At 62.6% G+C, this 57671-nt stretch carries 46 protein-coding genes and 2 pseudogenes (1 of these 48 running past the window's edge); 31 read left to right on the top strand and 17 right to left on the bottom strand.

The window, feature by feature from the left end:
- Together JZZ72_RS16355 and JZZ72_RS16360 are read right to left on the bottom strand one after the other, a co-directional pair.
- On the bottom strand, nucleotides 1-412 hold a 412-nt coding region (locus JZZ72_RS16355), incomplete at its 3' end, for an exodeoxyribonuclease VII large subunit (RefSeq protein WP_210014706.1).
- A 113-nt stretch (nucleotides 413-525) separates the two neighbouring features.
- Nucleotides 526-1407 (bottom strand): LysR family transcriptional regulator, encoded by an 882-nt coding sequence (locus JZZ72_RS16360; protein ID WP_210014707.1) that lies wholly within the window; start codon nucleotides 1405-1407, stop codon nucleotides 526-528.
- Nucleotides 1408-1519: 112 nt separating this feature from the next.
- On the opposite strand from JZZ72_RS16360, the gene JZZ72_RS16365 reads away from it, so the two are divergent.
- From JZZ72_RS16365 to JZZ72_RS16385, 5 genes and pseudogenes are all read left to right on the top strand, one after another.
- The gene (locus JZZ72_RS16365) at nucleotides 1520-2302 is read left to right on the top strand and encodes a sulfite exporter TauE/SafE family protein (RefSeq protein ID WP_370408961.1); all 783 of its coding nucleotides are present in this window, start codon (nucleotides 1520-1522) and stop codon (nucleotides 2300-2302) included.
- A 17-nt stretch (nucleotides 2303-2319) separates the two neighbouring features.
- The gene (locus tag JZZ72_RS16370; protein ID WP_054915068.1) at nucleotides 2320-2877 is read left to right on the top strand and encodes a hypothetical protein; all 558 of its coding nucleotides are present in this window, start codon (nucleotides 2320-2322) and stop codon (nucleotides 2875-2877) included.
- Between the two features lie 84 nt (nucleotides 2878-2961).
- Nucleotides 2962-4431: an IMP dehydrogenase gene (gene guaB, locus JZZ72_RS16375; protein WP_043860652.1), complete on the top strand. Its 1470-nt coding sequence runs from the start codon at nucleotides 2962-2964 to the stop codon at nucleotides 4429-4431.
- 79 nt (nucleotides 4432-4510) lie between these two features.
- On the top strand, nucleotides 4511-6088 hold the full coding sequence (gene guaA / locus JZZ72_RS16380) for a glutamine-hydrolyzing GMP synthase (RefSeq protein ID WP_210014708.1): 1578 nt from the start codon (nucleotides 4511-4513) through the stop codon (nucleotides 6086-6088).
- Nucleotides 6089-6395: 307 nt separating this feature from the next.
- Nucleotides 6396-7582 (top strand): annotated as a pseudogene (locus JZZ72_RS16385) (tyrosine-type recombinase/integrase).
- A 134-nt stretch (nucleotides 7583-7716) separates the two neighbouring features.
- Here the strand turns inward: JZZ72_RS16385 and JZZ72_RS16390 are convergent.
- Together JZZ72_RS16390 and JZZ72_RS16395 are read right to left on the bottom strand one after the other, a co-directional pair.
- Nucleotides 7717-9102, bottom strand: coding sequence for a hypothetical protein (locus JZZ72_RS16390; RefSeq protein ID WP_210014709.1), 1386 nt, complete (start codon nucleotides 9100-9102; stop codon nucleotides 7717-7719).
- Nucleotides 9103-9439: 337 nt separating this feature from the next.
- Nucleotides 9440-10381, bottom strand: coding sequence for a LuxR family transcriptional regulator (locus tag JZZ72_RS16395; RefSeq protein WP_213085936.1), 942 nt, complete (start codon nucleotides 10379-10381; stop codon nucleotides 9440-9442).
- Between the two features lie 91 nt (nucleotides 10382-10472).
- Between JZZ72_RS16395 and JZZ72_RS16400 the strand changes: the two genes are divergently transcribed.
- Nucleotides 10473-10691: a helix-turn-helix transcriptional regulator gene (locus tag JZZ72_RS16400; protein WP_082367901.1), complete on the top strand. Its 219-nt coding sequence runs from the start codon at nucleotides 10473-10475 to the stop codon at nucleotides 10689-10691.
- Nucleotides 10692-10817: 126 nt separating this feature from the next.
- Nucleotides 10818-12173: a replication protein gene (locus JZZ72_RS16405; RefSeq protein WP_210014710.1), complete on the top strand. Its 1356-nt coding sequence runs from the start codon at nucleotides 10818-10820 to the stop codon at nucleotides 12171-12173.
- A 223-nt stretch (nucleotides 12174-12396) separates the two neighbouring features.
- On the opposite strand, the gene JZZ72_RS16410 is transcribed toward JZZ72_RS16405, so the two are convergent.
- From JZZ72_RS16410 to trbJ, 4 genes and pseudogenes are all read right to left on the bottom strand, one after another.
- On the bottom strand, nucleotides 12397-12717 hold the full coding sequence (locus tag JZZ72_RS16410; RefSeq protein WP_070096437.1) for a hypothetical protein: 321 nt from the start codon (nucleotides 12715-12717) through the stop codon (nucleotides 12397-12399).
- Nucleotides 12718-12719: 2 nt separating this feature from the next.
- Nucleotides 12720-14159: pseudogene (gene trbL, locus JZZ72_RS16415) on the bottom strand (P-type conjugative transfer protein TrbL); the annotation flags it as partial.
- A gap of 143 nt (nucleotides 14160-14302) precedes the next feature.
- Nucleotides 14303-14485, bottom strand: a complete 183-nt coding sequence (locus JZZ72_RS16420) for a hypothetical protein (RefSeq protein ID WP_210014711.1) — start codon at nucleotides 14483-14485, stop codon at nucleotides 14303-14305.
- Between the two features lie 2 nt (nucleotides 14486-14487).
- The gene (gene trbJ / locus JZZ72_RS16425) at nucleotides 14488-15327 is read right to left on the bottom strand and encodes a P-type conjugative transfer protein TrbJ (RefSeq protein ID WP_210014712.1); all 840 of its coding nucleotides are present in this window, start codon (nucleotides 15325-15327) and stop codon (nucleotides 14488-14490) included.
- Nucleotides 15328-16198: 871 nt separating this feature from the next.
- Between trbJ and JZZ72_RS16435 the strand changes: the two genes are divergently transcribed.
- The 4 genes from JZZ72_RS16435 to JZZ72_RS16450 all read left to right on the top strand — a co-directional run bounded on the left by JZZ72_RS16435 (nucleotide 16199) and on the right by JZZ72_RS16450 (nucleotide 22337).
- Nucleotides 16199-16573 carry a plasmid mobilization protein gene (locus tag JZZ72_RS16435; protein WP_210014714.1) on the top strand — a complete coding sequence of 125 codons (375 nt, stop codon included), beginning with the start codon at nucleotides 16199-16201 and terminating at the stop codon, nucleotides 16571-16573.
- A 103-nt stretch (nucleotides 16574-16676) separates the two neighbouring features.
- Entirely contained in the window at nucleotides 16677-21563 is a 4887-nt protein-coding gene (locus JZZ72_RS16440) for a DEAD/DEAH box helicase (protein WP_210014715.1), read from the top strand.
- A gap of 38 nt (nucleotides 21564-21601) precedes the next feature.
- On the top strand, nucleotides 21602-21775 hold the full coding sequence (locus JZZ72_RS16445; protein WP_210014716.1) for a hypothetical protein: 174 nt from the start codon (nucleotides 21602-21604) through the stop codon (nucleotides 21773-21775).
- A 208-nt stretch (nucleotides 21776-21983) separates the two neighbouring features.
- Nucleotides 21984-22337 carry a winged helix-turn-helix transcriptional regulator gene (locus JZZ72_RS16450; protein WP_043860650.1) on the top strand — a complete coding sequence of 118 codons (354 nt, stop codon included), beginning with the start codon at nucleotides 21984-21986 and terminating at the stop codon, nucleotides 22335-22337.
- A gap of 2 nt (nucleotides 22338-22339) precedes the next feature.
- Here JZZ72_RS16450 and JZZ72_RS16455 read toward each other — a convergent pair whose 3' ends face one another.
- The gene (locus tag JZZ72_RS16455) at nucleotides 22340-22888 is read right to left on the bottom strand and encodes an NAD(P)H-dependent oxidoreductase (protein WP_043860649.1); all 549 of its coding nucleotides are present in this window, start codon (nucleotides 22886-22888) and stop codon (nucleotides 22340-22342) included.
- Between the two features lie 198 nt (nucleotides 22889-23086).
- Between JZZ72_RS16455 and JZZ72_RS16460 the strand changes: the two genes are divergently transcribed.
- The 5 genes from JZZ72_RS16460 to JZZ72_RS16480 all read left to right on the top strand — a co-directional run bounded on the left by JZZ72_RS16460 (nucleotide 23087) and on the right by JZZ72_RS16480 (nucleotide 29808).
- Complete coding sequence (locus JZZ72_RS16460; RefSeq protein ID WP_058541552.1) at nucleotides 23087-24001, top strand: LysR family transcriptional regulator; 915 nt, start codon at nucleotides 23087-23089, stop codon at nucleotides 23999-24001.
- 34 nt (nucleotides 24002-24035) lie between these two features.
- Nucleotides 24036-25493, top strand: a complete 1458-nt coding sequence (locus tag JZZ72_RS16465; RefSeq protein WP_043860648.1) for a gamma-aminobutyraldehyde dehydrogenase — start codon at nucleotides 24036-24038, stop codon at nucleotides 25491-25493.
- Nucleotides 25494-25761: 268 nt separating this feature from the next.
- A complete protein-coding gene (locus JZZ72_RS16470) occupies nucleotides 25762-26919 on the top strand; it encodes an iron-containing alcohol dehydrogenase (RefSeq protein ID WP_058541452.1) in 1158 nt (385 codons plus the stop codon).
- 10 nt (nucleotides 26920-26929) lie between these two features.
- Nucleotides 26930-28261 (top strand): APC family permease, encoded by a 1332-nt coding sequence (locus JZZ72_RS16475; protein WP_043860646.1) that lies wholly within the window; start codon nucleotides 26930-26932, stop codon nucleotides 28259-28261.
- 122 nt (nucleotides 28262-28383) lie between these two features.
- A complete protein-coding gene (locus JZZ72_RS16480; RefSeq protein ID WP_054915058.1) occupies nucleotides 28384-29808 on the top strand; it encodes a gamma-aminobutyraldehyde dehydrogenase in 1425 nt (474 codons plus the stop codon).
- Nucleotides 29809-29903: 95 nt separating this feature from the next.
- Here JZZ72_RS16480 and JZZ72_RS16485 read toward each other — a convergent pair whose 3' ends face one another.
- The 3 genes from JZZ72_RS16485 to JZZ72_RS16495 form a co-directional block, all read right to left on the bottom strand.
- Nucleotides 29904-32834, bottom strand: a complete 2931-nt coding sequence (locus JZZ72_RS16485; protein ID WP_210014717.1) for a membrane-targeted effector domain-containing toxin — start codon at nucleotides 32832-32834, stop codon at nucleotides 29904-29906.
- 131 nt (nucleotides 32835-32965) lie between these two features.
- Nucleotides 32966-34096 (bottom strand): membrane-targeted effector domain-containing toxin, encoded by a 1131-nt coding sequence (locus JZZ72_RS16490; RefSeq protein WP_210014718.1) that lies wholly within the window; start codon nucleotides 34094-34096, stop codon nucleotides 32966-32968.
- Nucleotides 34056-35867: a dermonecrotic toxin domain-containing protein gene (locus JZZ72_RS16495; RefSeq protein ID WP_210014719.1), complete on the bottom strand. Its 1812-nt coding sequence runs from the start codon at nucleotides 35865-35867 to the stop codon at nucleotides 34056-34058. Before JZZ72_RS16495 ends, JZZ72_RS16490 begins: the two co-directional genes overlap by 41 nt.
- A 215-nt stretch (nucleotides 35868-36082) precedes the next feature.
- On the opposite strand from JZZ72_RS16495, the gene JZZ72_RS16500 reads away from it, so the two are divergent.
- Together JZZ72_RS16500 and tadA are read left to right on the top strand one after the other, a co-directional pair.
- On the top strand, nucleotides 36083-37465 hold the full coding sequence (locus JZZ72_RS16500) for a multicopper oxidase family protein (RefSeq protein ID WP_043860642.1): 1383 nt from the start codon (nucleotides 36083-36085) through the stop codon (nucleotides 37463-37465).
- On the top strand, nucleotides 37465-37947 hold the full coding sequence (gene tadA, locus JZZ72_RS16505) for a tRNA adenosine(34) deaminase TadA (RefSeq protein ID WP_054915054.1): 483 nt from the start codon (nucleotides 37465-37467) through the stop codon (nucleotides 37945-37947). Before JZZ72_RS16500 ends, tadA begins: the two co-directional genes overlap by 1 nt.
- A gap of 84 nt (nucleotides 37948-38031) precedes the next feature.
- Here tadA and mltF read toward each other — a convergent pair whose 3' ends face one another.
- A complete protein-coding gene (gene mltF / locus JZZ72_RS16510) occupies nucleotides 38032-39492 on the bottom strand; it encodes a membrane-bound lytic murein transglycosylase MltF (protein WP_043860640.1) in 1461 nt (486 codons plus the stop codon).
- Nucleotides 39493-39728: 236 nt separating this feature from the next.
- On the opposite strand from mltF, the gene purL reads away from it, so the two are divergent.
- Complete coding sequence (purL, locus tag JZZ72_RS16515; protein WP_043860639.1) at nucleotides 39729-43628, top strand: phosphoribosylformylglycinamidine synthase; 3900 nt, start codon at nucleotides 39729-39731, stop codon at nucleotides 43626-43628.
- A 2-nt stretch (nucleotides 43629-43630) separates the two neighbouring features.
- Nucleotides 43631-43942: a Nif3-like dinuclear metal center hexameric protein gene (locus tag JZZ72_RS16520; RefSeq protein ID WP_054915053.1), complete on the top strand. Its 312-nt coding sequence runs from the start codon at nucleotides 43631-43633 to the stop codon at nucleotides 43940-43942.
- A gap of 98 nt (nucleotides 43943-44040) precedes the next feature.
- On the opposite strand, the gene tatC is transcribed toward JZZ72_RS16520, so the two are convergent.
- Genes tatC through tatA form a run of 3 tightly spaced genes read right to left on the bottom strand, consistent with a single transcriptional unit; the run spans nucleotide 44041 to nucleotide 45283 of the window.
- Nucleotides 44041-44787, bottom strand: a complete 747-nt coding sequence (tatC, locus tag JZZ72_RS16525) for a twin-arginine translocase subunit TatC (protein ID WP_054915052.1) — start codon at nucleotides 44785-44787, stop codon at nucleotides 44041-44043.
- Nucleotides 44784-45071 (bottom strand): Sec-independent protein translocase protein TatB, encoded by a 288-nt coding sequence (gene tatB, locus JZZ72_RS16530; protein WP_078480098.1) that lies wholly within the window; start codon nucleotides 45069-45071, stop codon nucleotides 44784-44786. The genes tatC and tatB overlap by 4 nt, the downstream gene beginning before the upstream one ends.
- Nucleotides 45071-45283, bottom strand: coding sequence for a twin-arginine translocase TatA/TatE family subunit (gene tatA / locus JZZ72_RS16535; RefSeq protein WP_043860635.1), 213 nt, complete (start codon nucleotides 45281-45283; stop codon nucleotides 45071-45073). Before tatA ends, tatB begins: the two co-directional genes overlap by 1 nt.
- 141 nt (nucleotides 45284-45424) lie before the next feature.
- Between tatA and gspK the strand changes: the two genes are divergently transcribed.
- A complete protein-coding gene (gene gspK, locus JZZ72_RS16540; protein WP_210014720.1) occupies nucleotides 45425-46390 on the top strand; it encodes a type II secretion system minor pseudopilin GspK in 966 nt (321 codons plus the stop codon).
- A 21-nt stretch (nucleotides 46391-46411) separates the two neighbouring features.
- Here the strand turns inward: gspK and JZZ72_RS16545 are convergent, their stop codons facing one another.
- Entirely contained in the window at nucleotides 46412-48463 is a 2052-nt protein-coding gene (locus JZZ72_RS16545; protein WP_043860633.1) for a PhoX family protein, read from the bottom strand.
- Nucleotides 48464-48691: 228 nt separating this feature from the next.
- Between JZZ72_RS16545 and JZZ72_RS16550 the strand changes: the two genes are divergently transcribed.
- The 10 genes in view from JZZ72_RS16550 to JZZ72_RS16595 are tightly spaced (at most 13 nt apart) and all read left to right on the top strand, a layout consistent with a single transcriptional unit that may run on beyond the window.
- Entirely contained in the window at nucleotides 48692-50332 is a 1641-nt protein-coding gene (locus JZZ72_RS16550) for a bifunctional UDP-sugar hydrolase/5'-nucleotidase (RefSeq protein ID WP_210014721.1), read from the top strand.
- Nucleotides 50332-50754, top strand: coding sequence for a pilus assembly protein PilZ (locus JZZ72_RS16555; protein WP_373874901.1), 423 nt, complete (start codon nucleotides 50332-50334; stop codon nucleotides 50752-50754). The genes JZZ72_RS16550 and JZZ72_RS16555 overlap by 1 nt, the downstream gene beginning before the upstream one ends.
- A gap of 4 nt (nucleotides 50755-50758) precedes the next feature.
- Nucleotides 50759-52714 (top strand): type II secretion system secretin GspD, encoded by a 1956-nt coding sequence (gspD, locus tag JZZ72_RS16560; RefSeq protein ID WP_116053021.1) that lies wholly within the window; start codon nucleotides 50759-50761, stop codon nucleotides 52712-52714.
- Between the two features lie 5 nt (nucleotides 52715-52719).
- Entirely contained in the window at nucleotides 52720-54168 is a 1449-nt protein-coding gene (locus JZZ72_RS16565; protein WP_078480108.1) for a GspE/PulE family protein, read from the top strand.
- 3 nt (nucleotides 54169-54171) lie between these two features.
- Nucleotides 54172-55374, top strand: coding sequence for a type II secretion system inner membrane protein GspF (gene gspF, locus JZZ72_RS16570; protein WP_043860628.1), 1203 nt, complete (start codon nucleotides 54172-54174; stop codon nucleotides 55372-55374).
- 13 nt (nucleotides 55375-55387) lie between these two features.
- Nucleotides 55388-55822, top strand: a complete 435-nt coding sequence (gene gspG, locus JZZ72_RS16575) for a type II secretion system major pseudopilin GspG (protein WP_043860627.1) — start codon at nucleotides 55388-55390, stop codon at nucleotides 55820-55822.
- Between the two features lie 2 nt (nucleotides 55823-55824).
- Complete coding sequence (gene gspH / locus JZZ72_RS16580; protein WP_058541462.1) at nucleotides 55825-56265, top strand: type II secretion system minor pseudopilin GspH; 441 nt, start codon at nucleotides 55825-55827, stop codon at nucleotides 56263-56265.
- On the top strand, nucleotides 56262-56630 hold the full coding sequence (locus JZZ72_RS16585; protein ID WP_054915043.1) for a type II secretion system protein: 369 nt from the start codon (nucleotides 56262-56264) through the stop codon (nucleotides 56628-56630). The genes gspH and JZZ72_RS16585 overlap by 4 nt, the downstream gene beginning before the upstream one ends.
- Nucleotides 56627-57214, top strand: a complete 588-nt coding sequence (locus JZZ72_RS16590; protein ID WP_043860624.1) for a prepilin-type N-terminal cleavage/methylation domain-containing protein — start codon at nucleotides 56627-56629, stop codon at nucleotides 57212-57214. Before JZZ72_RS16585 ends, JZZ72_RS16590 begins: the two co-directional genes overlap by 4 nt.
- Nucleotides 57211-57671 carry the start of a type II secretion system protein GspL gene (locus tag JZZ72_RS16595; protein WP_213085937.1) on the top strand. It continues 640 nt past the right edge of the window, so 461 of the gene's 1101 nt are visible here — the first part of the coding sequence; its start codon is at nucleotides 57211-57213; its stop codon lies beyond the right edge, outside the window. Before JZZ72_RS16590 ends, JZZ72_RS16595 begins: the two co-directional genes overlap by 4 nt.

Genomic DNA, 57671 nt, shown 5'->3' on the forward strand with positions numbered 1-57671 from the left:
TGCGTTCACTGCTGAACAGGCCCTCGTTGCCGAGCTTTTCCTTGAGCGCGTCGAAGGCCAGGCGCAGGGCGCCGTCACCGGCCGGTTCGACGGTGTCGAGGATCAGCTGATAGTCGCCGCGCCCCTCGAACAGCGAGACCTTGCCACGCACCTTGACCGCCAGGCCGTCGCGCAATGCCTGGCGCACGCGGGCGGCGTTGTTGCGAAACAGTGCACAGCGCACCTGGGCGCCGCTGTCCTTGAGGGTGAAGTAGACGTGGCCGGAGGCGGGCCGGGCGAGGTTGGAGATTTCGCCCTCGACCCAGATGTTGCTGAACACGTCCTCGAGCAGCACGCGGGCGCGGCCGTTGAGCTGGCTGACGGTAAGGACCTCGCGGTCCAGGCCGAGTCTTTCGAAAGGGTCTTTGATCATGCGGGGCATCATAAAGGGAATCGCGCGGTCTTTGCAGTCCCGGCAGGTGGCGGCGCTGCTTGCCGGCTCCTACAGGTCATGCGCGGTCTCTTGCAGGAGACGACGTTGCCGGCTCAGCCCTGCATGTGCTCCACAAACTGATGCACCAACGGCCCGGCATCGCGTCGATAGGCCAGCGCCACCGTACTCACGCACCCCGCGTCGGCCAGCGGCACGAAGCGCAGCGCCGCCGGCGCAATATCGCGCATGCACCGTGGCAGCAAGGCCACCCCGAACCCGGCCTGGATCAACTGCAACTGCGTGGTCTTGCGCGACACCACCCGCGCAGCCCGAGGGAAGAACCCTTCACGCATGCACAGCTCGGCCGACAGGTAGCTCAAGCCACCGCGCTGGCGGTGGGGGATGGAAATGAACGCCTCGTCGCGTAACTGCGCCAGGTACACCCTCGGCTCATCGGCCAGCGGGTGGTCTGCGGCCACCGCCAGCAGCAGCGGTTCGTCGAACAGCGGCTGCACGCACAGCCCTTCGTGCTGGCGCAGCACCGGCAGGCGCAGCAGGCCGAACTCCAGGCGACCTTCGGCCAGTTCCTCCAGTTGCGCCTCGGAAGATAGCTGCGCGATGTCCATCGACACGCCGGGGTTGTGCTGCAGGTAGCCCGTGAGCCGATCCAGCAGCGCGCCGGTCAGCGGCACCGTGCTCGAATGGCTCAGGCGCAGGCTGCCGCGCAGGCCCTGACCGATTTCGGTGGCCAGGCGGCAGGCCTTCTCCAGCTCGCCCAGCAGGTTGCGGGCCCGCGGCAGAAACGCCAGGCCCGCTGCGGTCAGGCGCGGCTGGCGGGCGGTGCGTTCGAACAGCGGGGTGGCCAGCTGACTCTCCAGCTCCTTTATCTGCCGGCTCAGCGCCGACTGCGCGACGAACAGGCGCTCGGCGGCAGCACTGAAACTGCCGGACTCGGCAATCTCGACGAAGTAGCGCAACTGTCGGGTAGAGATCATGAGGGATGCCTTTTCGAGATGGCTGATGGCGCAATTGCATATTAGTCGGCATGGCTGGCCAATGGCTAAAGTTCGTCTGAACGCTGCCTCACTCACGACTCAGGCATACACCATGCTCTCCACACTGCTCGACTCGCTCCCTTTCACTGCGCTCCAATGGCTGCCGATACTGCTTGGCATCGGCGTCGCCTACATCGTGTTCGGCATCGCCGGCTTCGGCACCGCGCTGGTCGCCGGGCCGGTCCTGATCAACTTCATGCCGCTGTCGCGCATCATCCCGTTGCTGGTGCTGCTGGACTTCGTCGCTGCCTTCGGCAACTGGCTGCCGGCGCGCAAGGCCGTGGTGCGCGGCGAACTGCTGCGCCTGCTGCCGTGCATGGCCATCGGCTGCACCCTGGGCGTGGTGTTCCTGCTCAACCTCAAGTCCGACCTGCTGCTGTTGCTGATGGGCCTGTTCATCAGCGCCTATGCGCTCTACAGCCTGGCGGTGAAGGTCAAGCCGGCGCGCCTGAATGCCGGCTGGTCGGTGCCGATGGGCATCACCGGCGGCCTGTTCGGTGCGCTGTTCGGCAGCGGCGGCTTCCTCTATGCCATCTACCTCAATGCCCGGCTCGACGCCAAGGAGCAGGTGCGCGCGACCCAGAGCGCGCTGATCAGTTGCAGCACCGTGGTGCGCCTGAGCCTGTTCCTGATTGCCGGGGTGTACGCCGACCTGCCGTTGCTGCTGCTTGCCCTGTGCCTGCTGCCGATGATGTTCGCCGGCCTGTGGGTGGGGCGCCGGCTGACCCTGAAGATGTCCCGAGAAACCTTCGTGCGGCTGGTCACCTGGCTGGTGCTGGCCAGCGGCATCGCGCTGATCGCGCGCTACCTGAGTGAGGTAAACTGGCACCTTTAACCTGTTCGGCCGCCTTCATGACATTCCAGAGCATCATCGTCCCCAAGATCTCCACCGTGCCGGTGCACGAGCCGCGCGCCCGCGCGATCCTGCGCTGGCTGGTACGCGAAAAGGTGATCGAGGAACAGCTCAGCACCTGCGGACGCACCGGCAACCGCATGGGCTATGCCATCGCCGAGGGTGCGCGCAAGGTGGTCGAGCGGCCGCAGTTGCTACCGTACGGCCAGCCCGTCAATGGCCTGGAAGTCATCTACAAGCGCTGCATCTATACACCTACCGAAGGCTTTCTCGAAGAAGCCGGCTGCGCCGAGTGCCGCCGGGAAGTGGGGGTGGAGCTGTTCGCCAGCCTGGAAGAGTGGATGCCCGGCATCAGCGACAACTTCACCTGCCCGCGCTGCGGCCATGAAGACGACATCAACGGCTTCCTTTACCTGCAGCCCTGTGCCTTTTCCAACCTGGGGTTCATCTTCAACAACTGGGGCGAGGCCGGTTTCAAGCCGTCTTTCATCGATGCCTTTGCCGACTGGCTCGACCAGCCGGTGGCAGTGGTGCAGGTAAAGCTGCAAGACAACTGACCGAAGGCCCATCTTTACATTGAGTCACACGGCGCGCATGAGTATAATGGCGCGCTTCCATTTTCCCGCCCGGGAGCCCCCGCGATGCTGCGTATCAGCCAAGAAGCCCTGACCTTCGACGACATTCTCCTAGTACCCGGTTACTCCGAGGTGCTACCTAACGAAGTCAGTCTCAAGACCCGTTTGACCCGTGGCATCGAGCTGAACATTCCACTGGTTTCCGCCGCCATGGATACCGTGACCGAAGCCCGTCTGGCCATTGCCATGGCCCAGGAAGGCGGCATCGGCATCATCCACAAGAACATGACCATCGAGCAGCAGGCTGCCGAAGTGCGCAAGGTCAAGAAGTTCGAGGCCGGCGTGGTCAAGGACCCGATCACCATCGAGGCCGACGCCACCGTACGCGACCTGTTCGAACTGACCCGCCTGCACAACATCTCCGGCGTGCCGGTGCTGCACAATGGCGACCTGGTCGGCATCGTCACCTCCCGTGACGTGCGCTTCGAAAACCGCCTCGACGCCACCGTGCGTGAAGTGATGACGCCCAAAGAGCGTCTGGTCACGGTCAGCGAAGGCGCCGACAAGAACGAGGCCCGCGAGCTGCTGCACAAGCACCGCATCGAGCGCGTACTGATCGTCGACGACAAGTTCGCCCTCAAGGGCATGATGACCGTCAACGACATCGAGAAAGCCAAGGCCTACCCGCTCGCCAGCAAGGACGACCAGGGTCGCCTGCGCGTCGGTGCTGCAGTGGGTACCGGCAAGGACACCGGCGACCGCGTGACCGCACTGGTTGCTGCCGGCGTCGACGTGGTGGTGGTCGACACCGCCCACGGCCACTCCAAGGGCGTTATCGACCGCGTGCGCTGGGTCAAGCAGAACTTCCCCGACGTGCAGGTGATCGGCGGCAACATCGCCACCGGCGCAGCCGCCAAGGCCCTGGCCGAAGCCGGCGCCGACGCGGTCAAGGTCGGTATCGGCCCTGGCTCGATCTGCACCACCCGTATCGTCGCTGGCGTCGGCGTGCCGCAGATCAGCGCCATCGCCAATGTGGCTGCCGCGCTGGAAGGCACCGGCGTACCGCTGATCGCCGACGGTGGCATCCGCTTCTCCGGTGACCTGTCCAAGGCCATCGTCGCCGGCGCCAGCGCCGTGATGATGGGTTCGATGTTCGCCGGTACCGAAGAGGCCCCGGGCGAGATCGAGCTGTTCCAGGGTCGTTCCTACAAGGCCTACCGCGGCATGGGTTCGCTGGGTGCGATGTCCCAGGCCCAGGGTTCCTCGGACCGCTACTTCCAGGACTCCTCGGCCGGTGCCGAGAAGCTGGTACCGGAAGGTATCGAAGGTCGCGTGCCGTACAAGGGCACCCTGACCGCGATCATCCACCAGCTGATGGGCGGCCTGCGTTCCTCGATGGGTTACACCGGCAGCGCCAACATCGAAGAAATGCGTACCAAGCCCGAGTTCGTGCGCATCACCGGTGCCGGCATGGCCGAGTCCCACGTGCATGACGTGCAGATCACCAAGGAAGCGCCAAACTACCGCGTAGGTTGATGCTCCTGGCAATACCTGTAAGCGGGGCTGTTCACGACAGCCCCGCGTCGTTTCCGATTACCACTGACGAGATTGAGTCATGGCCCTCGACATTCACGCTCACCGTATCCTGATCCTCGACTTCGGTTCCCAGTACACCCAGCTGATCGCCCGCCGCGTGCGCGAAATCGGCGTGTACTGCGAACTGCACCCGTTCGACATGGACGACGAGGCGATTCGCGAATTCGCCCCCCGCGGGATCATCCTCGCCGGCGGCCCCGAGTCGGTGCACGAAGCCGACAGCCCGCGCGCGCCACAGGCCGTATGGGACCTGGGCGTACCGGTATTCGGTATCTGCTACGGCATGCAGACCATGGCCGAGCAACTGGGCGGCAAGGTTGAAGGTTCCGAGCTGCGCGAGTTCGGCTACGCCCGTGTCGATGTGGTCGGCAAGAGCCGCCTGCTCGACGGCATCGAAGACCACGTCGACGCTGACGGCGTATTCGGCCTGGACGTGTGGATGAGCCACGGTGACAAGGTCACCCGCATCCCGGAAGACTTCCACATCCTGGCCAGCACCCCAAGCTGCCCGATCGCCGGCATGTTCAACGATGATCGCGGCTACTACGGCGTGCAGTTCCACCCGGAAGTGACCCACACCAAGCAGGGCGGTCGCATCCTGTCGCGCTTCATCCTCGACATCTGCGGCTGCGAAGCACTGTGGACCCCGTCGAAGATCGCCGAAGACGCAATCGCCCAGGTGCGCGCCCAGGTCGGCACCGACAACGTGCTGCTGGGCCTGTCCGGCGGCGTGGACTCCTCGGTGGTTGCGGCGCTGCTGCACAAGGCCATCGGTGACCAACTGACCTGCGTGTTCGTCGACAACGGCCTGCTGCGCCTGCACGAAGGCGAGCAGGTGATGGCCATGTTCGCCGAGAACATGGGCGTCAAGGTGATCCGTGCCAACGCCGAGGACCAGTTCCTGAACAACCTGGCCGGCGAAGCGGACCCCGAGAAGAAGCGCAAGATCATTGGTCGTACCTTCATCGACGTGTTCGATGCCGAGTCGAACAAACTGCACAACATCAAGTACCTGGCCCAGGGCACCATCTACCCCGACGTGATCGAGTCGGCCGGTGCCAAGAGCGGCAAGGCCCACGTGATCAAGTCGCACCACAACGTCGGTGGCCTGCCGGAGGAAATGAACCTCAAGCTGGTCGAGCCGCTGCGCGAACTGTTCAAGGACGAAGTCCGTCGTCTGGGCCTGGAGCTGGGCCTGCCGTACGACATGGTCTACCGTCACCCGTTCCCGGGCCCGGGCCTGGGTGTGCGCATCCTGGGTGAAGTGAAGAAGGAATACGCCGACCTGCTGCGTCGTGCCGACCACATCTTCATCGAAGAGCTGCGCAAGGCCGGCTGGTACCACAAGGTCAGCCAGGCCTTCGTGGTATTCCAGCCGGTGAAATCGGTGGGCGTGGTCGGTGACGGCCGTCGTTACGCCTGGGTGGTGGCGCTGCGTGCGGTCGAGACCATCGACTTCATGACCGCGCGTTGGGCGCACCTGCCATACGAACTGCTGGAAACCGTCAGCGGCCGCATCATCAACGAGATCGAAGGCATCTCGCGCGTCACCTACGACGTATCGAGCAAGCCGCCTGCGACGATCGAGTGGGAATGATCCTGCTTCCGGCATAGCCCGGCATGATCTAGCAAAAAATGCCCTGAAGCCCGCGTAATTGCGGGCTTTTGGCTTTTTGGGTCTGGCAAGTTCAGGCAGCGTTTTGCATCGCCAAGCATGGTTTTTTTATGGCATGGTATGGGGTACCAACTGCATCCGATGCCATGCATGACGCTTGATACCATGTCCCTTGTTTCAGGATGAGCATGGTATCGGGATAGCCAAGAGGCCCGGTTTTACTGGGGTTAAGCCCCATTCTTCCGCGCTTTTCAGAGCATGGTATTTTTTCATGGAATAAATGGAAGCCATGCTTACTGATACCAAGCTTCGAAATCTCAAGCCGCAAGACAAGCTCTACAAGGTGATTGACCGCGATGGCTTGTACGTGGCGGTTACACCGGCCGGCTCAATCTCCTTCCGCTACAACTACTCAATCAATGGTCGGCAGGAGACCGTCACCTTCGGTCGTTATGGCTTAGGTGGGATCACCCTGGCAGAGGCGCGCGAGCGGCTAGGGGAGGCGAAGAAGATGATTGCCGCAGGCAAGTCGCCTGCTAAGGAGAAGGCGCGTGCGAAGGCCCGCACCAAGGGTGCTGAGACCTTTGATGATTGGGCTGAAAAATGGCTGCGCGGCTATCAGATGGCGGACTCGACACGAGATATGCGCCGTTCAGTCTACGAGCGCGAATTGAAACCGAAGTTTGGCAATCAGAAGCTGGCTGAAATCACTCATGAGGACCTGCGAGCGCTGACTGACGCGATAGTAGAGCGACCGCCGTCCATTCACGTGAGATCGTGCTGCAGGTCTTTCGTTGGGCCATTGAGCGTGGTCAAAAGGTTGAAAACCCCGCAGATCTGGTAAGGTCTGCTAGCATTGCTAAATTCGAGCCACGCGACCGGGCGTTGACGCCTGATGAAATCGCGCTGATGTACCAGTACATGGACAGGATCGGTACCGCGACTTCGGTTCGTGCTGCAGCCAAGCTCCTGCTGCTGACGATGGTGCGCAAGAGTGAGCTGACCAACGCGACGTGGAGTGAGATCAATTTCAGCGAGGCGCTATGGACGATCCCCAAAGAGCGGATGAAGCGCCGAAACCCTCATTTGGTGTTCCTGTCCCGGCAGGCACTGGATTTCTTCATCGCGTTGAAGACCCTGGCTGGGGGTTCTGAGTACGTTCTGCCGTCACGCTATGACTCTGATTTGCCAATGAGTGCGGCTACGATCAACCAGGTACTGACGCTGACTTATCGTCTTGCTCAAAAGGAGGGGGTGCCGTTAGGAAAATTCGGCCCCCACGACCTCCGCCGCACGGCTAGCACGCTGTTGCATGAGGCGGGCTACAACTCCGACTGGATCGAGAAGTGCCTCGCGCACGAGCAGAAAGGTGTGCGCGCCGTCTACAACAAGGCCGAGTACCGGGATCAGCGTCGTGCAATGTTGCAGGATTGGGCTGATATGATTGATGAGTGGACGCTTAAGAAACTTGCATAGTTATCACTTATCTCTACTAGTCGCTGGGTGGGAAATATCCTCAATTTGACCAGCAGTTTTCATCGAGGCTGACTGGTCGTTTGCATTCGACATGATAAGTCATCTGTGTTCTCTTTAGCGGTCGCGCTAATGGCTTATGGGTGATCTTCGTAAAAAAGGCTTTTGACGCCGTGACTGTAAAAACAAGTCGGTTTGTTTATACCCTCTTGCTCACGGAATGTGCTACTCCACGGGGCGTGAGCACATGTTTTAGAGTCAGTAACTTGTGACTGCGCTTGGCATGCGCCTATGAAAGGGCACTTAACGCTAGGTATATCACTAGTTCTCCTTGTAGTGCCATCTGACTTAAGATGAAGCTGCACGTAGTGAAATGCCGATTGAAGAATAGAAAGAGCCACTTCATCCACAGCATTGACGATGGCAGGATCTCCAATTAGACTGATCTCCGCCTTATTGTTTTGCTTCTCTTGGCATATCCATTGGGGAACCAAACTTGCGATTTTTCTAAAGAACGTCTCGTGTGAAGTAATGTGCATAAAGCCCAGCTCCATAAGTGGAGAGGTGCATCTTTTTTCGAAAGAGATCGAAACAAAATCAAGATATTTTTCAACTCCACCTTGAAGGGAGGAAGATCCGCTAAAATTACGAATCATATTGGGCATGACTTGATTTTTTAGATCGCTCTTAAAACCTTCGAGGCCCTGCTTGAGCGTAAGTATGTAGTTGCAGAAGCCCTCAGAAGTAGTAGTTTTAAATGACTTAAGCATTCTGCATGCGCGAAGCAATCCCTTGCCAGGGGCTATTTCTAATAGCGCGCAAACTCCTAATATTAAACGTTCGTATAAACTGGTTTTTCTACCAACAAGATAGTCAATCAGATGCTGAAATAACAGGTAAGGGTAAGGTGGGGTGTGTTCATCTAGGTCATCCCATGCGCCAATTTTTCGCCTAATTTCTCGATCAATTTCATAGGCAATTCCTTCTGTAATTAAATTAATTCCTATTTCCAAAGTGAATTCATATGAGCTGCCGTAGTATGAGATTAACTCAACATCTATGCGCGTCATGCTGAATGTGTCAAACTCATAATCAAAAAGTCTCAAAGGCACCTCTTGAGTATTTGGTGCGCTAAATTTCCATAGCTTTATTTTTGATTCAGAAGATGGGCGTTCTCCGATTACTCTCCCTTGCAATAGGCTGTAGACTTTAAGAATGGATTCCGTGTTTTCAGATAGATGATTTTTTGGTTCGTAAATTCCATGCTTATTCGTGCCTCTCATGAATTCAAAAAATAAATTAAATCCATTGAATAAAAATACGACACCAGAAGGTGTTGATATGTTGTGCAAGTAATGAATGTATTCATGAACATGAACCGGGAGTGCTGCGTCCCATGGTTGCCTGTTTGAAGGGAGTAAATCGGCAGATTCTACTGTGCGAGTGAAGAGTGAGTTGGGATTGAATCCTCCTAGTTTTTGGTGGCTAAATTGCTCCAGTTGCAGAAAATCTGAATATTTCATATATGCTACCTATGCTCCTATGAGTGGAATTTCAAGATCTCGTCGCAGGTGCGGAATGGATTGGTATCTACGACGGAGTTAGGCAAAAGACCTCGAACGAAATATTGTGCATGTTGAATGAGGATAGAAACCACTTTTCAGAACTAGTAAAGCTATTTGGCATGCTAAGTTTAACCGCTACTCATTAAGGCAGCAGAGTGTCGGTTGCTGCCGCCGGGGATGCCTGCTTTTCCGCCTCCATTCGCCATGCAAAACCCAGTCAGATTGAATGCAAGTCAATGGGTTCGTCGAGTGCACACGTGTGGTCACGTAGATACAATGATTTAGCTTAATGCACTCACGCTTTCGGCAGTCTAAAACAATCAGGAATTGAACGAATAGCTTTGGATACTGCTTGGCGCTCGATCTCCAGTCTGCGAGCAATTTCTGATTGGTTGAAGCCGAGTTTTTGCAGTACGAGGATTTGCTTTCTTCGGTCTGTCAGCTTTACGTCCACCATTAGTCGAGCGAGATTTCTTAGCTCCGCTTCGTCCGCTAGGTGTAGGGTTTGGCTAAGCATGTATCGAAAGATATACGCGTCGACGAACTCGTCACCTGACTTTGCCTTAGGCTCTGCTCGTATCGCGCATTGTCTGCTCAATCTGGCCAGCTCTAGGTCGAACTGTGCTACAGATCTCATTGCTTGCCTGTATGCCGGGTTCCAGCGTCCATCTGGTGTCTTTGGGCGGTGGGTGGTGCAGTACAGGTTGCTCAGGCGTAGGTGTTCATCAAGGTCACGCTGACCTTCACCTTCTGCGAACAATGCTAGCTCTGCTCGCGCGCCGCAGAATCTACAAAACCCCTTCAAGCGTTGACCGTTCAAACCGTCCATATCCTTGGTATACGGCTGCTTGCGCTTACATGCCAGCACCAGTTCTATCAATGTCTCAAGCGTCGCAATGAAGCAGCGATCATCCCCCGACTGCTTGTCGTGAGTCAGAACAAAAGCTCGTAGCAGCTGACGCTGTAGGCGGACCATAGCGGCAATGCCAACAAGCTGGATAATCGCGCTGAACGCTACATTCGTTCCTGCCCCGGGTATATGGCCCTGATAACGCGATGAAAGCGTTTCGGCGTATGACGCCACGGCAGGGTCGATAAGCTCTTCGACCAGACGAACGATCGGATAGCGTTTAGATGCTGTGGAGTAGGGCTCCCAGCGATCAAGGAATCGGTGAAGGGCCTCTGCGACGGAGGCATCACACCCCTCCCAAATAGCTATGGTTGTTTGTTTTTTCATGTCAACCATTCTAGCCAATCATTCTGTCGAAGCAAAGGGCACCTAGAGGCACGATCAGGCACACATTCGCTGTGACTGATAGGGCCTAGCTATGCATTCATCGAGCAAAAAACTAATCGACAAAAAGACACTCCTGGCGATGATCCCGCTGTGTGAGCGCACGATCTATAACTTTGAAATGAAGGGGAAATTTCCACGTCGAATTGCGGTGAGTAGCCGCAAGGTCGTGTGGGATTTAGCCGAGGTAGAGGAGTGGATTGATACATGCAGGGAGTCCGGCCCCGCTCCTAGGCCAGGAATGGCAGTCTGAGCGGTGGGGTTCAGGCCTGAGACAAGGTCGACATCGCGTCCTTACTCAGACACTGCAAACGGCCTTGTAGAGCTGAATAGCGCAAGTTTACAGCTTGCGCTTTTCAGTTCTCAGGACGAAGCGCAGATGTATCACGATATGACGAGAGCCGGTTTTTTTTCGTTGCTCGTCGACTCCCAAGGTGAAAAGCGCCAGTCTTCTCATCGTTTGGCTGATATGCCAAAAGTGCTCAGTTTGTTGGACAAAAAACGTGACACTTGGATGTCCCAGGCAGAGTTCATCCGACCCAATCGGCGCGTCGTTAATCTTCTGCGGCTTGGCCTGCTGTTCGCCGACCTCGACACCTACCGCGTGCCCGCGCTGGCTGGGCGAGCGCCTGACCAACTGGCCGCGTCCGTCCTATACTTCTGCGCCGAAGAGGGCTTGCCGCCGCCGTCCGTGCTGATCTACAGCGGTCGGGGCATACAGGCCAAGTGGTTGCTGGAGGGCACCATTCCACGACAGGCCCTACCCCGCTGGAACGCCTGCCAACGCTACCTTGTGGATCGCCTCGCGCACGTCGGGGCCGACCCAATGGCCAAGGACGCCAGCCGCGTGCTGCGCACCGTGGAGACGGTCAATAGCAAGAGCGGGGAAGTCTGTCGCGTGGTTCATGTCCAGAGCGGCGCAGACGGCGAACCGATCCGCTACAACTTCGAGTATCTGGCCGAGACGCTGCTACCGACGGCACGCTGGACAATCGAGCAGCAGCGGCAGGAACAGGCCGAGCAGCGCGAGCGGCGCGCCACGAAAAAGCCTTTCCTTCTGGTGCCCGGCGGCAAGGCCGACAATCTGCGCGGGTTCTCCGGCAGACAGCTCGCATGGGATCGCCTCGAAGACCTGCGCAAGCTCGCTGAGCTGCGCGGCGGCGTCAGCGAAGGCAGCCGGATGCAGCACTTGTTTTGGCGGCTGAATTTCCTGCTGCTGTCAGGGGCGACCAACAGCAAGCAGATGTACCACGAGGCGGCCGCGCTGGCCCGCGAGCTTGACCCGCAATGGAATAGCCGCTCGAAAGAGCTTATGACGCTGTTCAGCAGGGCCAAAGCCTATGAGGCCGGGGAAAAGATTAGCTTTGGTGGTAAGGACTACGCGCCGCTCTACACGCCACGAAACGACACGCTTATCAACTTGTTCGGGATCACCACCGACGAACAGCGTCAGCTTAAAACCATCGTCAGCCAGGCCGAGGCCGCGGAACGGCACAGGAAGCGCGAGGAACGCCGCAGACGCGCTTCCGGTGCGGTAGACCGGGAAGCCTACCTTGAAGCTGCGAACTCCAAGCAGGCGAAGGCACAGTCCCTCAGGCGCGAGGGCTTGAGCGTGCGGGCCATCGCTAAGCAAATGGCTGTATCAGTCATGGCGGTTTCTAGATACATAAACGCACCGGCGAGTCAGTGTACCAAGTCCGTGCGTATTACTAATGGCGAAGCCCCCGCGCATTAGACGGTGTCCTGTCCGAGCTGATGCTCAGGGTGTTCAAAGTCCGTGCGTATTACTAATGGCAGAGTCTTCCGCACTTTTGATCAAGGCTGTCTGGGGGCGTCGTTCTGATGGAGTACCGGTAGGGGGCTTTCCTAAAGGGTGAGCTGAGACAAGTCCGTGCGTACTACTTAGATTTGGTGTCTCCGGAAAACAAACCCCCGCACTCTGGCGGGGGATTGTAGGGTCAGCGGTTGCCGGGAGAGTCGAGCCTTTGGGCTTCCTGCGCCGCTCGGATCGCCATCAGAATTTGCTGGGCTTGAGCTGCATTGCTCTTGCTACCAAGCAGTGGGAGGCGATTCAGGTGTTGCACTCCGGAAAACATATGAAAGGAAGCCGAAAGGGCCAGCGGGCTAACTCGAAGCTGCAACGCGGTACATTGTCGATCCAGTCTATCGAGCAATGGCCCGTAGCCTTTGCTTCGTAGCCAGCGGCCGAACGCCCACATGGCAATGGCCAAGGTGGAGGCGAGTACGACGAATACAGCGAACATCAGAATGCTATTCATGGTTATTTCTCTGGCTGGTCATTGCTTGAGGTTATGCTCGAAACGTCGGTGCGACCAGGATTCGAGCTGGTGTTCGTATCTGGTCGAATGACATTGGATTCCATACCTGGGGCTTCCGCAGCCGGCGCTGCGGATTTGAGCGAACTGGAGTCACCGTGAGCTGGCTGTGGAAGACCGGAGCCAAGCGACGCTGAGTGTGCATTCTCCATGCCCGGGACTGTCATCGAGGCGATTACGCCAAGCGCTTTTGCACCACCATTGACCGCATGGGACAGTGCGTTGCCGGAACTAACAGCTCCCCTTTTCGGTGTTGCTTTCTGATCATTGTCATCGCCGCTCTGCGTGGCCTTCCCGGCCTGCTTAGCGGCCTGCTGGGTGCCGCTGCTGGGGGGAGCCGATTGGGTAGCTGCGCCACCGCCAGTTTTCACGCCTGCGGAGCTGGCCGTCTTGGCAACTGCACCGCCGCCAGTGTTGGCCCCGACGCCAATTGGGGTACCGCCACCTACAGACGGAGCGGCACCACCGGCGGAGCTTGCACCGGCAAAGCTGGAGTTGATCGCCCCTGCGAGACCACCCCCGGCACCCGCTGCACCGGCACCGGCTGCACCACTGCTGCCAGCAGCGCCGAGAGCACCGGCAGCAGCAGGAGCGGCCGCCCCAGCCGTGGCGATAGTGGCGATTGCCGCCGCTGCACCGGCAGCACCGGCGGCCGCCATACCACCGATGGCTGATCCGCCACCCATCGACGAGCCGCTAATCATGCCGCCGATCAGGTCGGGAATAGTCTTTGTCAGATAGCAGCACACCAAGGCCAGACCGACCATCGTCATCAACGACGCTTCGTCATTGGTGTAGGCGGCCAACCACTGCTTGGCCGACTGAACGATCAGGCCGACGATCAGCGTTAAGACGAACAGCTTGGCTCCGATTGCGACGGTGAAACGCATTGGGGCGATTGCAAAATCACGCGTCCATTGTGACCCGCCAAAGCCAAAGAACAACACCGAAGCATTGATGATGACGTAAGACTCTACGAGCGTTACGAACATGAATGCAGCGATGAAGGCGAAACACGCCAATACAAGGATTGCGCATACTGCGATCAGAAGTCCTTTGGCCGGAGAAAACACTGATATGCCCTTCACCATGGTGCGGCCAAAATCCAGCGCAACCGCCAGCATATCGCCGGGTTCTAACGCGCGCCCGAGGCCGCTAGCAGATGCCGCCGCATTGCGGAAACTATCGACAATGGCAGATGACCACTCCACCGAGTATTTCATTACAGCAAGAAAGAAGCCGACCACCAGGACGAAGCGCAGCAGCTCGCCGACAATCTCGCCGAAGTCGGCTTGCTTCATTACCAGAGGCATGAACGTCCAGATGAACTGAATCGAGGCCAACAGCCAGAATAATCTGATCGCGTAGTCATACAGCTTTCCTGACCACTGGTGCGACTGCTACAAAACGAGGTCGAGTAGGCCCTGGACCGAAGTGTCGGCATGGGAAAGGTCGGTCGCGGCCATAGCATCTCCGCTCACGAATACACTCGCCAAGACGAGGAAGAACAGTAGGCGACGATCCATAGCTAGTACCCCTTAACGCCGCCGCGAGTGTTCGGGCGTGCTTCAAACGAGGCATCAGCGTCGCGCTGTTGCTGCTCCGCCACCGATGTACATTCGCTGTTGCGTTGAACCGCCACGGTGACCATAGAACCGATTAGTGCAGAGCCGGAGCAGATCAACGCGATGAGCCATTTCGAAATAGTCATTCTCAGTACCCCTTTACGCCGCCGCGTGTATTTTTGCGCGCTTCAAACTGCTGTTCGGTAGCTTCGCTGGCTGCTGTACGGTCACCCTGTTGAGCCAGATAGTTGCCCTGCATGTTGATTTGCGTAGCCACCAGATCGCGCAACTTTTGCAACTGCTGTACGTTCTGCGAGGCTATTTCGTTGCCCGCCTGAAGTGCTTGCATCCGGCCCATAGCCGACTGTGAACGGGTCATCATGTGGTCAAGCTGCTCGCCCTCAGACTCAAAGGTGCTGGTATTGAGGTTCGCCGCTTCTAGCGCAGCTTTCACGTTATCGCGGCCTTGCTCAGACCACGTCTGATAACGATCTTGTGTCGGTGACTCAGCCGAGTTGGCAGCTTGATTCAGGTACGAATTGAAGCCGGGGAAAGCCGTGTTGAACTGCGAATCCATGTTCTGGATTTGGCGGCCCAACGCCTGCGAGCGGTCGTAGACGTTCATCACGTTTTTAAGATCAGCAGCGATACTGCCGAACATCGAATCAGGCAAGCCCGTGCCCTGCGTGATCATGCTTTGATACTGCTGCATCTGGGTTTGCAGTTGCTCGGCGGTGTTCAGAGCCGTGTTAACCGCCTCAGCATACTCAAAAATTTGCTGATAGAACGTTGAGCAGTTCGAGCAGTAGATTGCATAGGCCGGGGCCGGGGCGATGTATACGGCCATCGCTATAAAAGCGGCTCCGACTATTTTGGTGCTATAGGCCGCTTGGCGTAGGAGTTTTTGGAGCGGAGAAGCGGGTGTTTCGTTCGAGATGTATTCTGACAGCGTTTTGTCTTTGAATCGGGCTGCGAATATATTACGCATATGATTGACCTCGATCAGTCACTATTATTCGTGCCTGATCGTGCCCCGATATGCCAGTTGCATCGATAGAATGATTGGCTAGTTAGGTTGACATGGACGATATCGACTGTGATGAATGTCGCTGTGGTTCGCCCTAAAAATAATTAAACGCCAGACTGACCGTGATTTTCGGTCAGTCGGCACTGATCGTGTCCCAGGTAGGCACAGAAACTCATAAATTTTAGATGAGATCGTCACGATTGTTTCCGCTGCTTGGGTCATGCTGAAACCCAGGCTGACGTTTCGACATGGTGCTCGGTTGCGTTGGGTGGGTAGATTGCCTTTGCTCAAGCAACGGTGTCGTTGGGGGGTGTGTTCCGTCCGTAGCCCTTGCTCGCTGGGCTCCGCGTTTGGTCGGTGTGCGGATGTATTTACCAACGTATCGGGCGAACTGACTGTAGCTGAGGCTCGTCTTATGTCCACCATGATTCTCGTATACGACCGTCACCGGCCAACCGGCCTGAATCAGGACTCGGAATTCCTCAAGACGCGCTAGAAATGCTACCCGACCCGCGCCGCTAAGTCCCTCTTTCGGTGTGTTCTTCATCGCAAGCTCCGCCTAAGCATGATTACGCAAGTATGCGCATAAAGTTGCATCTATGCCATGCTCAACCTAGCGTACATATGCGTAAGTATGCTCAGTGGTATTATTTCAGAGCTGTTCGCAGAGATGCGCAAATGTTTGCGCTTCACTGGACGGCAAGATGTGTGTTTGTAGCTACACGGCTTCGCCGTTCCTCTACGAACACCGCCACCTTACTCACCTGCGGTTCGACGGCATCTTGCTCTGCGAGGCCATCAATCGCTGCCGCGATCCAGGAAAGGAGGAGCCATGCCAAAACAAAGCGACACCAAAAAGGAAGGATTGAACCGCGACCGTACGCTTCGGTTTCGCGTGACTGCTGTTGAGGAAGCAGAAATAGAAAGCCGCGCCCGCAACGCTGGGCTTTCCCTATCTGCTTTACTGCGGGCGGGAGCTCTCCACCATCCGATCCGTTCGGTCGTCGATCTCAAGGCGGTGGCTGATCTAGGCAGGATCAATGGCGACTTGGGACGGGTCGCTGGCTTGTTGAAGCTCTGGCTTGCGGAGAAAAACGGTCTGGGGGCAAGCGCAGTCGAGGTCGAGCAGATGATGATCGAGTTTCGTGAGTTGCAAGCGGCCATTCGAGAAAAAATGAGCGCTGTCGTTTTTCCTCGAAAATCGTAAGGGTTCAGGGCCGAAATCTCTGGATTGTGCAATCCAATTCAGTACAGGCAGTTGCTAGAATGGCGCTTTTTTATTCTGTCAGCCGCTTTGAAAGGAATTGCATATGTCGGCCCTTGCCGCGCTTCTGGATTTTTATCGTTCTACCTCAGTCACCGAGCGCGAGAAGGGCACCTACTTTGAGGAGCTGATCTGCGTCTACCTTCGCAACGAAGCGACCTACCGTGATCTGTATGATCAGGTGTGGACGTACGCCGATTGGGCCAAAGAGCAGGGCTTGAGCGGTAAGGATGCAGGTATTGATCTGGTAGCGCGCACTCGGGGCACAGGCGAGTACCACGCCATCCAATGCAAGCTGTACGCCGAAGACTACAAAGTCCAGAAGAAGGACATCGACAGTTTCTTCACCGCTTCGGGTAAAGCTCCTTTCTCGCACCGAATCATCGTTACGACCACCAACAACTGGAGCGAGCACGCTGAGGATGCTTTGCAGGGCCAACATCTTTCGATCAACAAGATCGATCTGCAAGCCTTGGAAGACAGCCAGATTGACTGGGCCAAGTACCAGTCCAGCAAAGCGGTTGCGCTCAAATCCAAGAAGCAGCTGCGTGAACACCAGCAGACGGCATTAAATGCTGTCGCCGCAGGCCTCAAGGATGCTGAGCGCGGCAAGCTGATCATGGCTTGCGGCACTGGCAAAACCTTTACCAGCCTGAAGATTGCTGAGCATCTGGCTGGTAAGGGCAAGCGTGTCCTGTTTTTGGTGCCTAGCTTGTCCCTCCTGTCGCAGACCCTCACAGAGTGGACGCAGGAAACTGAAATACCGCTGCACAGCTTCGCTGTCTGTTCCGACAGTGACGTAGGCAAGAAGCGCAAGGCCGAGGATGACGCGGTTCAGGTATTCACCCACGAGCTGCGATACCCGGCCACAACCAAAGCGGACCGTCTGGCAGCAGAAATGCTCAAGCGTCATGACGCTGAGCACATGAGCGTGGTGTTCTCCACCTATCACTCAATCGATGTGATCAGCCGTGCCCAGCATGAGCATGGCTTGGCTGACTTTGACCTTGTGATCTGCGACGAAGCTCACCGTACTACAGGCGCGACCTTTGGCGATGACGACGAAAGCAACTTCGTGCGTGTCCACGATGGTGCCGACATACGCGCAGCGAAGCGCTTGTATATGACAGCCACGCCACGCATCTACGGCGACGGTGCCAAGGTCAAGGCAGAGTCAGGTGAGGTCACGCTTTGCTCTATGGATGACGAAGCCCTGTATGGCAAGGAGTTGTTCGTCATCAACTTCTCCGAGGCTGTCCAGCGTGGCCTGCTCACTGATTACAAGGTGCTGGTACTCACTGTGGAGGAGAGCACCATTAGCCGCCGCCTTCAGGACATGCTGAAGGATGAAAACAACCAGCTCAAAGTAGATGACGCAGCGAAAATCGTTGGCTGCTGGAAGGCTTTGGCTAAACAAGGACTGCACGAACAGCTCATCGGTGATGATGAGCCAATGAAACGTGCTGTCGCGTTCTGCCAGGTCATTTCGCCCAATTACAAGGGCACCAAGCACAAGGTCAGCTCCGTCAACATTGCCGACATGTTCCAGTCGGTCGTGGAGGCGTATCAGGAATCCGAGGAAATCGATGAGGCTGCACGACTGACCTGCGAGGCCGAGCACGTTGATGGCGGTATGAATGCCAGCCAGAAGGAAGCCAAGCTGAAGTGGCTTAAGGCTGAGGCTCCGGCCAATACTTGTCGCATTCTTAGCAACGTGCGTTGCTTGTCTGAGGGCGTGGATGTGCCAGCATTGGATGCTGTGCTGTTCCTCACTCCGCGTAACTCCCAAGTTGATGTGGTTCAGTCCGTTGGCCGTGTGATGCGTAACGCACCGGGCAAGAAGCGTGGCTATGTCGTGTTGCCGGTGGTTATCCCGGCTGGGATGGAGCCTCACGAAGCTCTCAACGACAATCAGACCTACAAGGTGGTCTGGCAGGTGCTCCAGGCGTTGCGTTCGCACGACGACAGTTTCGATGCCATGGTTAACAAGCTCGACCTGATTGGCTCAGACCCGCGTAAGATGGAAGTTATCGCCATCACCGACAAAGCCGAGAAGAAGTCCAAGAAAACCACTGGTACTAGCAATGGCAAGGCCGGTAAAGGCCAATACGGCATTGGCGAAAAGCGCGCTAAATACGATGTCGAAGGTCAGATAACTCAACAGGCTGAGCTGACCTACGAGGTCGGTGAAATTGAGAAGGCCATCTACGCCAAGATCGTCGAGAAGTGTGGCAACCGCCACCACTGGGAAGACTGGGCCAACGACATTGCTAAGATTGCCCGCACCCATATCGACCGCATTCAGGGCATTCTGGAAAACCCAGAATATACCAACGAGAAAGCTACTTTCGCAGCCTTCGCAGCAGAGCTGCGTGATGACCTCAACGACAGCATAACTGATGGTGAGATCGTTGAGATGCTTGCCCAGCATCTTGTAACCAAGCCGGTGTTCGATGCGCTGTTCGATGAGTACAGCTTTGCAAGCCACAACCCCATGTCAAAGGCCATGCAGGGGGTTCTTGACGCGCTCCATGAGCATCACCTTGCCAAAGAAGCTGATACCTTGGAAAAGTTCTACGCCAGCGTGCGGCAGCGCGCAGCGGGTATCGACAATGCTCAGGGCAAGCAGAAGATCATTGTCGAACTATACGAAAAGTTTTTTGCCAATGCTTTTCCCAAAATGCGAGACAAATTGGGCATCGTTTACACCCCTGTTCAGGTGGTGGACTTCATCCTGCATAGCGTGAACTATCTGTTGAATAAAGAATTCGGTCAGACTTTAGGTAGCAAGGGCGTTCACATCATAGATCCCTTCACCGGCACAGGCACATTCATAACGCGCCTCATCCAGTCGGGCTTGATCACGCCGGACGAGCTACCGCATAAATATCGACATGAAATACATGCCAATGAACTCGTACTACTTGCATACTACATCGCTGCGATCAACATCGAAGCTGCTTATCACGGCGAAGTGAGTGATGGTTATACCCCGTTTGAAGGTATCTGTTTGACTGACACCTTCCAGATGTATGAAAAGGATGATCTGGTAGATGCCTTGCTGGAGGACAACAGTGCACGTCGTAAGCGTCAAAAAGATTTGGATATTCGGGTAATAGTAGGGAATCCTCCGTATTCTGTCGGGCAGAAAAGCGAGAATGACAATAACGATAACGTTGAATACCCGTCCCTTGATGCCCGTATCCGCTGCACCTACGCGGATCGTTCTAACGCAACTCTGACCAAAGGTTTGTATGACAGCTACATTCGCGCCATTCGCTGGGCCAGTGATCGTATTGGAAATGCGGGCATAGTTGGTTACGTGACCAATGGGGGATTTTTAGAGAAGTCTGCAATGGATGGTGTGCGCAAATGTCTGACCGAGGAGTTTTCCTGCATTCATGTTTTTAATTTGCGTGGTGATATACGAAAAAACATGTTGAGCAAAGGGAGGGCCAAAGAGGGTGGCAATATTTTCGGTAGTGGGAGTATGGCCGGTATAGCTATTTCTATTCTGATTAAGAATCCAGATGCTGCAGTCCACGGCCAGATCTATTATCACGATATTGGTGACGACCTCAGTAAAGAAGAAAAGCTCGAGAGGATTGCCAGCTACGTTAGCGTTTCAGGCATAGCTGACTGGCAGCCTATTTCTCCTGATGGACATGGCGACTGGCTCAAACAACGAGATAACAGCTTTAGTCAGTTCATTGTTTTAGGTGACAAAAGAGGCGAAGGGCCAAAGCTATTCGATAATTACTCGCAAGGCATCTTGACCGCTCGGGATGCTTGGGCATACAACGCCAGCGTTTCTAAGTTGGAAAATAACGTCACCCGTATGATCAACTTCTACAACTCGGAGTTGAAACGCTTTAATGCTGCCCATCCTACTCTGGATAAAAAGGGGCGTGAAGCGATTGTGGATGGATTTATTGATACAAACCCACAGCGAATTAGTTGGACGCACAATGTCAAACAGGAATTGGCTAAGGACCGTGCTTTTGAGTTCGAGGCGACGTCCCTGACGCCCTCACTCTACCGCCCGTTCACTAAGCAGTGGATTTATTACAGCCGAACTCTCAATGAGCGTGTGTACCAAATGCCACGTATCTTTCCTCAGTCCGGAGTTGAAAACGTTGTAATTTGTGTGTCCGGGATTGGAGCGCGTACAGGATTTTCTGCATTTGTAGCGAATTTACCTCCCAACTTTGACAGTCTTGAGAAGGGTCAATGTTTCCCCCTCTATATCTACGATGAAGCAGCAAGAGATTCAAAAGATGATCTCTTTGTTGAACCTGCGAAAGTTGGTATTCGGCGTCGAGACGGTATTACCGACATAGGATTGGCTCACTTTCAAGCAGCGTATCCTAGCGAGCAGATCAGCAAGCAAGACTTGTTCTACTATGTCTACGGTATCCTGCATTCCCCGGACTACCGTGAGCGCTATGCCGATAATCTTAGCAAGGAGCTGCCGCGCATTCCGACAGTTAAGAACGCTGTCGACTTCTGGACCTTCAGTCATGCAGGTCGCTCCTTGGTCGATCTCCACCTTAACTACGAAACCATCGAGCCTTATCCGTTGCTTATTGATGCCAAGGGGGCGCTGACCAATGCGGATTACCGTGTGGAGAAGATGAAATTAGCCAAAAAGGGTGACAAAACTACGGTCATCTATAACCACCGCATTACCCTAAAAGGCATCCCCGAGGCTGCTTGGGATTACTTAGTCAATGGCCGGGCTGCATTAGACTGGGTGATGGAGCGTCAGGCAGTACGTCCCGACAAGAGTAGTGGCATTGTCAATGACGCGAACGACTGGGCTACCGAAACTATGAGTAACCCCAAGTATCCGCTGGAGTTGTTCCAACGGGTCGTGACAGTCAGTCTGAAGACTATTAGCATCGTGAACGGTTTACCTACGTTAGATATCTGATCAGGATCGGTCGTGATGCTGATACCATGAGGTAAGTGATGAAAGATCGTAGCCACGATGAAGCAATGGCAGAGCTTTTCCAGGCAGATCCGCCGTACGCGGCGGCGCTAATGGTTGAGGTCGAACGTGATGGGGACGCTCATGAGTTGGCGATCCTGGAGCGGCAGCTATCGGCCGCCTTTGCCGCGAGCGGCACTGACCCCGCTTCCTGACCGGGTTTTGGCTTGGCATGGCATTTTTTATGGTCTTTTTATTTTTGGCTGCCTATAAATGCTTATTTATTTGGGCTTGGGTGGTCAATTGATAATAGAGTGGGAATGATCGGGCGTCCGGCATTCGCCGGAACCCGCTAGCGACCTACAGCCGAAAGCCCGCGTAACTGCGGGCTTTTTGCTACGCGCCTTTTGTCAGGAGAAGTACATGGTCAACCGCGTGTTCAACTTTCCCATCGACGCTACCATCGAGGCCATCGGCGGGCGCTGGAAGTGCTCCATCCTGTGCCACCTGATGGAAGGCCCCAAGCGCACAGGCGAGCTGCTGCGCCTGATGCGCCCCTTGTCGTCGAAGGTGCTCACCGAGCAACTCAAGGAGTTGCAGGGCGATCTGCTGGTCGAGCGCGAAGCCTTCCCTGGCAAGGTGCCCAAGGTGCTGTATCGGGTGACCGAGCACGGCCGCACCTTGCAGCCGATCATCGATGCGATGTGCCAGTGGGGTGCCCTGCATTCAGGTAATGCGCTCGCCACCGAGACACCGCCGGCGCCCGCCGAAGGCTGAACTCAGGCTGCCTGGGCAAATTGGCGCAGGTAATCCAGGTAACCTTCGGCGTTGGCCTCCAGCTCCGCCGGGTCGATGGCGTACTCGGCACCATAGAACACCCACGGGCGTACCGGCAGTGCTTCGATGTAGCGGAGGGTGACTTCCAGCGGGCGCAGCAGTTCGTCCAGGCTGTAGCTGTAACGCCCGCCGGCCCTGTAATCGTCTTGCCTGATGCCGGCAGAAATCGCCATGCCAACACGTTTGCCCGCCAGCTGGCGCTGCCCTTCGCCGTGGCCGTAGGCAAAGTCGTGGGTGAGCACTTCGTCCTGCCATTGCTTGAGCAGCGGCGGGGTGCTGAACCAGTAGAACGGGAACTGCCACACGATGCTGTCATGGGCGCGAACCAGTGCCTGCTCGGCTTCCACGTCCAGCGCGCCGCCCTGGGGATACACCTCGTACAGGCGGTGCAGGGTGACGTTCATGTCGCTGGCTTCAAGGGCTTTCAACCAGGCCTGGTTGACGACGGATTTTTCCAGGTTGGGGTGGGCGAGAATGATCAGGGTGCGCATGGCTCGGTACTCCAGTGATTGAGGCGGGCAATCTAGGGCGGGCGCCAGATCCCCACAAGTACGCACCTTTTTGTAACCACCCGGGGCCGCCCACGAGGTTTCACGTTGAACCACAGGCGCGGCGGTTTTCACCAAGCCATCGATAAAAAAGATATACACTCGCCCACATCTATAAAAACAACGTACCGGGTAATGCCCATGATGACTCTGCGTCAGATCCGCCACTTCATTGCCGTGGCCGAGACCGGTTCGATCTCGGCTGCGGCCCAGGCGGTGTACATCTCCCAGTCCACCCTGACCCTGGCCATCCAGCAGCTGGAACAGGAAATCGGCGTGAGCCTGTTCAATCGCCACGCCAAGGGCATGCACCTGACCCACCAGGGCCATCAGTTCCTGCGCCAGGCGCACCTGATCCTGGCCACGGTGGACAACGCCAAGCGCAGCCTGCAGCAGAGCACCGACCAGGTCGCCGGCCAGCTGGTGGTGGGGGTGACCAGCCTGGTGGCGGGTTACTACCTGGCCGACCTGCTCACGCGCTTCCAGCGTGCCTACCCCAACGTCGAAATCCGCGTGATGGAAGACGAGCGACCGTACATCGAGCACCTGCTGGTCAGCGGCGAAATCGATGTGGGCGTGCTGATACTCTCCAACCTCGAAGACCGTCACGCCTTGCAATCGGAGGTGCTGACCCACTCGCCCTACCGGCTGTGGCTACCGGCCCAGCACCCGTTGCTCGAACACGACAGCATCAACCTGGGCGACGTGGCCCGGGAGTCGCTGATCCAGCTGAACGTCGACGAGATGGACCACACCGCCCAGCGCCAGTGGGCGCAGGCCGGGCTGCAGCCGCGCATCACCCTGCGCACGGCCTCCACCGAGGCGGTGCGTAGCCTGGTGGCAGCGGGCCTGGGGGTGTCGATACAGCCTGACATGACCTACCGCCCGTGGTCGCTGGAAGGCGACATCATCGAGGCCCGCCCGATTGCCGACCTGACCCAGACCCTCGACGTGGGCCTGGCCTGGCGCCGCGGCACGGCGCGCCCGGCGCTGGTCGACCCGTTTCTGACGGTCGCCCGCGAGCAGCCCCACGGCGGGCGCAAGTCATCCCTTTAGCCGCATGGCCACACCACAAGAAGGAACCCTGCACATGCCAGTCGCGCAGACCCCGTTGTCCACCGCACTCCTGATCGATGGCGAACTAGTCGCAGGCGAGGGCGTCGTCGAGCCGATCCTCAACCCGGCCACCGGCCAGGTGCTGACCCCTATCGCCGAAGCCAGCGCCGAGCAGACCGAGGCCGCGATCCTGGCCGCCCACCGCGCGTTCGCCGGCTGGGCCCGCACCACGCCGCAGCAGCGCTCCAACCTGCTGCTGGAGATCGCCAGTACCATCGAGCAGCACGCCGACGCCTTCGCCCGGCTCGAAGCGCTGAACTGCGGCAAGCCGCTGCACCTGGCGCGCAAGGACGACCTGAGCGCCACCGTCGATGTGTTCCGCTTCTTCGCCGGCGCGGTGCGCTGCCAGACCGGTCAGCTCAGCGGCGAATACGTACCCGGCTACACCAGCATGGTGCGCCGCGACCCGATCGGGGTGGTGGCATCGATCGCGCCGTGGAACTACCCGATCATGATGGCCGCCTGGAAGATCGCGCCGGCCCTGGCCGCAGGCAACACCCTGGTGTTCAAGCCGTCCGAACACACCCCGCTGTCGATCCTGGCCCTGGCGCCGGCGCTGGCGCGGATCCTGCCGCGCGGGGTGATCAACATCATCTGCGGCGGTGGCGAGAACGTCGGCGCTCACCTGGTCGGCCACCCCAAGGTCCGCATGGTCTCGCTGACCGGCGATATCGTCACCGGGCAGAAGATCCTCTCCACAGCGGCCAAAACCCTCAAGCGCACCCACCTGGAACTGGGCGGCAAGGCCCCGGTGATCGTCTGCGACGATGCCGACCTGCAGGCGGTGGTCGAGGGCGTGCGTGCCTATGGCTACTACAACGCCGGGCAGGACTGTACCTCGGCGTGCCGGGTCTACGCCCAGGCCGGCATCCACGACCGGCTGGTGGCCGAACTCGGGGCTGCGGTCAGCAGCATTCGCTATGCCGGCGCGCACGATGCCGACAACGAGATCGGCCCGCTGATCAGCACGCGCCAGCGCGACCGGGTGTCCAGCTTCGTCGAGCGCGCCCTCAGCCAGCCGCACGTGGAGTGCGTCACCGGTGCGGCGATGCATGCCGGGCCCGGGTTCTACTACCAGCCGACGCTGCTGGCAGGCTGCCGGCAAACCGACGAGATCGTCCAGCGCGAGGTGTTCGGCCCGGTGGTCACCGTGACCCGTTTCGACGAGCTGGCCCAGGCCGTGGACTGGGCCAACGACTCCGAATACGGCCTGGCCTCGTCGGTGTGGACCCAGAACCTGGACAAGGCCATGCAGGTGGCGGCGCGCCTGCAGTACGGCTGCACCTGGATCAACAGCCATTTCATGCTGGTCAGCGAAATGCCCCACGGCGGGCTCAAGCGCTCGGGCTACGGCAAGGACCTGTCCAGCGACTCGCTGCAGGACTACAGCGTGGTGCGGCACATCATGGCGCGCCACGGGCAGCACCTGTAGGCCGCTACCCCCGGTGCAAGGGAGCATTCGATTTAATCGAATGCTCCCTTGAGTTTTTAGTAATTGTCGATCCGCTACCCGTGTCTTAGTGTCTGGCCCCATACCGGCCTGTGCCCACCGTGCAGCGCCTGGACAAGCGGTCCATCGGCTTCGGCGATCGGCAACCGCCACAACAATAACCAGACACCCACCGCCCAGGCGGCCCCTCTGACTCGTCTGCCATAACTACAACATTGCAAGTGCGCCCCAGTGCGAGAGGAACCTACCGATGCAATTCCAGTTTCTGTTACCCACCAAGATCGTCATGGAACCTGGCCTGCGCCAGCGTACCGGCGAGCACCTGACCGACCTGGGCCTGCGCCACGTGCTGCTGGTCACCGACCCGGGCGTGAAGAACGCCGGCCTGCTCGACAGCATCTATACCAGCCTGGACAAGGCCGGCGTGCGTTATGAAGAGATCGTCGACGTCAAGCCCAACCCGCGCAGCGAAGACGTCAACCGCGCCGCCGAGCTGTATCGCGGCAAGGGCATCGACGGCGTGCTGGCAGTGGGTGGCGGCAGTGCGATGGACGCGGCCAAGGCGATCAGCGTACTGCTGACCCACGACGGCAAGGTCGAGGACTACGAAGGTGCCTTCACCCTCAAGGGCCCGGTGCTGCCAATCGTGGCGATCCCGACCACCGCAGGCACCGGCAGCGAGGTCACGTTCTTCTCGGTGATCACCGACACCCGCCGCCAGTTCAAGATGAGCATCCTGGACTACCGCATCGGCCCGGTTCTGGCGCTGCTCGACTCGGACATCACCGCCACGCTGCCGCCGCACATCGCCGCCGCCACCGGCATGGACGCGCTGACCCACGCTATCGAGGCCTACACCGGCAAGCCGGCCAACCCGATCAGCGACGGCCTGGCCCTGCATGCCATTCGCCTGATCGCGCAGTACCTCAAGCCCGCCGTGCAGGAGCCGAACAACCGCGAGGCCCGCGAACAGATGCTGATCGCCAGCCTGATTGCCGGCATGGCCTTCGGCAATGCCGACATCGCCAGCGTGCACTGCATCTCCGAAGCCATCGGCGGCATGTACGACACCCCGCACGGGGTGGGCAACGCGATCTTCCTGCCGTTCGTGTTCAGCCATAACCGCGACGCCGACCTGCGCCGCCATGCCGATGTCGCCTATGCCCTGGGCATCGACCCCAATCTTGGCGCCAGCGCTGCCGCCGAAGCGGGCGTGGAGCAGTTGTTCCGCATGAACCGCGAGCTGGGTATTCCGCGTTTCGCCGATGTGGCCGGGGTGCGCGAGGAGGACTTCCTGGCCATCGCAGAGAAGTCCAAGAGCAACATTTCCGATGCGAGCAACGCCAAGGAGATGTCAGTCGAGAGCTACCTCGACGTGATCCGCGCCGCCTACACCTACGCAGCCTGAGGCCCTAACCATGAGCGCATCGACTTCCTCCGCGCACCTGCGCCGGACCCTCGGGCCGGTGTCCGTGCTGTTGTTCGGCCTGGCCTTCATCGCCCCGCTGATCGTGTTCGGCACCTATGGCGTGATCGCCCAGGCCAGCCAGAACACCGTGGCGCTGTCCTATGTGGTGGCCTCCATCGGCGTGATCTTCACCGCCCTGAGCTACGGGCGCCTGGTGCGGATCTTCCCGGCGGCCGGTTCCGCCTACACCTACACCCGCAAGGTGTTCAACCCTGGCATCGGCTTCATGGTCGGCTGGGCCGCGCTGCTGGACTACTTCTTCATCCCGATGCTGATCTGGCTGCTGGGGGCCAGCTACCTGAGCCTGGCGTTCCCGGATGTACCGCAGTGGTGCTGGATCACCGGCTTCATCGTTTCCACCACCTTGCTCAACATCCTGGGCATCCAGGTCGCCAACCGCTTCAACATCATCCTGATGCTGATCCAGCTGACCATCATCGCGGTGTTCATCGCGCTGTGCTGGCACTACGTGTCGGCCATCAACGGCCCGGGCGGTCTGCTCTCGGTCAAGCCGTTCTTCAATGCCGACGTGCCGTTCTCGGCCACCATGGCCGGGGCCGCGATCGCCGCCTATTCGTTCCTGGGCTTCGACGCGCTGTCGACCCTGAGCGAAGAAACCGTCGAGCCCGAGCGCACCATCCCGCGTGCCATCCTGCTGGTGGCCCTGATCGGCGGCAGCCTGTACGTGGGCTCTTCGTACTTCATGTACCTGGCGCACCCGGCGGGCCTGTTCGAGAACATCGACGGCGCGGCCTTCGAAATCGCCAAGACCATCGGTGGCGACCTGTTCTTCGGCGTGGTACTCACCGGCATCATCATTGCCCACTTCGCCGCCGGCCTGTCGTTCCAGGCCAGCGTGGGGCGTCTGCTGTATGCCCTGGGCCGCGACAACCAGCTGCCGCAGAAGCTGTTCGGCGTGCTGCACCCGCGCTACAGGACCCCGGTATTCAACATCGCCCTGTGCGGGGCCTTCGGTTTCGTCGGGTTCGGCCTGACCATCGCCACGGCTACTTCGCTGGTCAACTTCGGCGCCTTCCTGGCCTTCACCTCGGTCAACCTGTGCGCACTGAAACTGACCTTCGACCGCAGCATCGGCGACAAGGCCGGCGTGGTCCGCGGGGTGATCTTCCCCCTGGCCGGCGCCTTCACCTCGGGCTGGATGCTGATCAGCCTGGATGCCGACGCGCTGATTCTCGGCTGTTGCTGGGTGCTGCTGGGGCTGGTGTACCTGGCCTGGCGCACCCGGCTGTTCAGCACGGCAGTGCCTGAAGCCGCACTCTGAACCTGCGGGCGCCCGGCGCCTGCCCCCCCTGTAATGCTCCCCCTGTGCGCAGCCCGGCTGCGGGCACGGGGCGCTTGCGACTTTTTTATGGCGGCGGCCAACCTCGCCGCACAGGAGAACCCATGCAAACCTGCCTGCTGATCAATGGACAACTCATCGCCGGTGAAGGCGAAACCCTGGCGGTGCTCAACCCGTCCCTGGGGGCCACTCTGGTGGAGATCCCCGAGGCCAGCCTGGCCCAGGTCGATGCCGCGGTGTGCGCTGCGGATGCGGCGTTCGACAGCTGGTCGCAGACCACCCCCAAGGACCGTTCGCTGCTGCTGCTCAAACTGGCCGATGCGATCGACGCCCACGCCCCGGAGCTGGCGCGCCTGGAAGCGGACAACTGCGGCAAGCCCTACGCGGCGGCGCTCAACGACGAGCTGCCGGGGGTGGCCGACGTGTTCCGCTTCTTTGCCGGTGCCAGCCGCTGCCTGCAAGGCAGTGCCGCCGGCGAGTACCTGGAAGGGCACACCTCGATGATCCGTCGCGACCCGGTGGGCGTGGTGGCCTCCATCGCACCGTGGAACTACCCGCTGATGATGGCCGCCTGGAAGCTCGGGCCGGCCCTGGCCGCAGGCAATACCGTGGTGCTCAAGCCGTCCGAGCAGACGCCGCTGACCACCCTCAAGCTGGCGCAACTGATGGCGGAGATTTTCCCGGCAGGCGTGGTGAACGTGGTCTTCGGCCGCGGCCCGAGTGTCGGCAAGCCCCTGACCGGGCACCCCAAGGTGCGCATGGTGTCGTTGACCGGCTCGGTGGCCACGGGCAGCCGCATCATCGCCGGCACCGCCGACAGCGTGAAACGCATGCACATGGAGCTGGGCGGCAAGGCCCCGGTGATCGTGTTCGATGATGCCGATATCGATGCGGTGGTCGAAGGCGTGCGCAGCTTCGGCTTCTACAATGCCGGCCAGGACTGCACCGCCGCCTGCCGCCTGTATGTGCAGAAGGGCGTGTACGCGGCGTTCGTGAAGAAGCTCGGCGAGGCGGTGGCCAGCATCCGCTACGGCCTGCAGGACGACCCTGACACCGAGCTCGGGCCGCTGATCACCCAGCAGCATCTGGAGCGCGTGGAAGGCTTTGTGCAGCGCGCCCGCGAGCAGTCGCACATCGAGGTGGTGACCGGTGGCCAGCGTGTCGCCGGGCCAGGGTTCTTCTTCGAGCCGACCGTACTTGCCGGCGCCCGGCAGGACGACGAGGTGGTGCGCCATGAGATCTTCGGCCCGGTAGTCACGGTCACCGCCTTCGACGACGAGGCCCAGGCCCTGGCGTGGGCCAACGATTCGGACTACGGCCTGGCCTCCTCGGTTTGGACCCGCGACGTGGGCCGCGCCCACCGTTTGGCCGCACGCCTGCAATACGGCTGCACCTGGGTCAACACGCACTTCATGCTGGTCAGCGAAATGCCCCACGGCGGCGCCAAGCTCTCCGGCTATGGCAAGGACATGTCGATGTATGGCCTGGAGGACTACACCACCGTGCGCCATGTGATGTTCAAGCACTAGTTGACGCACCAGGCCTAGCGGCCCGGTTGCCGCGAGGCGAAAGCAAGGGCAAGGCCAGGCGGCCTTGCCCTTTTTTCATCGCCGCCTGCCTGGCGTCACAGCGGCACGTACTTCAAGCCGTACCGGGACAGCTGGAAGGCCATTTCCGACAGGTCCGGCAGGCGTCGCTTGTCCAGCCATGGCCAGCTGGCGCGTTCGATATAGATGAACTCACCGTCCCTTGCGATGGGCGTGTAGTGCAGCGCCAGGTCCTTGCTGCGGTGTATCAGGGTCATCTTGCCGTCGATGTCCTTGAAGCCGAACGCCCCCGGTTTGGCCAGCCGGCTTTCCAGCGTGCCCGAGGCCGAGGGCGGCTGGGCAATCGGCACCTGCAGGCGCAGGTCGCCCTGCACGCGGGTTTCGCGGATACCGTCGTCCACTGCGTAAAGCCCCGGGTCGCGGCCCACGCTTGCGCTGCTGCCGATTTCGATGTCCTCGACGCGCACACCGATCACACCTTGCAGTTCGCTGACCCCGGGCACGCTCTCGAAGGTGTTGGCGTGGGTGTTGCCCATCAGTGCAACCCATTTGCCGGCGCCATGGGCAGCCTGGTCGGCAGCGATCACGCGGTGGGCGAAGAAGTTCATCATCTTCTGGCGAATCGCGGGTGGTCGGGGGCCCATCCATGCCTGGCGGTAACTGGCCATGCAATCGATGGCCTGTATCCGGATGCCCTGTTTCTGCGCGCTCCTGATCACCTGCATGAAGGTGTAGCGCTGGGCGGGGTCGGTGTGCCAGCCGCGGTCCAGATCGGTCACGTAGGTCTTGAGTGCCTGGGGCATCTGCCCGGTCTGGTTGAACAGGTCCAGGTCGGCCTGCTGGAAGTCGGTCATCAGGTGCTCCATGTACAGCACCCGCACCTTCTGCTGCTTGAGCAGGGCCATGTTCTCGATCAGAAACTGCTTGCTGCCCAGTTGTGAATGGGCTTCGCCGACCACCAGGCCCTCGCTGTTTTCGTACACGCTGCGAATGATCTGCCTGGCACTGGCATCGGCAGCCAATGTTGGCAGCGGTGGCCGCTGCGGCAGGCTTGCGGTGCTGAAAAACGCTTCGGCGTCGTCGACCAGCAGGTCGCGCAAGGTGCGAAATTGCGCGTAGGCCTGTTCGCGGGCGGGGTTGTTGGGGGAGAACGTGCGCCCGCTCAGGTTCGACTCCTCGCCACCGTTGGAGGCCTTGAGCAATTCGGGCTGCAGCGCCTTGTCGACTTCATAGGGGGTGGGCACGCGTTCCGGGCCGGGCGCGGGTACCTGGGCCTGGCCCCAGAGCTTGAGGCGAAAGCGTGGCGCCCCGCCTTTCAGACCCTGCTCCAGCGGTTGCCATACGCCTTCGTCGTTCAGGCCAATGGGCACGTTGCGGTAGAACGAGTAGGGGTTTTGCGGGTCGACCACCGCCCATGAACGCAGCTCGCCGATGTAGCGCACGTGATAGGGGAACCCGTCTATCTGGGCATAGAAGCCATCGTCCAGGGTGTAGATACCCTGGAATTTGCCGCTGCCGGTGGCGTGCCCGTCCAGCAGCACGTTGGTTTCGAACGGGGCCAGCAGTTGCGAGCGCTCGGCCGGTATCAGCGGCGCAGGCGCCCACTCGGCGAGTTCCGCCGGGGTGGCCATTGGCGAGTGTTCGGGCTCGACGGGTGCAGTGTGCGTGCCCGCGTCCAGGCTGGGTTCGATCTCGGCGATTTCACCGGTGACGGCCGGGCCTGCGAGCAGGGTGGCATTGAACAGCGTGTTGATGGCCGCCAGCACGGCGCCGATCACGCCGGCCTTGCGTTGGGCAGTGGTGTGCCCGTTGACCGCCTGATCGATGTTCAGGCCGGTTTCGGCCAGCCCGGCGCCCACGGCAGCCAGCGCTACCGGCCAGTCGACCGCGGCCATGGCACTGGCGAACGTGCCGAAGGCCTTGAGGTAGCCGATCCACAGTTGCTTGCGCAGGTCGGCGTTGGAGCGCAGCGAGAAGTTCGCATCGTCGATCATGCGCTGACGCGCTGCATCGCGCAGGTGGGTGAACCCGTCGCCATGCACGGTCGTGTTCGACTGGTTGAGTGCGTCGTGACCGTTGCCGCCCCAGTTGTTGAACAGCACGTCGATCAGGTGCTCGAGCCCCACCGCGCTGGCTTTTTCGCCGCGGTCCGCAAGGGCGAAGTGGGTCATGAAGCGTGCGCGGTTCTGCGCCGCATTGGTGTTGTGCAGCACCCACCAGTACAGCTCGCTGTGGTTGGCGAACAGGTGCAGGGCGTCGACCTCGCCCGGGATGTAGAGCAACTGGTAACCGTCGTCGAGTTCCACCCGCAGGATATCGGTGGCCACATGGCCGCCGATGTCGAAGGTGCACAGGCGCACCCCCGCCACCGGCCTGGCCTGTTGTTGCAACTGGCTCAGCGAGGGCGGCCAGCTGGCGTCACCGGCCAGGGCAGTGGCCACCCGCCGCAAGCGTGCCAGGCGGGCGGGGTCGGTCTGGTGCGCGCAGGTTTCGAGCACCTTGCTCAGGAAGTTGGCCTTGGCCAGGGTGCGGAAGTTGTCCGAATGACGGGCCCAGAAGCGGGTCAGGTCCTGGTGGAAGGCGCTGCAGAAGTCGACCTTCCACAGCTCGTCGAGTACCTCGCGCGGGGCCATCGGCACTTCATCGCGCTCATCGAACAGGCCTGTGCCCGGCCCGCGGCTGTAGAAGCCGGTGCGGTAGCCGAGCAGGTCGGCGTTGTCCTGGTCGTTGACATCGAAACGCTGCATCACCAGTTGCGGCAGTGTCAGCGATTCGCTGGGCGGGCCGAGGTGTTCCCAGCCGCTGAAGGTGCGCGGGCTGCTATGCGCGGTGTTGAACCGGTGCAGGTACACCGCGTCCGGGTCCAGCGTGCTGCGGGTGTGTTTCTTCAGGATATGGCTGGCGATTTCGCGGGCCATCTGGCGCATGTCGGGGCAATGCTTGACCAGTTGTCGGGCCAGGTTCTGCAGCTGTTCGTGGTCGTGGGTCTGTTGGGCGGTCAGGGGCATGGCGATACTTCCGTGTCAGGGGCGAGGGGCCAGCTTGGCCGGGGGCGGCGAGCAGCGTGCGGTAAGTAAGTAGTGCGGGCCGCCCAGCCAGCCCGGGCCGTCCAGGCAGCAAGCAAAGCTGGGCGGCGCCGTTACAGTGGCACGAAGGTCAGCCCGTTGGATGTCACCAGGGTCGACAGTTGCGCCAGGCTTGGCATGCGGCGCTTGTCCACGCGTGGCCAGCTCGCCCGATCGATGTAGTAGAACGTGCCGTCCCGTTGGATGGGGGTGTAGTGCAGCGTCAGGTCCTTGCTGCGGTGGATCATCTGCAAGGTCCCCTCCACCTGGGTGAAACTGAAGGAGCCGACAGCGCGCAGCTTTTCTTCCAGGGTGCGTGCCACGCCGTGTGCGGGAGCAATGGGCACCTGCAGCAGCAGGTCGCATTTGACCGCTGCCAGGTTGGCCGACTGGTCGGGTTGGATACCGGGGTCCACGCCGAATCGCACAGGCAGCCCGCACTCGATGTCTTCGATGCGCAGGCCGATGGCGCCCTGCAGCTCGGCAAGCCCTGGCACGCCGTCAAACGTATTGGTGTGGGTGTTGCCCACGAAGGCGATCCACCTGCTGGGGTGCAGGGCCTGGTCTGCTGCAATGACCCGATGGGCAAAGAAGTTCATCATCTGTTGGCGGATCGGGCCCGGCGGGGTGGCCAGCCAGGCCTGACGATAGCTGGCCATGCAGTCGATGGCCTGGAGGCGGACCTGGTTGGCCTGTGCGGTGAGCATCACCTGCTGGAAGGTATAGCGTCCGCTGCTGTCGGTGGCCTGGCTTCGGTCCAGTTCGGCCACATAGTCGCGCAGGTGCTGGCTCATGTTGCCTGTGCGGTTGAACGCATCGAGGTCGGCCTGGTGAAAGTCCGTCAGCAGATGCTCCAGGTACAGCACCTTGACCTTCTGCTTGCGCAGTTGCGCCATGTTGTCGATCAGAAAGCGTTTGCTGCCCAGGTGTGCGTGGCATTCGCCGATCACCACGCCGTCGCAGCGGGAGTAGCAACCACGCAGGATCTGCTTGGGCGCCGGGTTGCTTTCGAACAGCGGCAGTTGCGGGCGTGGCGGCAGCTCCACCGTGCTCAGGTACTCCTTGGCATCGTTCAGCAGCTTGCTGCGCAGCTTGCGAAACAGGTCGCAGGCTTCTTCCAGGTGTGGCTGATTGGCCCGGTAGGTAATGCCGCTGAGCTGTTCGTCATCCACCGAACGCAGCTGTGCCTGCTGGCGTGGGAGCAACTCGTAGGGCGTGGGGATACGTTCGGCAGGGGGTGGCGCGTAGTCGCTGCGACCCCACAGTTTCAGGCGAAAGCGCGGTGTACCCCCCAGAAGGCGGCCCTGTGCGACGGGCTCCCACTGCTGTTGCGCATTGAGCCGGATGGGCACGTTGCGGTAGAACGAAAAGGGCGCGTTCGGGTCGATCACCACCCAGCTCTTGAGCTCGCCCACGTACCGCACCTGGTAGGCGAAATCGCCGATCGCTACATAGAAACCGTCGGCCAGCGAGTAGATGCCCTGCATCTTGCCAACCCCGGGTTTTTCGCCATCGAGCAGGGCATTGGTCTCGAAGGTGGCCAGGCGCTGGGAAGCCGGTGTCGGTCTCAGGGGGGGCGGGCACCTGGGCGTCAATATCCTCGGCAGTGGCAAGGGGTTCGTCCTCGGCCTCCACATAGGGCTCGGCGACGGCGGGCACCTCGCTGTCGATCCGTATCGCTTCACCGGTCTCCTCGCCGAGCAGCGTCGCGTTGAACAGCGTGTCGAGGGAGGCCAGTACGGCGCCGATGACGCCCGCCTGGCGCTCGGCAGTGGTGTGGCCGTTGATCGCCTCGTCGATGGACAGGCCGGTCTCGCCAAGCCCTGCGCCCACGGCAGCCAGTGCAACCGGCCAGTCGAAGGCGGCCATCGCCCCGGCGAACCGGGTAAAGGCGTGCAGGTCCGCCACCCACATCTGTTTGCGCAGGTCGGCGTTGGAGCGCAGGGCGAAGTGCGCGTCGTCGCTCATGCGCTGTCGCGCCGCATCGCGCAGGTAGCTGAATGCATCCTGGTCGACCGGCTTGTCCAGCAGGTTGATGGCATCGTGTGCGCTGCCGGCCCAGTTGGAGAACAGCAGGTCGATCAGATGCTCGAGCCCGACCCCGGCGGGGTTTTCGGCATGGCTGGACAACGCGAAGTGGGCCATCAGGCGCGCGCGGTTATCTGCGGCATTGGTGTTCTGCAGCACCCACCAGTAAAGCTGCGCAGGGTTGGCAAACAGGTGCAGGGCCGTGACCTCGCCGGGCATGTACAGCACCTGGTAGCCATCGGGCAGCACGGCACGCAGCATGTCGCTGGCGACGTAGCCGCCGATGTCGAAGGCATGCAGGCGCACCCCCTGGTCGGGAACATGCGTTTGCTGCAGTTGTTCGAGGGTGGGCGGCCAGTCGGTGACGCCGGCCAGTGCCCGGGCCAGCAGGCGGTAGCGTTTGCGCTGTTCGGGCAGGTCTGCGTGTTCGCAGGCTTCCACCACCTTGCTCAGGAAGTTGGCCTTGGCCATGCTGCGAAACGCCTCTGCACTGTTGGCCCAGAACGCCTGCATCTTCTGCTTGAAGACCGAGCTGAAGTCGATCTGCCAGAAGTAGCGCAGCACATCGGCCGGTGCCATGGGGACTTCGTTGCGTTCGTCGAACACCCCGGCATGCGCGCCTTCGCGGTAGAAGCCGGTGCGGTAGCCGAGCAGGTCGGCGTTGTCCTGGTCGTTGGCGTCGAAGCGCTGCATCACCAGTTGCGGCAACGTCAGCGACTGGTAGGGCAGGTCACGGTGCTCCCAGCCGCTGAAGCTTCTGGGGTTGGACTGGGCCGCCTTGAAACGGTGCAGGTACACGGTGTCCGGATCGAGGCTGCTGCGGGCGAACTTCTTCAGGGCGTCGACGGCCACCTCACGGGCCATCTGGCGCATGTCCGGGCAGTTGACGACGAGCTGGCGCGCAATGTCCTGAAGCTGCGCGCGTTGTGGGTTGGGGGGCTGGGGCATGGCGATCCTTCCTTGGTCTGGGCCATGGCAGGATGGGCTGGCTCCAGCGGGCAGGTGCGGTAGATAGTGCTGCGCGGGTGGGTGCGGCATCGTGTGCCGCTGCCGGGGCAACTCTTCACTTAAAGTTTCGCAAATGCAGGTGTATCGTATTCGCCCTTACCGCCAGCCCGGTCATGGCTGGCAGGCTGTTTTCGCGATACGAGGTGCCTGTTCCGATGTCCTTTACCCGTCGACAAATGCTCAAGGGGCTGACTGGCCTGGTGGTGGTTGGCCTGGGCGCCGGGGGCGCCGCACGTTACTGGATGGGCAAGGTCGAGGACGAGCAGGCCGGGCATGACTATGAACTGATCGCCGCGCCGCTGGACGTCGAGCTGGTGGCCGGGCACACCACCCAGGCCTGGGCGTTCGGCCCGTCCGCGCCGGGCACCGAGCTACGGGTGCGCCAGGGGCAGTGGCTGCGGGTGCGGTTCATCAACCACCTGCCGGTGGCCACCACCATCCACTGGCACGGTATCCGCCTGCCGCTGGAAATGGACGGCGTGCCCTACGTGTCGCAGCTGCCGGTGCTGCCGGGCGAGTACTTCGACTACAAGTTCCGCGTGCCGGATGCCGGCAGCTTCTGGTACCACCCCCACGTCAACAGCAGCGAAGAGCTGGGCCGCGGCCTGGTCGGCCCGCTGATCGTGGAGGAGCGCGAGCCCACCGGTTTCAAGCACGAGCGCACCCTGAGCCTGAAGAACTGGCACGTGGACGAGCAGGGCAACTTCGTCGAGTTCAGCGTGCCGCGCGAAGCGGCCCGTGGCGGTACCGCAGGGCGCCTGATCACCATCAACGGGCAGCCCGACGCGGTGGTGGAAATGCCCGCCGGGCAGATCGTGAGGGTGCGCCTGCTGAACCTGGACAACACCCTGACCTACCGCATCAATCTCAAGGGCGACTTCGAGGCGCGTATCTATGCGCTGGATGGCAACCCGATCACCCCGCGCCCATTGGGCAAGGACTACTGGCTGGGCCCCGGCATGCGCATCTGCCTGGCCATCCGCATGCCGGCAGCCGGTGAGGAGCTGTCGCTGCGCGACGGCTCGGTGCGCCTGGGCACCCTGCGTTCGGTGGCCAGCAGCGAGGCACCGGGCGACTGGCCACCGGCGCTGCCGGCCAACCCCATCGCCGAGCCGGACCTGGCCAACGCCGAGAAGATCAACTTCAATTTCGAGTGGGTAGGCTCGGTGTCGGTCAATACCGAGAACGGCAAGCCGCCAAGCCTGTGGCAGATCAACGGGCAGGCCTGGGACATCACCGACAAGACCTGTTCCGACCGGCCGATTGCCACCTTGAAGAAGGGCAAGAGCTACATCTTCGAGCTCAAGAACATGACCCAGTACCAGCACCCGATCCACCTGCACGGCATGAGTTTCAAGGTGCTCAGCTCCAATCGCCACAAGATCCCGGAGCAGTACTTCACCGACACCTACCTGCTGGGCAAGAACGAGCGGGCGCAGGTGGCGCTGGTGGCGGATAACCCCGGCACCTGGATGTTCCATTGCCACGTGATCGATCACATGGAAACCGGCCTGATGGCCGCCATCGAGGTGGCGTGATGCGTCAGCCGCAGATCATCGACCGCAGCCGCGACCAGCACTTCATGCGCCTGGCGCTGGAGCTGGCGGCGCAGGGGGCTGCATTGGGCGAGGTGCCGGTGGGCGCGGTGCTGGTGCAGCACGGCGAGGTGATCGGGCAAGGCTTCAACTGCCCGATCAGCGGCAGCGACCCCAGCGCGCACGCCGAAATGGTGGCCATTCGCGCGGCGGCGCAGGCGGCCAGCAACTACCGGCTGCCGGGCAGCACGCTGTATGTGACGCTGGAGCCGTGCAGCATGTGCGCCGGGCTGATCGTGCATTCGCGGGTCAACCGCGTGGTGTTCGGCGCCCTGGAGCCCAAGGCCGGGATCGTGCAGAGCCAGGGGCAATTCTTTACCCAGGGGTTTCTGAACCACCGGGTGCTGTTCGAGGGTGGGGTGCTGGCCGAGGAGTGCGGGGCGATTCTGACCGAGTTCTTCAGGGCTCGGCGGGCCAAGGCCTGATAACCGTGGTGTGACCATCGCGGGTCAAGCCCGCTCCCCCGTTGTTGCGGGAGCGGGCTTGACCCGCGATACAGGCGCTGCAAACTAGAGCGGCGGCGAAGCGTCGGCCGGCTTGGTCTTGTTGACCCCCGGCACATGCAGGTTGCCTTCGGCCACCTGGCTGCCCTCCAGCTGCGGCTGGGTCACCCAGGTCAGGATGTCGTAGTAGCGCCGGATGTTGGCCACGAAATGCACCGGCTCGCCTCCACGGGCATAGCCGTAGCGGGTCTTGCTGTACCACTGCTTCTGCGACAGGCGCGGCAGCATCTTCTTCACGTCCAGCCACTTGTTCGGGTTCAGCCCCTCGCGCTTGGCCAGCTTGCGTGCATCGTCCAGGTGGCCGCTGCCCACGTTGTAGGCGGCCAGGGCAAACCAGGTGCGGTCCGGCTCCTCGATGTCGTCATCGAGCTCCTTCTTCACATGCATGAAGTACTTGGCCCCGCCCTCGATGCTCTGGCGCGGGTCGAGCCGGTTGGACACGCCCATGGCCTGGGCGGTGCGCTGGGTCAGCATCATCAGCCCGCGCACGCCGGTCTTGGAGGTGACCTCGGCCTGCCACATCGACTCCTGGTAACCGATCGCCGCCAGCAGGCGCCAGTCCACCTGTTCCTTCTTGGCCGAGGTCTTGAAGTGGTTCTCGTAGCGCGGCAGGCGCTGCTGCAGGTGCTGGGCGAAGGTGTAGGCGCCGACATAGCCGAGCACGTCCACGTGGCCGTAGTAGCGGTCCTTGAGCCGTTGCAGGGTGCCGTTCTTGTGCACCTTGTCGATGAATTCGTTGATTTCGTTGAGCAGGCTGTTGTCTTCGCCGGCCGCCACCGCCCAGCGCTGGTCGCGCCCGTCGCCCAGGTCGAAGGCGACCCGCACGTTGGGGAAGTACACCTGGTTCATCGCCACTTCGTTGGAGTCGACCAGGGTCAGGTCGATCTGGCCCTCGTCGACCATGCGCAGCAGGTCGACCACCTCGACCTGGTCGGATTCTTCATATTGCAGGGCCGGGTACTGTTTTTTCAGCTCTGCCAGCTGTTCGGCATGGCTGCTGCCCTTGAGTACCAGAATGCGCTTGCCGACCAGGTCGCCGGCGTCGGTGGGGCGGGGCTTGCCGTTGCGGTAGATGATCTGCGGGGTGACTTCGAGATACGGGTGGGAAAAACGTACCTGCTGCTTGCGCTGCTCGCTGCTTACCAGGCCCGCTGCCGCCAGCACCGGGCCGTTCGGCTGGCCGAGCTGGTTGAACAGGTCGTCGAGGTTGTCGGCGGTCTCGATCTGCAGCTTCACGCCCAGGTCGTCGGCAAAGCGCTGGACCAGCTCGTACTCGAAGCCGGTTTCGCCGTTGCGGTCCTGGAAGTAGGTGGCCGGGCTGTTGCGGGTGATCACGCGCAGCACGCCGTCCTCCTTGACACGCTCCAGGGTGCTGGGTTTTTCAACACAGGCACCGAGCATCAGGAAGAGTCCGGTTGCGATGAGCCATTTGGCACAACGCTGGCGCAAAGCAGTCTGGGCAAACATAGGGTGCAGTATACGCAAAGGACCTGCCGCGCCATATCTCGACAACATCCGGCTTGTCTGCTAGCACAGCCCGATAAAACCGCGTCGGGACGGGTTTTTGTCATCTCGTGAAGCACTCTTGTCGGCTTGCCGACATTCGGCCTGTCGCCGATGCAGCGTTTCGGGTGCCGTCGGCGGCGGTTTAGGCTAGAATGCACGGCCTCTAAGCACACCCCCTTCCTGAGGCTGTCCCGACGATGTTGATCCTGCGCGGCGCTCCTGCCCTTTCTGCCTTTCGCCACGGTAAATTACTCGAGCAACTGAGCCAGAAAGTCCCCGCTGTTAGTGGTTTGTACGCTGAATTCGCCCATTTCGCCGAGGTTGACGGCGAGCTGAGTGCCGACCAACAGCATGTGCTCGCGCGCCTGCTCAAGTACGGCCCGAGCGTGCCGGTACAGGAGCCCAGCGGTCGCCTGTTCCTGGTCATGCCGCGTTTCGGCACCATCTCGCCCTGGTCGAGCAAGGCCAGCGACATCGCCCACAACTGCGGCCTGGAGAACGTCAAGCGCCTGGAGCGTGGTACTGCCTTCTATGTCGGCGGTGAACTGAGCGAGGCCGATGTGGCCGCCGTTGCCGAGCTGCTGCACGACCGCATGACCCAGATCGTGCTGGGCAGGCTCGAAGAGGCCGCCGGCCTGTTCAGCCATGCCGAACCCAAGCCGCTGACCGCCGTCGACATCCTCGGCGGTGGCCGCGCCGCGCTGGAAAAAGCCAACGTCGAGCTGGGCCTGGCCCTGGCCGAAGACGAGATCGACTACCTGGTCACCAGCTTCCAGGGCCTCAAGCGCAACCCGCACGACATCGAACTGATGATGTTCGCCCAGGCCAACTCCGAGCACTGCCGCCACAAGATCTTCAACGCCAGTTGGGATATCGACGGCCAGAGCCAGGAAAAAAGCCTGTTCGGCATGATCAAGAACACCTACCAGATGCACAGCGAAGGCGTGCTGTCCGCTTACAAGGACAACGCCTCGGTGATCGTCGGTTCCACCGCCGGGCGCTTCTTCCCGAACCCTGAAACCCGCCAGTACGGCGCGGTGCAGGAGCCGGTGCACATCCTGATGAAGGTCGAGACCCACAACCACCCGACCGCCATCGCGCCGTTCCCGGGGGCCTCTACCGGTTCCGGCGGCGAGATCCGCGACGAAGGTGCCACCGGTCGCGGCGCCAAGCCCAAGGCCGGCCTCACCGGCTTCACCGTGTCCAACCTGCAGATCCCGGGCTTCGAACAGCCGTGGGAAAAGCCCTACGGCAAGCCGGAGCGCATCGTCACCGCGCTGGACATCATGATCGAAGGCCCGCTGGGCGGCGCGGCGTTCAACAATGAATTCGGGCGCCCGGCACTGACCGGTTACTTCCGTACCTTCGAGCAGTCGATCAACACCCCCCATGGCGAAGAAGTGCGCGGCTACCACAAGCCGATCATGCTCGCCGGCGGCATGGGCAACATCCGCGAAGGCCATGTGCAGAAGGGCGAGATCACCGTCGGCGCCAAGCTGATCGTGCTCGGCGGCCCGGCCATGCTGATCGGCCTGGGCGGCGGTGCTGCCTCGTCGATGGCCACCGGCGCCAGCTCTGCCGACCTCGATTTCGCCTCGGTACAGCGCGAAAACCCTGAAATGGAACGCCGCTGCCAGGAGGTCATCGACCGCTGCTGGCAGCTGGGCGATGCCAACCCCATCGCGTTCATCCATGACGTCGGCGCGGGCGGCCTGTCCAACGCCTTCCCCGAGCTGGTCAACGACGGCGGCCGTGGCGGTCGTTTCGAGCTGCGCAACGTGCCCAACGACGAGCCGGGCATGGCGCCGCTGGAAATCTGGAGCAACGAGTCCCAGGAACGCTACGTGCTGGCGGTCGACGCCAAGGACCTGGAGCGTTTCACCGCCATCTGCGAACGCGAGCGCTGCCCGTTCGCGGTGGTCGGCGAAGCCACTGCCGAACCGCAACTGACCGTCACCGACAGCCACTTCGGCAACAGCCCGGTGGACATGCCGCTGGAAGTGCTGCTGGGCAAGGCCCCGCGCATGCACCGTTCGGTCAGCCGCGAAGCCGAGCTGGGCGACGATTTCGACCCGAGCACCCTGGACCTCGCCGACTCGGTACAGCGCGTGCTGCGCCACCCGGCCGTGGCCAGCAAGAACTTCCTGATCACCATCGGTGACCGCACCATCACCGGCCTGGTCGCCCGCGACCAGATGGTCGGTCCATGGCAGGTCCCGGTGGCCGACGTGGCCGTCACCGCCACCAGCTTCGACGTGTACACCGGCGAAGCCATGGCCATGGGCGAGCGCACCCCGCTGGCCCTGCTCGACGCCCAGGCGTCCGGGCGCATGGCGATCGGCGAGACCCTGACCAACATGGCGGCCTCGCGCATCGGCAAGCTGTCCGACATCAAGCTGTCGGCCAACTGGATGTCGGCTGCCGGCCACCCCGGTGAAGACGCGCGCCTGTACGACGCGGTCAAGGCCGTGGGCATGGAACTGTGCCCCGAGCTGGGCCTGACCATTCCGGTGGGCAAGGACTCGATGTCCATGAAGACCCGCTGGGAAGATGAAGGTCGCGAGAAGACCGTGACCTCGCCGATGTCGCTGATCGTGACCGGCTTTGCCCCGGTTACCGACATCCGCAAGACCCTGACCCCGCAACTGCGCATGGACAAGGGCGAAACCGACCTGATCCTGATCGACCTGGGTCGCGGCCAGAACCGCATGGGCGCCTCGATCCTGGCCCAGACCCACGGCAAGCTCGCCAGCCAGGCACCGGACGTCGACGACGCCGAAGACCTCAAGGCGTTCTTCGCGGTGATCCAGGGCCTGAACGCCGACGGTCACCTGCTGGCCTACCACGACCGCTCCGACGGCGGCCTGCTGGCCACCGCGCTGGAAATGGCCTTCGCCGGCCATTGCGGGCTGAACCTGGAACTGGACACCCTGACCGGCAAGCGCGAGAAAGTCGCGGCCATCCTCTTCAACGAAGAGCTGGGTGCGGTGATCCAGGTGCGCCAGGACGCCACCCCGGACGTGCTGGCCCAGTTCAGCGCCGCCGGCCTTGGCGAAGACTGCGTGGCGGTGATCGGCAAGCCGGTCAATTGTGCCGACGTGGCCATCAGCCTGAACGGCGAAGTGCTGTTCACCGGCGACCGCCGCCTGCTGCAGCGCCAGTGGGCCGAGACCAGCTACCAGATCCAGCGCCTGCGCGACAACGCCGACTGCGCCGACCAGGAGTTCGACGGCCTGCTCGAGGAAGACAACCCGGGCCTGAGCGTCAAGCTGGGCTTCGACGTCAACCACGACATCGCGGCGCCTTACATCAAGAAGGGCATTCGCCCACAGGTGGCGGTACTGCGCGAGCAGGGCGTCAACGGCCAGGTGGAAATGGCCGCGGCGTTCGACCGTGCCGGCTTCAACGCCATCGACGTGCACATGAGCGATATCCTCGCCGGTCGCGTCGACCTGAACGAGTTCAAGGGCATGGTTGCCTGCGGCGGCTTCTCCTACGGTGACGTGCTGGGTGCCGGTGAAGGCTGGGCCAAGTCGGCGCTGTTCAACAGCCGCGCCCGCGACGCCTTCCAGGGCTTCTTCGAGCGTAGCGACAGCTTCACCCTGGGTGTGTGCAACGGTTGCCAGATGATGTCCAACCTGCACGAGCTGATCCCGGGCAGCGAGTTCTGGCCGCACTTCGTGCGCAACCGCTCCGAGCAGTTCGAGGCGCGCGTGGCGATGGTCCAGGTGCAGGAGTCCAACTCGATCTTCCTGCAGGGCATGGCCGGTTCGCGCATGCCGATCGCCATCGCGCACGGTGAAGGGCATGCCGAGTTCGCCAGCGAAGAGGCACTGCTGGAAGCCGACCTGTCCGGTTGCGTGGCCCTGCGTTTCGTCGACAACCACGGCAAGGTCACCGAGACCTACCCGGCCAACCCGAACGGTTCGCCGCGCGGGATCACCGGCCTGACCAGCCGCGACGGGCGCGTCACCATCATGATGCCGCACCCTGAGCGGGTATTCCGTGCGGTGCAGAACTCGTGGCGCCCGGATGACTGGAACGAAGACGCCGCCTGGATGCGCATGTTCCGCAACGCGCGGGCCTGGGTGAACTGAGGGTGTTCAAACTCGCCTTCTTCGTGCCGCCCAGCCATGTGGAGCAGGTCAAGGCCGCTGTGTTCGCCGCCGGTGGCGGACGCATCGGCGCCTACGACAGCTGTGCGTGGCAGGTGCTGGGCCAGGGCCAGTTCCGTCCGTTGAGCGGCAGCCAGCCGTTCATCGGGCAGAGCGGGGTGGTCGAGCAGGTCGAGGAGTGGCGGGTCGAGCTGGTGGTGGACGATGCGCTGGTGGGGCCGGTAGTCGCGGCCCTGAAGGCGAGCCACCCCTACGAGACCCCGGCCTACGAGGTCTGGCAGCTCGCTGATTTCTGATTGGCAGGTCTGCCTCTTCGCCGGCAGGCCGGCTCCTACAGGGTTCATGTGCGACGCAACACCCTGTAGGCGCCGGCCTTGCCGGTGAAGAGCTCCGATCAGGCAACCTCCATCGTCTGTTCCTGCTTGCGCTGCACCCCCGCACACGCCAGCAACCCCACTTCAAACAGTATCCACATCGGCACCGCCAGCAAGGTCTGTGAAAACACGTCCGGCGGGGTCAGCAGCATGCCCACCACAAAGCATCCGACGATCACGTAAGGCCGGCTCTTGCGCAGTGTCGCCACATCCGTCACCCCCGCCCACACCACGATGAAGGTGGCCACCGGTATCTCGAACGCCAGCCCGAACGCCAGAAACAGCGCCAGGATGAAGTCCAGGTACAGGCTGATGTCGGTCATCATCGACACCCCGGCCGGGGTCACGCTGGCAAAAAAACCGAACATCATCGGAAACACCACGAAGAACGCGAAGGCCATGCCGGCATAGAACAGCACGATGCTCGATACCAGCAATGGCAAGGCGATGCGCCGTTCCTTGCGGTACATCCCCGGTGCCACGAACCCCCACACCTGGTGCAGCAGCACCGGCATGGCGACGAACAGCGCAGCCATCAGGGTCAGCTTGAAGGGCGCCAGGAACGGCGAAGTCACGCTGGTCGCGATCATGCTCGCGCCTTCGGGCAGGTAACGGCGCAAGGGTTCGGATACGGCGGTATAGAGGGTCTGGGCGAACGGGAACAAACCCAGGAACACCAGCGTGACGGCCAGCAGGCAGCGCACCAGGCGCCGCCGCAGTTCGGTCAGGTGGGCGGTCAGGGGCATGCCCGCTTGGGTATCAGTCATGGGCAGGGTCCATTGGTCGAAGTCGGGGTCGGCTGCGCCTGCAGGTTCACGCCCTGGCGCAGTTCCTGTTCCAGACGCCGCAGTGGCTCGGCATCCAGCTCCTGGGTCAGTGCCTGGGTGTCGAGCTCACGCTCCACCTGTGCACGCAGCGCCCCCATGGCACGCCTGGCCTGGCCCACGCCACGCCCCACGGTGCGCATCGCCACCGGCAGGCGTTCGGGGCCCAGCACCAGCAGCGCCACCACGCCCACCAGCAGCAGTTCGGTAAAGCCGATCTCGAACATCAGCTGCGTTGTTCCGGTTGCCCCTGCTGTACCTGCTGCACCGGGGCAGGGGCGTCCGGGGTGTCGGCCTGCGGGCCGTTGCCCATGGATTTGCGAAAGCCCTGGATCGCCTCGCCCACGTCCGCGCCCAGGCCCTTGAGGCGCTTGGTGCCGAACAGCATGAACACGATCATCAACACGATAACCAGTTGCCAGATCCCGATACCGCCCATGTGAAGCACTCCAAGGTCATGAAAAAGAAGGGTTTATCCTGCCTGCGCTTTATGACGCAAAGGTGACGGGCAACGCCTTTGCCATGTGCCTGAAACATCCGCCGTGTTGACTGGCCGCTCTTTGGCAGAGGTAGCGTGACGATGGGTGGCAAGCGACAGCAGGGCGCGGCATTGCTGATGGTGCTGGTGGTGCTGGCGATGATCGCCGGTGGCCTGGCATGGCTGGTACAGGAGGGGCGCGCCCAGGTCGATGCGGTGCGCCTGGTGCAGCAGCGCGTGCAGGCGCGCGGGCTGGAGCGGGCCGGGCTGGCCTTTGCCGAGCAGGCCCTGCAAGACCCCAGTTGGCGTGCCAGCCCGCTGTTCTGGCAGGCGCTGCGTGGCCAGGCGCTGCCGTATGCGTTCGACGGCGGTTCGGCGACCCTGCGCATCCGCGACCTGCACACCTGTTTCAACGTCAACAGCCTGGTGGGCGAGGATGCCGAGCGTGCCGAACGCCAACTGCAGTACCTGCTGGGCGGCGACATGGCCGCCGCCCAGCTGGCCCAGGCCCTGGCCGACTGGATCGACAGCGATCACCAGGCGCGTCGCGAGGGCGCCGAGAACGATCATTACCTGCGCCAGTCGCCGCCGCGCCTGGCGGCCAATCAGCTGATGCTGGACATGAGCGAGTTGAACCTGCTGCTGGGCCCCGACCCGCAACGCCAGGCCCGTTACCCGCAGCTGTGTGCGTTGCCCGAAACCACGCACTGGCGGCTCAATGCGAATGCGCTGAGCCTTGAACAGTTGCCGTTGCTGGAGGCGCTGTATGAGGGAAGGATGAGCCGCTCACTGCTGAGCCGGGTGGTCACTGCACGCCCGGCCACCGGCTACCGGGATGCCGGCGCCTTGCGCCAGGCACTCGGTGCGCTGGACGATGCGACCTTCGAACGCTTGAGTGAGGGGTTGTTGCTCAACAGCGGGGACTTTCTGTTGCAGCTGGAGATCGAGCAGGACGCTCACGTGCTGCGCAGCCAGTACCAGGTACATGCCCGTGGCGTGGTGCAGTGGCATGCCCTGGTGCCGGTGCAGCAGGTGCGGGTAACCCGGCGCGAATCGCTGCCCTGGTAAGGGCAGCGGTGCCGGTCGGGTCTAGACGCCGATTTCACCGCCATCGTTGCGCTGGATCACCACTGTCGAGGCGCGTGGGCGCACGGTGGTGCCGGCGGGGGTGACGGAGGTTGCGACGTCGGTCGACGGCCAGTTCTCCGGGTGCTGGATGTTGACGAAGATCGACTTGTTGTCCGGCGTGAAGGCGATGCCAGTCACCTCGCAGCCGTTGGGGCCGACGAAGAAGCGGCGCAGGTCGACCTGGTTCTGGGCATTGATCGGCACCTGCTTGCCGCTGGCATCGACCAGGTCGGTGGGGATCACCGCCAGCATCTGGTCGTTGGTGTAGTCGGTCAGGGTCGATTCGCCGTTGTCGGTCTGGAACCACAGGATGCCGCGGCTATCGAAGCTCATCCCGTCGGGGCTGGCGAACTGGTTGAGTTCGGTCAGCCCCGAGCGGTTGATGTCGGCGCTGCCGGCGGCGTTGGCGCCGAACACGAAGATGTCCCAGGTAAAGGTCAGGTGGTCGTCGCTGTCGTGCCAGCGGATGATGTGGCCATGCTTGTTCGGCCCGCGCGGGTTGGCGTTGTCGACAGTGGCCGGGGTGCGCTTGCTGTTGTTGGTCAGGGTCAGGTACACGTCGCCGTTGAGCGGGTTGACCGTGGTCCACTCCGGACGGTCCATAGGCGTTGCGCCCAGGGCATCGGCGGCGCCACGGGTGTTGAGGATGATGCCCGGCAGGTCGGTGTACAGCGCGCCCAGGGTGGTGCCGGCCTTGGTGGTGGTGGCGACGTCCAGCAACAGCCAGTGGCCGCTGCCGTCGGCGTCGAAGCGCGCCACGTACAGTTTGCCGTCGTCCATGTACTTGGCACCGGTAGCCAGGCGGTTGCTCGGGTTGGCGTCGGCGGTGTCCCACAGGGCGGTGGAGACGAACTTGTAGAGGTACTCGTTGTTGGAGTCGTCGCCCATGTAGAACACCACCGGCTTGCCGGCTACCGGCAGCGCCGGGCAGCAGCCTTCATGGCGGAAACGCCCCAGGGCGGTGCGCTTGACCGCACGGGTGCTGGCGTCATAGGGGTCGATCTCGACGATGTAGCCGTAGGTGCTGGCTTCGTTGCGGTAGTCGTCGGTGGCCGTCGCGCCGGTGGGGTCAAGAATGAACCGGGTGAACTCGCCGTCCACTTCGCTGGCATCGCCGGCAGCACTTTCCCAGGCGTAGTTGCCCTTGCTGGTGCTCACCCCGATGCGGCGCTGATCGTCCGGCACGGCGCCGCTGGTGTTGACGAAAATTCCTGGCCAGTTCTCTTCGCAGGTGAGGTAGGTGCCCCACGGGGTGAAGCCATTGCCACAGTTGTTGTTGGTGCCGCGGGCTTGGGTACCGGTGTTGGAGAACACGGTCTTGACGTGGTCGCTGCCGCGCAGCGGGCCGGCCAGGTCCATCAGCGTGGCGGTGGTGAATCGGCGGTTGAGCGGGTCGTTGTCGACCACTTGCCAGCGTCCGTTGACCTTGCTCAGGCGCACCACGCCGGCACCGTGGGCGTTGATTTCCTTGCGCACTTCCTCGGCCGGGCGCTTGCCGCTGCCGTCCACGGTCGGGCCGGCCGGGTGCAGGGCGTCGGCATCGATGTACTCGAAGTTGATCGCCAGCAGGCCGTCGTCGGAGCTGCCGTTGATGGGGAAGAAATGCATGCCGTCATGGTGCATGCCCATGGCGTTGGCCTGGTCGGCGGCAGTGTTGGTGCCGTCGCTTTTCCACGGGTTGCCCGCGCTGTTCAGCGGTGTACCCCAAGGCGCCAGCACGTAGGCGCTGTAGCCGTCGGCGACCACGCAGGCGTCGGTGCGCGAACCGGCGATGGAGTTGAAGCCCAGCTTGAGTTTCGGTTTCTCGGGTTCCACCGGAGGGGTCGGCTTGTGGCTCGAGCCCCCGCCGCTGTCGAAGCAGCCGCTCAGGCCTGTCCCTGCAATCATCGCGATCGCGGCACCGAGGCTGCCGCGCACCACGCTGCGGCGGCTCAGGTAGGCATCCAGGACAGTCGCCATTGGCAGGTTGCCACTGGTGTTGCGGTCCAGGTTGTCGCCGGTGTCTCGACTCATCTCTTCATATCCTTGTTGGGTGAAGTGGCTTCTACGGAAACCGGCACTGTAGAGAGCGAGTGTGATGATTGATTGGCAGTTTTGTGAACAGACCTTTAAGGAAATGAATCCTTACCATTTGATTTGGATGGGGTTTTGTACGCCCTGTCGAATAACTGCCATCAAACTGTAATCCCCTCGCCGCACTATCCGCTGCGACAGTTGATCAGCCCGAGGGCGATGGAGTAGATGGCGAGCATGTACAGACGCGATGTGTTGGGCTGGATGGGCGTTGGCGCAATGGCGCCGCTGCTGACCGCCTGTTCCAGCCTGGCCACGCCGTCGACGGCAGAGGCCGGCACGGTGGAGCTGCTGTATTTCGCCGACACCCTGGATGCGCGCCAGCCCGGCATGCCCGTGGTGCCGGCGACGCGCCTGGGGCCGGTGAGCCACCTTGGCCAGGCACCGTGGATGAGCGGTATCAATGCCCGCCAGGGGCGTGCCGAGCTCAACCCGCTGCTCGACGCCAGCCTTGCCGAAGGCGTACAGACCGGCGGGTATGCGGTGTTGGGTGCCCTGCTCGAACAGCTGCGCGAGGCGGCGGGGCGGGGCAACTGCCTGACCCTGGAAAATGGCCAGGGCTGGAACGGCAGTGGCCTGGCCTACCTGACCCAGGGCGCCAGTGGCGTGCAGGGCAGCCGGATGCTGGGCAGCGAGGTACGCGTGAGCAGCGATGAGCGGGTGCTGTGGCCGCGCCAGTGCGCCGGCCTGTATCGCCAGTACGGTCAGGCCGTGCTTGGTGCGGGGCTGGCCCCCGAACGCGCCCAGGCCCTGGGCACGCCGGCCTTCACTGTGCTGCACCGCGGCGGCGTGCGGGTGGCGGTGGTCGGCATTACCGACCCGTACGCCCGCGACCAGAACGCATCCCTCAAACAGTGGTATCAGGCGCTGCTGCCGGCCTTCGAACAGGCACGCCAGGCGGCGGACCTGGTGATCGCCCTGGCGGACGTGGGCACCGGCCCCGGGCTGTGGCTGGCCGAGCGTCTGAACGACGCCGACCTGCTGCTGTGCGCCCGTGGCCAGGACCTGTGGCCGCAGCCTGTTTCGGTACTGCAGGCCAGCGGCAAGCAGGTGCCGGTGCTGCTGGCCGGCAACCGTGCCAGCGGCGTGTTCGCGGTGAACTGCCTGCATCGCGACGGGCGCTGGCAGTTCACCGCGCAGTTTCATCCCGCCTTCGAACACCGCCTCACGCCGGCTGCCCGCGCGCGGGTCGAGCCGTTGCGCGCGCAGTTGCAGCAACAGCGCGCCGGGCATGCCGCCTGGCTCGACCAACCCCTGGCGCAGGCACCGCAAAACCTGTGGCGACGCGATACCCGTGGCGGCAGCTGGGACAACCTGCTCCACCAGGCGCTGGCCGATGACAGCGGGGCACCGGTGCTGTTGCCGGGGCTGCGCTACGACAGCCCGCTGGCGGCCGGCCAGCCGATCACCCGCGAACACCTGATCAGCCTCACCGGCAGCTACCCGGCCCCGGTGGTGCAGGTGCCGGCACGCCAGGTACAGCAGGTACTGGAAAACGCTGCCGAGCAACTGTTCGGCACGCCGCTGCTGCTCGACAACAGCCAGGATTTGCCGCGCTGGTTTGGCGCGCCCTGGCAGGTCAGCTACAGCCCGGGCGGCAAACGGGTCTCCGGGGTAGCCGCACAGGATGGCCAGTGCCGCACCTTCGGCCTGCAATTCGACAGCGACGCCGGCGAGCCACTGTGGCAGCGGGTGGAAGCATGGCTGGTGCAGCAGCCACCGGGCTGGCAATTGCCGCCGCTGGCCCTGCCGCAGGTGCGTTACGTCCAGGGCCACCCTGGCTGGCACCCGCGCGGGCTGGCCAGTTGATCAGCCCGGGCCGCGTGCTCGACGGCGTGCTGTTGAGCCTGGCCGGCTGGCTGGCTGCGCAGTGCGTGCTGCTGGCCGCCCGCGAGCCGCTGCCGGCGCCGGCCGCAGAGGCCGAACCGGCTGCGCTGCCCGGCCTGCTGGTCGGGCATTGGCAGGCGCCGCCGGCCAGTGACGCGCTGCCGCTCACGCGCTTGCCCGTGCATTACCTGGGCGGCCTCAAGGCCGTGCCCGCCAGCGCCACAGTGGTAGTGCTGCGCTACGAGCAGGCGGTGCGTACCTACGTTCGCGGCCAGCGCCTGGCACCGGGCATCGTGCTGCAGGACATCGATGACGATGGCCTGATTTTCGACAACCAGGGGCGGCGCGAGCGCTTGCCCTGGCCGCCACGGCCCGCCGTGACCGGCTTCAAGCGCCAAGGATGAAGGGATGATCGCAAGATTCTGCGTGGCTGGCGTACTGGCCCTGGGGCTCAACCTGGCCTGGGCGTTCGACGAGCCCGAAGCGGTAGCGGACGAAGACGGTACACCGCTGTACGAGGTGAATTTCGTCGACACCGACCTGGGCGAGTTCATCGACAGCGTGTCGCGCATCACCGGGACCACGTTCATCGTCGACCCGCGGGTAAAAGGCAAGGTCACGGTACGTACGGTGGACCGTCACGACAGCGAGGCGATCTACGATATCTTCCTGGCCCAGCTGCGGGCCCAGGGCTTTGCTGCAGTGGACCTGCCCAACGGCAGCGTGAAGATCGTGCCCGATCAGGCGGCGCGGCTGGAGCCGGTGCCCGTCGAGAGCGGGCGCAAGGCCCAGGCCGGCAGCGATGGCATCGCCACCCGGGTGTTCAACGTGCGCAACGCCGCCAGCGAACAGATGCTGGCGATCCTCAAGCCGCTGATCGACCCCCGTGTGGGGGTGATCACGCCGTACCCGGCCGCCAACCTGCTGGTGGTGACCGACTGGCGCAGCAATCTGGAGCGCATCGACAGCCTGCTGCGCCAGCTCGATCAGGTCAGCGAGGAGCCGCTGCAGGTGATGCCGCTGCACCATGCCAGCGCCAGCGATACCGGTCAGTTGATCACCCGCCTGCTGGCCCGCGAGCAGGGCGCCGACAGTGCCCAGGTGGTCGCCGATCCGCGCAGCAATGCCCTGCTGGTGCGCGGCAGTGCCGACAGCCGCGAGCGCGTGCGTGCCTTGCTGGCGCAGTTGGACCGCCCCGGCGACGCATTGCGTAGCTCCAACACCCAGGTGATCTACCTGCGTCACGCCAATGCCGGCGAGGTGGTCAAGGTGCTGCGCAGCCTCAGCCAGGATGCCGGCGCTGCGCCGGGCGAAGCTGACAAGGACGCCAAGGCGCCCGTGCCGGTCAACCTTTCGGGCATTCGCCTGGAATACGAGGAGGGTACCAACGCCGTGGTCATGGTCGGGCCCGACAGCGAGCTGGCGGCCTACCGCACCATCGTCGAGCAACTGGACATCCGCCGTGCGCAGGTGGTGGTCGAGGCGATCATCGCCGAAGTGTCCGACTCGCGGGCCCAGGAGCTGGGCGTGCAGTGGCTGTTCGCCGACGAGAAATTCGGTGCCGGCGCGGTCAACTTCGGTACCGGCGGTGCCAGCATCACCGGCATTGCCGGGGCCGTGGCCAGCGGCGACAACGCGGCGCTGGGCAAACTGTTGTCGGGCGTGAACGGCGTGACGGCCGGCATCGGCAACTTCGGCGGCGGCTTCAACTTCGCCATGCTGGTCAATGCACTCAAGAGCAACAGTGGCTTCAACCTGCTGTCGACCCCGACCCTGCTGACCCTGGACAACGCCGAGGCGTCGATCCTGGTCGGCCAGGAAGTGCCCTTCGTGACCGGCTCGGTAACCCAGGACAACACCAACCCCTACCAGACCATCGAGCGCAAGGAGGTCGGTGTAAAACTGCGCATCAAGCCGCAGATCAACAGTGACAACACCGTGCGCCTGGACATCGTGCAGGAGGTCTCGTCGATTGCCGACACCGCTGCGGCCAGCGACGTGATCACCAACAAGCGCGAGATCAAGACCAAGGTCATGGTCGAGGACAACGGCCTGATCATTCTCGGCGGGCTGATCAGCGACGAGGTCACCTCCAGCCATCAGAAGGTGCCGTTTCTGGGGGATATCCCCGGTCTGGGCCGGTTGTTCCGCTCCGATGCCAGCCGTGGCGTGAAGCAGAACCTGATGGTGTTCATCCGCCCGCGGATCCTGCGTGACGGGGCCAGCCTGACCAGCCTCAGCAGCGAAAAATACCGCAGCCTGCAACAGACCACGCCGCTTGCCCTGCCCAGCCTGGCCGATGGCAGCGAGTTGCTGCGGGTGTTCCCGGCCAGCCGCCAGCGCCTGGACGAGGGCACCTGGTGAAGCCGTTGCTGCCCTATCGCCTGGCGCGCCAGGGCGGGCTGGCCATGGCGCCTGGCGCCGACGGCTGGAGCCTGTGGCTGCGCCCGGATGTCGACAGCGACCAGTTGCACGAGCTGCTGCGGGTGTATGGCGCGCCCCAGACCGTGTGCCATTTCGACGCGGGGGAGTTCGACACGCGCCTGGGCCAGTTGTACCAGGCCGGCGAGAACGCCACGGCGGCGCTGATCGAGGGCATTGGCGAACAGGTCGACCTGGACGGCCTGATCAGCGAGATGCCGCGGGTCGAGGACCTGCTCGAAAGCGATGACGAAGCCCCGGTGATCCGCCTGATCAACGGGCTGTTCGGCGAGGCGCTGCGTCAGCAGGCCTCGGACATCCATGTGGAAACCTTCGAGCAGAGCCTGGTGGTGCGCCTGCGGGTCGACGGCCACCTGCGCGAGGTGCTGCGCCCGCCACGTGCGCTGTCGGCCATGCTGGTGTCGCGGATCAAGGTCATGGCGCGCCTGGACATCGCCGAGAAGCGCCAGCCCCAGGACGGGCGCATCACCCTGCGCTCGGGTGGGCGCGAGGTCGACGTACGTGTCTCGACGCTGCCGGGTATCCACGGCGAGCGAGTGGTGATGCGCGTGCTCGACAAGCAGGCCAGCCTGCTCTCGCTGGGCAACCTGGGCATGCCCGGTGCCGTCGAGGCGGGCCTGCGCGCCTGCCTGGGGCGACCCAACGGCATCGTGCTGAGCACCGGCCCGACCGGTTCGGGCAAGACCACCACGCTGTACGCCAGCCTCAACAGCCTGAACGACGGCAGCCGCAATATCCTCACCGTCGAGGACCCGGTGGAGTACGCCATCACCGGCATCGGCCAGACCGCCATCAACCCGCGTGCCGGTCTGACCTTTGCCAGCGGTTTGCGCGCGATTCTGCGTCAGGACCCGGATGTGATCATGCTTGGCGAAATCCGCGACCGCGAAACCGCGCAGATTGCGGTGCAGGCCAGCCTCACCGGCCACCTGGTGCTTTCGACCCTGCACACCAACAGTGCGGTGGGCGCGGTGACGCGCCTGCGCGACATGGGCGTGGAGCCTTTTCTGATTGCCTCGTGCCTGCGCGGGGTCATGGCCCAGCGCCTGGTGCGGCGCCTGTGCAGTTGCGCCGTGGCGCAGCCATTGCAGGCGGCCGAGCGGGCGTTGTGGCCGGAGCTGGTCGAGCTTGAGCACAGTTATCACGCAGTGGGCTGCGCACAGTGTCAGGGCAGCGGCTATCGCGGCCGGCTGGGGCTGTATGAGTTCATCGAGCTGGACGCCGGGCTGATCGGCCTGCTGTATGACGGGGCCAGTGAGGTGGCCATGCAGGCGCATCTGCAGGGCCGGCGCCAGAGCCTGGCCGGCATGGCCAGCGAGTGCCTGCGCCAGGGCCAGACGAGCCTGGCCGAAGTGCTGCGCGCGGTGCAGGGCTGAGCCATGCCGACCTACCGATACCAGGCCGTTGACCTCGCCGGGCGCACCCTCAAGGCCAGCCTGCAGGCCGAAAGCGAGCGCCATGCCCGCCAGTTGCTGCGCGAACAGGGGCTGTTCGCGCGCCAGTTGCAGGTGCAGGGCAACGCGCAGGTGTTGCCACGGCGCCAGCGCGTGAGCCGCGCACAGCTGTGTGAACTGACCCGGCAACTGGCCACGCTGACAGGGGCCGGCATTGCATTGGTGGATGCCCTGGCCACCCTTGAGCGGCAGTTGGTGGAGCCGGCCCTGCGCAATCTGCTGGTGGGGGTGCGCGGCGCGCTGGCAGAGGGGCTGGGCCTGGCCCGCAGCCTGGCACGCCAGGGCGGGGTGTTTTCAGCGCTGTACTGCGCGCTGGTCGAGGCCGGCGAACGCTCGGGGCGCCTGGCCCAGGTGCTGGAACGCCTGGCCGACCACCTTGAGCAGGTGCAGCGCCAGCAGCACAAGGCGCGTACCGCGCTGATCTACCCGTGCGTGCTGATGGGGGTGTCGCTGGCGGTGGTGGTCGGCCTGATGAGCTTCGTGGTGCCCAGGCTGACCGAACAATTCGCCCATTCCGGGCAGAGCCTGCCGTTGATCACGCGCCTGCTGATCGGCGCCAGCGAAGCGCTGTTGCTGGCCGGGCCGTGGCTGCTGGGCGCCGCGGTGCTGGGGGCGGCAGGCGCGGCGCGGCTGCTGCGTCGGCCGCACTGGTGCCTGCGCCGTGACGACCTGCTGTTGCGCCTGCCGCGCGTGGGTGCGCTGCTGCGGGTGCTGGAAAGCGCGCGGCTGTCGCGCAGCCTGGCGATTCTGGTCGGCAGCGGGGTACCGCTGCTCGAAGCCTTGCAGGTGGCCACCGCCACCCTGGAAAACCGACGCATTCGCCTGGCGCTGGAGCGGGTGCAGGTCGATGTGCAAGGCGGCGTCAGCCTGCACCGCGCGCTGGATGCCAGCGGGCAGTTCCCGCCGATGCTGCTGAACATGGTCGCCAGCGGCGAGGCCAGCGGCACCTTGCCCGACATGCTCGAGCGCGTGGCCGACAACCAGGAGCGCGGCTTTGCCCGTCAGGTCGACACCGTGATGGCGTTGTTCGAGCCGCTGATGATCCTGGTCATGGGCGCGGTGGTGCTGTTCATCGTGCTGGCGGTGCTGTTGCCGATCATGCAGCTCAACCAGGGCCTCACACTTTAATAGGAGCACTACCATGCAGACACGACGTTCCCGCCAGCACGGCTTCACCCTGATGGAAATCATGGTGGTGATCTTCATCATCGGCCTGTTGATCGCGCTGGTGGCGCCCAGTGTGCTGGGCAGCCAGGACAAGGCCATGAAGCAGAAGGTGATGGCCGACCTGTCGAGCCTGGAGCAGGCGCTGGACATGTACCGCCTCGACAACCTGCGCTTCCCCACCGCCGAGCAGGGGCTGTCGGCCCTGGTGAGCAAGCCGCAGGCCGAGCCGGTGCCGCGTGCCTGGCGGGCCGATGGCTATATTCGCAGGCTCCCGCAGGACCCGTGGGCCACACCGTACCAGTACCGGGCGCCGGGGCAGCATGGGCGCATCGACATCTATTCGCTGGGTGCCGACGGGGTGGAGGGCGGCGAGGGGATCGATGCCGACATCGGTAACTGGGACCTCTAGGCATGCCGGCCCAGCGTGGCTTCACCCTGCTGGAACTGCTGGTGGTGATCGCCATCGCCGGGTTGATGAGCGCCCTGGCGGTGGCCTCGCTCGACGGTGCCAAGGCGCCTTTGCACCAGGCCCTGGAGCGCCTGGCCGCGGCGTCGCGGGCGCAGGCCGACCTGGCCCTGCATGGCGGGCAGGTGCGCGGCCTGCGCTGGAACGGGCAGCGGCCCGAGTTCGTGCGCCTGGTCGAGGGCGACCAGTGGCAGGTGGAGCCGGTGGCGCTGGGCGAGTGGCCGGCCGGGCTGCGCCCGGACTGGCCTGCGGGCAGCACGCCACGGGTGATGTTCACCCCCTCCGGGCTGGCCCGACCGGTGAGGCTGGAGTGGCGCTGGGCCGAGGGCCGGCAGCGCTGGCACTGGCGTCATGCTGCCGGCCTGCAGGTGGTGAACGTGCCATGAAGGCTCGCCAGCGTGGTTTCACTCTGCTCGAAGTGAGCGTGGCCCTGGGCATCGCCGCGACCATGGCGATCATCAGCAGCCAGGTACTGCGTCAGCGCCTGGTGGTGCAGCAGGGCGTGCAGCAGCATTGGCTGGGCAGCCTGTGTGCCCGGGAACTGCAGGCGCGCTTTGTGGTGGAGCAGTACTGGCCGGCGCAGGCACTGAGTAGCGGCGAGCTGCGTCAGGGGCCGGGCACCTGCCACTGGCGGTTGCAACTGGGTTCCACCGGCGTGCGCAACCTGCGCGGTGGCGAACTGCGCCTGTTTGCCGACCGCGATGAACGTGAGCCGCTGGGTCAATACCGCCTGTTTCTGGTGCGCCCGTGAGGCGCAGGCAGCAGGGCCTGACCCTGCTCGAACTGCTGGTGGCGCTGGCACTGACCGCTGTACTGGGCGTGCTGCTGGCGGCGCTGGTCAATGGCTGGCTGAGCGTACGTGAGCGACTCGACCAAGCGCCGCAGGCGAGCCCGGTGCTGAGCTTCTGCCTCGGGCTGGAGCGCCGCTTCGACGCCACGGTGCTGCGCCAGTTGTACGAGCAGCGCCTGCCCCTGGCCTTGAACTGGCTGGACTGGCAGCCTGCCGAGTTGCAGCTGCAATGGGTGGCGCTGGCGGCGTGGCCGGCGGCCGAAGGCGGCTCGCGCTTGCAGCGCCAACGCCTGCGCTATGACCGGCGCGATGCACGCCTGCTGCTGGAGACCTCTGCCGACCTGTATGCCGTCGAGCGCCCGCACTGGGTGCTGCGCGACAGCCTGGCGGGGGTGTCCAGCCCCGTTTTCGAATTTCGCCAGGGCAGCCGTTGGCTGGCCTGGCCCTCTGCCGAACGCGCTGCGCCCGATCGTGGTGTACGGCTCGAGTTCCAGCGTGATGGAGCCCCCTATGTGTGTACGTTTGCCCTGCCGGAGAGCCAATGATTGACATTCGATACTGGCGACGGCGCCAGCCTGGGTCGTGGTTGTTGGTGCGCCCCGATGAGGCCGGCTGGAGCTGGCTGCAGGTGCGGGCCGGTGAGGTGCTGCGCGCGGGGCACGGGCAACCGCCGGAAGGTGCCGGTCGCGTGGCGCTGGTGGTGCCGGGCAGTGAATGCGCGCACTTCCATTTGCAGGCGCCGCCGGGTCTCAAGCGTGAAGAGTGGCCATTGCTGCTTGAAGATCGCGTGTTGCAGCCAGCCGAGGCGATCCATGTCGGTTGTGTGTCGCGAGGTTCGGGATGGCTTGAGCTGGCGGTGATTGACCGGCAACGCCTGGCGGGTTGGTTGCAGGCTTGCCAGGGCTGGGGCCTGCAGGTCGAGCGCTGCTGGGCGGAGTTCCAGCTGCTGCCGGAGCTTGCCCCCGGCGATGCCTGGTGCTGGCGACGCAGCCCGGACCTGAG

The sequence above is a fragment of the Pseudomonas palmensis genome (genome assembly GCF_017848315.1).
Lineage (GTDB): Bacteria > Pseudomonadota > Gammaproteobacteria > Pseudomonadales > Pseudomonadaceae > Aquipseudomonas > Aquipseudomonas palmensis.

Coding starts and splice junctions, on each gene's coding strand:
- JZZ72_RS16475 (WP_043860646.1), top strand. CDS start 26,930: ATGAGCGCATCGACTTCCTCCGCGCACCTGCGCCGGACCCTCGGGCCG.
- JZZ72_RS16370 (WP_054915068.1), top strand. CDS start 2,320: ATGACATTCCAGAGCATCATCGTCCCCAAGATCTCCACCGTGCCGGTG.
- JZZ72_RS16495 (WP_210014719.1), bottom strand. CDS start 35,867: ATGCCCCAGCCCCCCAACCCACAACGCGCGCAGCTTCAGGACATTGCG.
- JZZ72_RS16460 (WP_058541552.1), top strand. CDS start 23,087: ATGATGACTCTGCGTCAGATCCGCCACTTCATTGCCGTGGCCGAGACC.
- tadA (WP_054915054.1), top strand. CDS start 37,465: ATGCGTCAGCCGCAGATCATCGACCGCAGCCGCGACCAGCACTTCATG.
- mltF (WP_043860640.1), bottom strand. CDS start 39,492: ATGTTTGCCCAGACTGCTTTGCGCCAGCGTTGTGCCAAATGGCTCATC.
- JZZ72_RS16410 (WP_070096437.1), bottom strand. CDS start 12,717: ATGAATAGCATTCTGATGTTCGCTGTATTCGTCGTACTCGCCTCCACC.
- JZZ72_RS16420 (WP_210014711.1), bottom strand. CDS start 14,485: ATGACTATTTCGAAATGGCTCATCGCGTTGATCTGCTCCGGCTCTGCA.
- JZZ72_RS16365 (WP_370408961.1), top strand. CDS start 1,520: ATGCTCTCCACACTGCTCGACTCGCTCCCTTTCACTGCGCTCCAATGG.
- tatB (WP_078480098.1), bottom strand. CDS start 45,071: ATGTTCGAGATCGGCTTTACCGAACTGCTGCTGGTGGGCGTGGTGGCG.
- tatC (WP_054915052.1), bottom strand. CDS start 44,787: ATGACTGATACCCAAGCGGGCATGCCCCTGACCGCCCACCTGACCGAA.
- JZZ72_RS16445 (WP_210014716.1), top strand. CDS start 21,602: ATGAAAGATCGTAGCCACGATGAAGCAATGGCAGAGCTTTTCCAGGCA.
- JZZ72_RS16360 (WP_210014707.1), bottom strand. CDS start 1,407: ATGATCTCTACCCGACAGTTGCGCTACTTCGTCGAGATTGCCGAGTCC.
- JZZ72_RS16550 (WP_210014721.1), top strand. CDS start 48,692: ATGGCGAGCATGTACAGACGCGATGTGTTGGGCTGGATGGGCGTTGGC.
- gspD (WP_116053021.1), top strand. CDS start 50,759: ATGATCGCAAGATTCTGCGTGGCTGGCGTACTGGCCCTGGGGCTCAAC.
- JZZ72_RS16405 (WP_210014710.1), top strand. CDS start 10,818: ATGTATCACGATATGACGAGAGCCGGTTTTTTTTCGTTGCTCGTCGAC.
- JZZ72_RS16435 (WP_210014714.1), top strand. CDS start 16,199: ATGCCAAAACAAAGCGACACCAAAAAGGAAGGATTGAACCGCGACCGT.
- JZZ72_RS16470 (WP_058541452.1), top strand. CDS start 25,762: ATGCAATTCCAGTTTCTGTTACCCACCAAGATCGTCATGGAACCTGGC.
- JZZ72_RS16500 (WP_043860642.1), top strand. CDS start 36,083: ATGTCCTTTACCCGTCGACAAATGCTCAAGGGGCTGACTGGCCTGGTG.
- JZZ72_RS16545 (WP_043860633.1), bottom strand. CDS start 48,463: ATGAGTCGAGACACCGGCGACAACCTGGACCGCAACACCAGTGGCAAC.
- JZZ72_RS16480 (WP_054915058.1), top strand. CDS start 28,384: ATGCAAACCTGCCTGCTGATCAATGGACAACTCATCGCCGGTGAAGGC.
- gspH (WP_058541462.1), top strand. CDS start 55,825: ATGCCGGCCCAGCGTGGCTTCACCCTGCTGGAACTGCTGGTGGTGATC.
- JZZ72_RS16455 (WP_043860649.1), bottom strand. CDS start 22,888: ATGCGCACCCTGATCATTCTCGCCCACCCCAACCTGGAAAAATCCGTC.
- gspK (WP_210014720.1), top strand. CDS start 45,425: ATGGGTGGCAAGCGACAGCAGGGCGCGGCATTGCTGATGGTGCTGGTG.
- JZZ72_RS16400 (WP_082367901.1), top strand. CDS start 10,473: ATGCATTCATCGAGCAAAAAACTAATCGACAAAAAGACACTCCTGGCG.
- gspF (WP_043860628.1), top strand. CDS start 54,172: ATGCCGACCTACCGATACCAGGCCGTTGACCTCGCCGGGCGCACCCTC.
- guaB (WP_043860652.1), top strand. CDS start 2,962: ATGCTGCGTATCAGCCAAGAAGCCCTGACCTTCGACGACATTCTCCTA.
- JZZ72_RS16485 (WP_210014717.1), bottom strand. CDS start 32,834: ATGCCCCTGACCGCCCAACAGACCCACGACCACGAACAGCTGCAGAAC.
- JZZ72_RS16395 (WP_213085936.1), bottom strand. CDS start 10,381: ATGAAAAAACAAACAACCATAGCTATTTGGGAGGGGTGTGATGCCTCC.
- purL (WP_043860639.1), top strand. CDS start 39,729: ATGTTGATCCTGCGCGGCGCTCCTGCCCTTTCTGCCTTTCGCCACGGT.
- tatA (WP_043860635.1), bottom strand. CDS start 45,283: ATGGGCGGTATCGGGATCTGGCAACTGGTTATCGTGTTGATGATCGTG.
- guaA (WP_210014708.1), top strand. CDS start 4,511: ATGGCCCTCGACATTCACGCTCACCGTATCCTGATCCTCGACTTCGGT.
- JZZ72_RS16465 (WP_043860648.1), top strand. CDS start 24,036: ATGCCAGTCGCGCAGACCCCGTTGTCCACCGCACTCCTGATCGATGGC.
- trbJ (WP_210014712.1), bottom strand. CDS start 15,327: ATGCGTAATATATTCGCAGCCCGATTCAAAGACAAAACGCTGTCAGAA.
- JZZ72_RS16450 (WP_043860650.1), top strand. CDS start 21,984: ATGGTCAACCGCGTGTTCAACTTTCCCATCGACGCTACCATCGAGGCC.
- gspG (WP_043860627.1), top strand. CDS start 55,388: ATGCAGACACGACGTTCCCGCCAGCACGGCTTCACCCTGATGGAAATC.
- JZZ72_RS16440 (WP_210014715.1), top strand. CDS start 16,677: ATGTCGGCCCTTGCCGCGCTTCTGGATTTTTATCGTTCTACCTCAGTC.
- JZZ72_RS16390 (WP_210014709.1), bottom strand. CDS start 9,102: ATGAAATATTCAGATTTTCTGCAACTGGAGCAATTTAGCCACCAAAAA.
- JZZ72_RS16585 (WP_054915043.1), top strand. CDS start 56,262: ATGAAGGCTCGCCAGCGTGGTTTCACTCTGCTCGAAGTGAGCGTGGCC.